Origin of the sequence: Vibrio palustris, from assembly GCF_024346995.1 — a bacterium.
GTDB classification, from domain to species: domain Bacteria; phylum Pseudomonadota; class Gammaproteobacteria; order Enterobacterales; family Vibrionaceae; genus Vibrio; species Vibrio palustris.
In genome coordinates this window covers 2,247,634-2,305,304 of record NZ_AP024887.1, presented here as the reverse complement: position 1 = coordinate 2,305,304, position 57,671 = coordinate 2,247,634, and the positions used below count along the sequence as shown (strand labels likewise).

49 protein-coding genes, 4 tRNA genes and 4 rRNA genes (2 of these 57 only partly in view) are annotated in these 57,671 nt (G+C 43.9%); 31 read left to right on the top strand and 26 right to left on the bottom strand.

Annotation, left to right across the window (positions count from 1 at the left end):
* Positions 1 to 1,973, top strand: the 3' portion of a protein-coding gene (tamB, locus tag OCU30_RS10725) for an autotransporter assembly complex protein TamB (RefSeq protein ID WP_077314007.1). Its footprint begins 1,792 nt before the window's first position; 1,973 of the gene's 3,765 nt are visible here — the last part of the coding sequence; its start codon lies off the left edge, out of view; its stop codon occupies positions 1,971 to 1,973.
* Positions 1,974 to 1,982: 9 nt separating this feature from the next.
* Positions 1,983 to 2,333: a gamma-glutamylcyclotransferase family protein gene (locus tag OCU30_RS10720; protein ID WP_077314005.1), complete on the top strand. Its 351-nt coding sequence runs from the start codon at positions 1,983 to 1,985 to the stop codon at positions 2,331 to 2,333.
* A gap of 68 nt (positions 2,334 to 2,401) precedes the next feature.
* On the opposite strand, the gene fbp is transcribed toward OCU30_RS10720, so the two are convergent.
* On the bottom strand, positions 2,402 to 3,415 hold the full coding sequence (fbp, locus tag OCU30_RS10715) for a class 1 fructose-bisphosphatase (RefSeq protein ID WP_077314003.1): 1,014 nt from the start codon (positions 3,413 to 3,415) through the stop codon (positions 2,402 to 2,404).
* A gap of 230 nt (positions 3,416 to 3,645) precedes the next feature.
* On the opposite strand from fbp, the gene mpl reads away from it, so the two are divergent.
* The 5 genes from mpl to thiQ all read left to right on the top strand — a co-directional run bounded on the left by mpl (position 3,646) and on the right by thiQ (position 9,181).
* Positions 3,646 to 5,031 carry a UDP-N-acetylmuramate:L-alanyl-gamma-D-glutamyl-meso-diaminopimelate ligase gene (gene mpl, locus OCU30_RS10710; protein ID WP_077314172.1) on the top strand — a complete coding sequence of 462 codons (1,386 nt, stop codon included), beginning with the start codon at positions 3,646 to 3,648 and terminating at the stop codon, positions 5,029 to 5,031.
* A complete protein-coding gene (locus tag OCU30_RS10705) occupies positions 5,018 to 5,647 on the top strand; it encodes a flavin prenyltransferase UbiX (protein WP_077314001.1) in 630 nt (209 codons plus the stop codon). The genes mpl and OCU30_RS10705 overlap by 14 nt, the downstream gene beginning before the upstream one ends.
* A gap of 241 nt (positions 5,648 to 5,888) precedes the next feature.
* Positions 5,889 to 6,878 (top strand): thiamine ABC transporter substrate binding subunit, encoded by a 990-nt coding sequence (thiB, locus tag OCU30_RS10700; RefSeq protein ID WP_420856684.1) that lies wholly within the window; start codon positions 5,889 to 5,891, stop codon positions 6,876 to 6,878.
* Positions 6,879 to 6,887: 9 nt separating this feature from the next.
* Positions 6,888 to 8,483, top strand: a complete 1,596-nt coding sequence (thiP, locus tag OCU30_RS10695) for a thiamine/thiamine pyrophosphate ABC transporter permease ThiP (RefSeq protein WP_077314000.1) — start codon at positions 6,888 to 6,890, stop codon at positions 8,481 to 8,483.
* Positions 8,477 to 9,181: a thiamine ABC transporter ATP-binding protein gene (gene thiQ / locus OCU30_RS10690; RefSeq protein WP_077313998.1), complete on the top strand. Its 705-nt coding sequence runs from the start codon at positions 8,477 to 8,479 to the stop codon at positions 9,179 to 9,181. The genes thiP and thiQ overlap by 7 nt, the downstream gene beginning before the upstream one ends.
* Before the next feature lie 58 nt (positions 9,182 to 9,239).
* On the opposite strand, the gene yjgA is transcribed toward thiQ, so the two are convergent.
* Entirely contained in the window at positions 9,240 to 9,767 is a 528-nt protein-coding gene (gene yjgA, locus OCU30_RS10685; RefSeq protein ID WP_077313996.1) for a ribosome biogenesis factor YjgA, read from the bottom strand.
* A 109-nt stretch (positions 9,768 to 9,876) separates the two neighbouring features.
* Here yjgA and pmbA point away from each other — a divergent pair, with 109 nt between their 5' ends.
* The gene (gene pmbA / locus OCU30_RS10680) at positions 9,877 to 11,220 is read left to right on the top strand and encodes a metalloprotease PmbA (RefSeq protein ID WP_077313994.1); all 1,344 of its coding nucleotides are present in this window, start codon (positions 9,877 to 9,879) and stop codon (positions 11,218 to 11,220) included.
* A gap of 71 nt (positions 11,221 to 11,291) precedes the next feature.
* Here the strand turns inward: pmbA and mgtE are convergent, their stop codons facing one another.
* The 12 genes from mgtE to OCU30_RS10620 form a co-directional block, all read right to left on the bottom strand.
* Positions 11,292 to 12,650, bottom strand: a complete 1,359-nt coding sequence (mgtE, locus tag OCU30_RS10675; RefSeq protein ID WP_077313993.1) for a magnesium transporter — start codon at positions 12,648 to 12,650, stop codon at positions 11,292 to 11,294.
* Between the two features lie 111 nt (positions 12,651 to 12,761).
* On the bottom strand, positions 12,762 to 13,040 hold the full coding sequence (locus OCU30_RS10670; RefSeq protein WP_077313991.1) for an HPr family phosphocarrier protein: 279 nt from the start codon (positions 13,038 to 13,040) through the stop codon (positions 12,762 to 12,764).
* A 12-nt stretch (positions 13,041 to 13,052) separates the two neighbouring features.
* Positions 13,053 to 13,916, bottom strand: a complete 864-nt coding sequence (rapZ, locus tag OCU30_RS10665) for an RNase adapter RapZ (RefSeq protein WP_077313990.1) — start codon at positions 13,914 to 13,916, stop codon at positions 13,053 to 13,055.
* Between the two features lies 1 nt (position 13,917).
* Positions 13,918 to 14,376, bottom strand: coding sequence for a PTS IIA-like nitrogen regulatory protein PtsN (gene ptsN / locus OCU30_RS10660; protein ID WP_077313989.1), 459 nt, complete (start codon positions 14,374 to 14,376; stop codon positions 13,918 to 13,920).
* A 2-nt stretch (positions 14,377 to 14,378) separates the two neighbouring features.
* On the bottom strand, positions 14,379 to 14,666 hold the full coding sequence (gene hpf / locus OCU30_RS10655) for a ribosome hibernation promoting factor (protein ID WP_077313988.1): 288 nt from the start codon (positions 14,664 to 14,666) through the stop codon (positions 14,379 to 14,381).
* Between the two features lie 23 nt (positions 14,667 to 14,689).
* Positions 14,690 to 16,162, bottom strand: a complete 1,473-nt coding sequence (locus OCU30_RS10650; RefSeq protein ID WP_077313987.1) for an RNA polymerase factor sigma-54 — start codon at positions 16,160 to 16,162, stop codon at positions 14,690 to 14,692.
* 47 nt (positions 16,163 to 16,209) lie between these two features.
* A complete protein-coding gene (gene lptB, locus OCU30_RS10645; protein ID WP_077313985.1) occupies positions 16,210 to 16,935 on the bottom strand; it encodes an LPS export ABC transporter ATP-binding protein in 726 nt (241 codons plus the stop codon).
* A 6-nt stretch (positions 16,936 to 16,941) separates the two neighbouring features.
* Positions 16,942 to 17,445, bottom strand: coding sequence for a lipopolysaccharide transport periplasmic protein LptA (lptA, locus tag OCU30_RS10640; protein ID WP_077313984.1), 504 nt, complete (start codon positions 17,443 to 17,445; stop codon positions 16,942 to 16,944).
* Complete coding sequence (lptC, locus tag OCU30_RS10635) at positions 17,399 to 17,989, bottom strand: LPS export ABC transporter periplasmic protein LptC (protein WP_077313982.1); 591 nt, start codon at positions 17,987 to 17,989, stop codon at positions 17,399 to 17,401. The genes lptA and lptC overlap by 47 nt, the downstream gene beginning before the upstream one ends.
* Complete coding sequence (gene kdsC, locus OCU30_RS10630) at positions 17,986 to 18,543, bottom strand: 3-deoxy-manno-octulosonate-8-phosphatase KdsC (RefSeq protein WP_077313981.1); 558 nt, start codon at positions 18,541 to 18,543, stop codon at positions 17,986 to 17,988. The genes lptC and kdsC overlap by 4 nt, the downstream gene beginning before the upstream one ends.
* A complete protein-coding gene (locus tag OCU30_RS10625) occupies positions 18,543 to 19,517 on the bottom strand; it encodes a KpsF/GutQ family sugar-phosphate isomerase (protein ID WP_077313979.1) in 975 nt (324 codons plus the stop codon). The genes kdsC and OCU30_RS10625 overlap by 1 nt, the downstream gene beginning before the upstream one ends.
* Before the next feature lie 15 nt (positions 19,518 to 19,532).
* Positions 19,533 to 20,498: a calcium/sodium antiporter gene (locus OCU30_RS10620; protein ID WP_077313978.1), complete on the bottom strand. Its 966-nt coding sequence runs from the start codon at positions 20,496 to 20,498 to the stop codon at positions 19,533 to 19,535.
* A 345-nt stretch (positions 20,499 to 20,843) separates the two neighbouring features.
* Here OCU30_RS10620 and mlaF point away from each other — a divergent pair, with 345 nt between their 5' ends.
* The 8 genes from mlaF (at position 20,844) to OCU30_RS10580 (ending at position 26,221) form a co-directional block, all read left to right on the top strand.
* Entirely contained in the window at positions 20,844 to 21,647 is an 804-nt protein-coding gene (gene mlaF, locus OCU30_RS10615; protein WP_077313976.1) for a phospholipid ABC transporter ATP-binding protein MlaF, read from the top strand.
* Positions 21,637 to 22,428 (top strand): lipid asymmetry maintenance ABC transporter permease subunit MlaE, encoded by a 792-nt coding sequence (mlaE, locus tag OCU30_RS10610; protein WP_077313974.1) that lies wholly within the window; start codon positions 21,637 to 21,639, stop codon positions 22,426 to 22,428. Before mlaF ends, mlaE begins: the two co-directional genes overlap by 11 nt.
* Positions 22,429 to 22,430: 2 nt before the next feature.
* Complete coding sequence (gene mlaD / locus OCU30_RS10605; protein WP_077313973.1) at positions 22,431 to 22,931, top strand: outer membrane lipid asymmetry maintenance protein MlaD; 501 nt, start codon at positions 22,431 to 22,433, stop codon at positions 22,929 to 22,931.
* Positions 22,931 to 23,569, top strand: a complete 639-nt coding sequence (mlaC, locus tag OCU30_RS10600) for a phospholipid-binding protein MlaC (protein ID WP_077313971.1) — start codon at positions 22,931 to 22,933, stop codon at positions 23,567 to 23,569. Before mlaD ends, mlaC begins: the two co-directional genes overlap by 1 nt.
* Complete coding sequence (locus tag OCU30_RS10595) at positions 23,566 to 23,895, top strand: STAS domain-containing protein (protein WP_077313969.1); 330 nt, start codon at positions 23,566 to 23,568, stop codon at positions 23,893 to 23,895. Before mlaC ends, OCU30_RS10595 begins: the two co-directional genes overlap by 4 nt.
* Positions 23,888 to 24,142, top strand: coding sequence for a BolA family iron metabolism protein IbaG (ibaG, locus tag OCU30_RS10590; protein WP_077313968.1), 255 nt, complete (start codon positions 23,888 to 23,890; stop codon positions 24,140 to 24,142). Before OCU30_RS10595 ends, ibaG begins: the two co-directional genes overlap by 8 nt.
* A 9-nt stretch (positions 24,143 to 24,151) precedes the next feature.
* Positions 24,152 to 25,417 carry a UDP-N-acetylglucosamine 1-carboxyvinyltransferase gene (gene murA / locus OCU30_RS10585; protein ID WP_077313966.1) on the top strand — a complete coding sequence of 422 codons (1,266 nt, stop codon included), beginning with the start codon at positions 24,152 to 24,154 and terminating at the stop codon, positions 25,415 to 25,417.
* A gap of 81 nt (positions 25,418 to 25,498) precedes the next feature.
* Complete coding sequence (locus OCU30_RS10580; protein WP_077313964.1) at positions 25,499 to 26,221, top strand: 1-acylglycerol-3-phosphate O-acyltransferase; 723 nt, start codon at positions 25,499 to 25,501, stop codon at positions 26,219 to 26,221.
* A 98-nt stretch (positions 26,222 to 26,319) separates the two neighbouring features.
* Here OCU30_RS10580 and OCU30_RS10575 read toward each other — a convergent pair whose 3' ends face one another.
* The 5 genes from OCU30_RS10575 to OCU30_RS10555 form a co-directional block, all read right to left on the bottom strand.
* Positions 26,320 to 26,709 carry a RidA family protein gene (locus OCU30_RS10575; RefSeq protein ID WP_077313963.1) on the bottom strand — a complete coding sequence of 130 codons (390 nt, stop codon included), beginning with the start codon at positions 26,707 to 26,709 and terminating at the stop codon, positions 26,320 to 26,322.
* A gap of 92 nt (positions 26,710 to 26,801) precedes the next feature.
* Positions 26,802 to 27,269: an aspartate carbamoyltransferase regulatory subunit gene (gene pyrI, locus OCU30_RS10570; RefSeq protein WP_077313961.1), complete on the bottom strand. Its 468-nt coding sequence runs from the start codon at positions 27,267 to 27,269 to the stop codon at positions 26,802 to 26,804.
* A gap of 10 nt (positions 27,270 to 27,279) precedes the next feature.
* Positions 27,280 to 28,209 (bottom strand): aspartate carbamoyltransferase, encoded by a 930-nt coding sequence (pyrB, locus tag OCU30_RS10565; RefSeq protein WP_077313960.1) that lies wholly within the window; start codon positions 28,207 to 28,209, stop codon positions 27,280 to 27,282.
* Between the two features lie 268 nt (positions 28,210 to 28,477).
* Entirely contained in the window at positions 28,478 to 29,479 is a 1,002-nt protein-coding gene (argF, locus tag OCU30_RS10560) for an ornithine carbamoyltransferase (protein WP_077313958.1), read from the bottom strand.
* Between the two features lie 358 nt (positions 29,480 to 29,837).
* Positions 29,838 to 30,770 carry a LysR family transcriptional regulator gene (locus OCU30_RS10555; RefSeq protein WP_077313956.1) on the bottom strand — a complete coding sequence of 311 codons (933 nt, stop codon included), beginning with the start codon at positions 30,768 to 30,770 and terminating at the stop codon, positions 29,838 to 29,840.
* 95 nt (positions 30,771 to 30,865) lie between these two features.
* Here OCU30_RS10555 and OCU30_RS10550 point away from each other — a divergent pair, with 95 nt between their 5' ends.
* On the top strand, positions 30,866 to 32,074 hold the full coding sequence (locus OCU30_RS10550) for an MFS transporter (RefSeq protein ID WP_159439117.1): 1,209 nt from the start codon (positions 30,866 to 30,868) through the stop codon (positions 32,072 to 32,074).
* A gap of 192 nt (positions 32,075 to 32,266) precedes the next feature.
* On the opposite strand, the gene OCU30_RS10545 is transcribed toward OCU30_RS10550, so the two are convergent.
* Positions 32,267 to 33,643 (bottom strand): PhoH family protein, encoded by a 1,377-nt coding sequence (locus OCU30_RS10545; RefSeq protein ID WP_077313953.1) that lies wholly within the window; start codon positions 33,641 to 33,643, stop codon positions 32,267 to 32,269.
* Between the two features lie 418 nt (positions 33,644 to 34,061).
* Here OCU30_RS10545 and rapA point away from each other — a divergent pair, with 418 nt between their 5' ends.
* The gene (gene rapA / locus OCU30_RS10540; RefSeq protein ID WP_077313951.1) at positions 34,062 to 36,971 is read left to right on the top strand and encodes an RNA polymerase-associated protein RapA; all 2,910 of its coding nucleotides are present in this window, start codon (positions 34,062 to 34,064) and stop codon (positions 36,969 to 36,971) included.
* Between the two features lie 102 nt (positions 36,972 to 37,073).
* Here the strand turns inward: rapA and OCU30_RS10535 are convergent, their stop codons facing one another.
* Positions 37,074 to 38,351: an NRAMP family divalent metal transporter gene (locus tag OCU30_RS10535; RefSeq protein ID WP_077313949.1), complete on the bottom strand. Its 1,278-nt coding sequence runs from the start codon at positions 38,349 to 38,351 to the stop codon at positions 37,074 to 37,076.
* Positions 38,352 to 38,678: 327 nt separating this feature from the next.
* Here OCU30_RS10535 and OCU30_RS10530 point away from each other — a divergent pair, with 327 nt between their 5' ends.
* Positions 38,679 to 39,413, top strand: coding sequence for a pseudouridine synthase (locus OCU30_RS10530; RefSeq protein WP_077313948.1), 735 nt, complete (start codon positions 38,679 to 38,681; stop codon positions 39,411 to 39,413).
* An 86-nt stretch (positions 39,414 to 39,499) separates the two neighbouring features.
* Here the strand turns inward: OCU30_RS10530 and OCU30_RS10525 are convergent, their stop codons facing one another.
* The 3 genes from OCU30_RS10525 to pepA all read right to left on the bottom strand — a co-directional run bounded on the left by OCU30_RS10525 (position 39,500) and on the right by pepA (position 44,471).
* Complete coding sequence (locus OCU30_RS10525; protein WP_077313946.1) at positions 39,500 to 42,361, bottom strand: valine--tRNA ligase; 2,862 nt, start codon at positions 42,359 to 42,361, stop codon at positions 39,500 to 39,502.
* 91 nt (positions 42,362 to 42,452) lie between these two features.
* The gene (locus OCU30_RS10520; RefSeq protein WP_077313944.1) at positions 42,453 to 42,902 is read right to left on the bottom strand and encodes a DNA polymerase III subunit chi; all 450 of its coding nucleotides are present in this window, start codon (positions 42,900 to 42,902) and stop codon (positions 42,453 to 42,455) included.
* A 60-nt stretch (positions 42,903 to 42,962) separates the two neighbouring features.
* Positions 42,963 to 44,471 carry a leucyl aminopeptidase gene (gene pepA / locus OCU30_RS10515; protein WP_077313942.1) on the bottom strand — a complete coding sequence of 503 codons (1,509 nt, stop codon included), beginning with the start codon at positions 44,469 to 44,471 and terminating at the stop codon, positions 42,963 to 42,965.
* A 191-nt stretch (positions 44,472 to 44,662) separates the two neighbouring features.
* Here pepA and lptF point away from each other — a divergent pair, with 191 nt between their 5' ends.
* The 12 genes from lptF to rrf (OCU30_RS10455) all read left to right on the top strand — a co-directional run bounded on the left by lptF (position 44,663) and on the right by rrf (OCU30_RS10455) (position 56,082).
* On the top strand, positions 44,663 to 45,763 hold the full coding sequence (gene lptF / locus OCU30_RS10510; protein ID WP_077313941.1) for an LPS export ABC transporter permease LptF: 1,101 nt from the start codon (positions 44,663 to 44,665) through the stop codon (positions 45,761 to 45,763).
* A gap of 3 nt (positions 45,764 to 45,766) precedes the next feature.
* Positions 45,767 to 46,837, top strand: coding sequence for an LPS export ABC transporter permease LptG (gene lptG / locus OCU30_RS10505; protein WP_077313940.1), 1,071 nt, complete (start codon positions 45,767 to 45,769; stop codon positions 46,835 to 46,837).
* A 180-nt stretch (positions 46,838 to 47,017) separates the two neighbouring features.
* Complete coding sequence (locus tag OCU30_RS10500) at positions 47,018 to 48,136, top strand: glycerol dehydrogenase (RefSeq protein ID WP_077313938.1); 1,119 nt, start codon at positions 47,018 to 47,020, stop codon at positions 48,134 to 48,136.
* A gap of 238 nt (positions 48,137 to 48,374) precedes the next feature.
* Positions 48,375 to 48,459: transfer RNA gene (locus OCU30_RS10495), tRNA-Leu, on the top strand.
* 241 nt (positions 48,460 to 48,700) lie between these two features.
* Positions 48,701 to 49,957 carry an HD-GYP domain-containing protein gene (locus tag OCU30_RS10490; protein WP_077313937.1) on the top strand — a complete coding sequence of 419 codons (1,257 nt, stop codon included), beginning with the start codon at positions 48,701 to 48,703 and terminating at the stop codon, positions 49,955 to 49,957.
* A gap of 544 nt (positions 49,958 to 50,501) precedes the next feature.
* Positions 50,502 to 52,042 (top strand): 16S ribosomal RNA (locus tag OCU30_RS10485).
* A 69-nt stretch (positions 52,043 to 52,111) separates the two neighbouring features.
* Positions 52,112 to 52,188 (top strand) — tRNA-Ile (locus OCU30_RS10480).
* A 44-nt stretch (positions 52,189 to 52,232) separates the two neighbouring features.
* Positions 52,233 to 52,308, top strand: a tRNA-Ala gene (locus tag OCU30_RS10475).
* A 345-nt stretch (positions 52,309 to 52,653) separates the two neighbouring features.
* A 23S ribosomal RNA gene (locus OCU30_RS10470) occupies positions 52,654 to 55,547 on the top strand.
* A gap of 129 nt (positions 55,548 to 55,676) precedes the next feature.
* Positions 55,677 to 55,792 (top strand): 5S ribosomal RNA (gene rrf, locus OCU30_RS10465).
* Between the two features lie 52 nt (positions 55,793 to 55,844).
* Positions 55,845 to 55,921: transfer RNA gene (locus OCU30_RS10460), tRNA-Thr, on the top strand.
* A gap of 45 nt (positions 55,922 to 55,966) precedes the next feature.
* Positions 55,967 to 56,082: ribosomal RNA gene (gene rrf / locus OCU30_RS10455) — 5S ribosomal RNA — on the top strand.
* Together the 16S, 23S and 5S rRNA genes with 3 tRNA genes alongside form the textbook arrangement of a ribosomal RNA operon.
* A 186-nt stretch (positions 56,083 to 56,268) precedes the next feature.
* Here the strand turns inward: rrf (OCU30_RS10455) and leuD are convergent.
* A complete protein-coding gene (leuD, locus tag OCU30_RS10450) occupies positions 56,269 to 56,871 on the bottom strand; it encodes a 3-isopropylmalate dehydratase small subunit (protein ID WP_077315658.1) in 603 nt (200 codons plus the stop codon).
* Between the two features lie 14 nt (positions 56,872 to 56,885).
* Positions 56,886 to 57,671 carry the 3' portion of a 3-isopropylmalate dehydratase large subunit gene (leuC, locus tag OCU30_RS10445; protein ID WP_077315657.1) on the bottom strand. 621 nt of this gene lie beyond the right edge of the window, so the window shows 786 of its 1,407 coding nt (coding positions 622-1,407); its start codon lies off the right edge, out of view — the gene reads right to left on this strand; the stop codon is at positions 56,886 to 56,888.

Below are 57,671 nucleotides of genomic sequence, written 5' to 3'. Positions count from 1 at the left end.
CAAAGATCGATCTTAATGTCAACGCGACGGGATTAACGTATCAGCAACAGCATATTTCAACGATTGATCTCTCGGCCTCTGGGACCGAAAAGCACCATTTAGTGACATTGGATGTGGTTGCTGATAAACCACAAATGCAAACGCATTTAGCGGTATCTGGGTCATTGCAAGACAGAGATGACATGGTGTGGCAAGGCGAGGTTGCTCGCTGGGATATTCAAGCTCACTCAAGTATTTGGCGTTTGAGTAAGCCATTACCTTTAAAGGTGAATGGTCAGCAGCAGACTGTTGCCGTTGATGCACATTGTTGGCGTCAAAGCGATGCTTCTATTTGTTTAAATAAAGATGCCACCTTGGGTAAAAAGGGGCATGTTGATGTGTCAATTAATGGGGTGAACTTTGCTGAATTGAGTGAATTTTTACCCAAAACGACACAATTGCAAGGTCAAGCACAAGCTAACCTCCAAGCAACGTGGAGTCCTAATCAAGCACCTCAAGTAACGGCCAATGTGGATCTGACGGCAGGTAAAGTCGTCCAACAGCTTAATAAGCCGATGACATTAGGTTGGAATAAGGTCAATATTAAAGCCGATCTTTCAGAGAATAAACTGACCGCAAACTGGCTGGTGGATGTGACTGACAACGGTAAATTAACTGGAGATATCACGATTCCAGATGTCACGCAAACAGATAAAACCATGCAGGGACATCTGAAATTGACGCCATTTAATTTGGATTTCTTAGCCAGTCAGTTTGGCGAATATAGCCGCGTTGCTTCGTCGATTGAAACCGATTTATCATTTTCTGGTGATGTATTGCATCCTAAGGTTAATGGACAACTAGCGGTCAATGATATTGAAGTGCATGGGGATATTTCACCTGTGGATGTGAATAGCGGAAAAGTTGCGGTTGACTTTAATGGCTATACGGCGCAATTAAATGCCAACGCCTCCACCAAGGAAGGCGACTTAACCATGAGTGGTGACGCAGATTGGCGCGATATGTCAAATTGGGCGGTCAATGCACATGTTGGGGCTCAAGGGAGTTTAAAAGTGACGATGCAGCCCATACTTACCGCTGAAATCGTGCCTGATCTGACGTTAGCCCTGCATCCTGGTGAAGCTAAGATTACCGGTAATGTTAGCTTGCCAAGCGGTAACGTTAAGGTTGAAAAACTGCCACCAAGTGCGATTAATGTGTCCAAAGATCAAGTGCTGTTAGACAAAAAAATGCAGCCTATCGATCCGCAGCAAAACCTGCCATTCAAAGTAGAAACATCAATATTTGTGGATATTGGCAATGATTTTAATTTGGATGCCTTCGGTCTTCAGGCGGGCCTCAATGGTCGCCTCAAAGTGACTCAGAATGATAAAGGGCCGTTTGTTAGTGGAGAGGTCAACTTAACGGATGGTACTTATCGCTCATTTGGTCAAGACTTGATCATCAAAGAAGGCAAGGTGATGCTCAATGGACCGATTAACAAACCGTATCTTTCTATTACCGCGATTCGTAACCCAGATAATACGGAAGATGATGTTACGGCAGGGATTAAGGTGACGGGCTCTGTTGATGCGCCTAAAGTAACCGTATTCTCTGAGCCCGCCATGCCTCAAGCGAATGCATTATCCTACTTGCTACGTGGGCAGAATATTGATGGTGAAGATGGCGGCGATCCTATGACGACGACCTTAATCGGGCTCAGCCTTGCCCAAAGCGGTAAATTAGTCGGTGAAATTGGCAACGCGGTGGGTGTACGTGATTTACAGTTAGATACTAAAGGCGCTGGGGATGATTCACAAGTTACCGTTAGTGGCTACATTCTACCGGGTTTGCAAGTGAAGTATGGAGTCGGTATTTTTAACTCAGTGGGTGAGTTTACGATTCGCTATCGCTTAATGAAGGATTTATATATCGAGGCAGTGTCAGGCTTGAGTAGTGCCGTTGATGTACTGTATCAATTTGAATTTAATTAAGGAGTGACCATGCAGCAGCATTTAGTGTTTGTCTATGGCACGCTACGCCGTGGTGAAGCTCATCATGAGTATTTGGCCAACTGTCAGTGTTTAGGTACTTTTGATACTAAGCCAGAATATACCTTGTATGATTTAGGTGAATATCCAGGGTTAGTGGAAGGCCATAATACGATTGCTGGTGAAGTCTATGTGATTGAGGACGCCACCTTAGCTCAGCTCGATATATTAGAAGATGTGCCAGTGGAATACCGGCGCGAGCAAATAGAGACCTGTTTTGGTATAGCTTGGATTTATTTATATCAAGAAAATGCAGCACTTCAGCATGAAATTGCCTCTGGAGATTGGTTACAGCGACGCTAATGCTCAATCTGTTGTCGATAAAAAGCCCCCACTGTGCTTAGCATAATGGGGGCTTTTTTGAGATGTGTTTACTTATCAGGATGAGCTTTTAGAAAATCATGGGCTGTGTTAACCATATTGGTTGAGCCCAGAAATAGTGGAGCTCGCTGGTGCAGTTCATCGGGAACAATGTCGAGGATTCGTGTATTACCATCGGTTGCAATCCCCCCCGCTTGTTCGACAATAAAGGCCATCGGGTTACATTCATATAATAAGCGTAACTTACCCTGAGGGTGGCTTTCTGTACTCGGGTATAGATAAATACCACCTTTAATTAAATTACGGTGGAAGTCTGAGGCGAGAGAGCCAATATAGCGCGATGTATAAGGACGATGTTCCGCCGGAACACTTTCTTGGCAGTATTTAATGTATTGCTTAACGCCTTGAGGAAAACGAATATAATTTCCTTCATTGATTGAGTAAATCTTACCATCTTTAGGAATGGTCATATTTTCATGAGAAAGACAGAAAGTGCCAATCGATGGATCGTAAGTAAAGCCATTGACGCCATTACCTGTCGTATAAACTAAGATAGTGGAAGAGCCATAGACGACATAACCCGCCGCAACTTGACGATGACCAGGTTGCAAGAAGTCGGCATCAGTAGGTGGCGTTCCAATGGGGGAAAGACGCTCGTAAATACAGAAGATAGTACCGACTGAGACATTGACGTCAATATTACTCGAGCCATCCAGCGGATCCATTAAGACAACATACTTGGCATGTTGATTCAATTGTTGGGTAAAGATTACCGCTTCATCTTCTTCTTCACTGCCCACGCCACATACCTGATCACGAGCCTCGAGCGCAGCCTTAAATTGTTCATTGGCATAAGCATCAAGCTTTTGCTGTTCTTCTCCTTGGATATTATCAACACCTGTTGCGCCAGTAATATCGACAAGTCCGGCTTTATTAATTTCTCGGTTAACAATTTTTGCCGCAAGACTAATTGATGACAGTAGTGAAGAGAGTTCACCACTTGCATGAGGGAAATCCTGCTGTTTTTCAACAATAAATTCACCTAGTGTTCTCAATTTTGACATGGCATATCCCTAAATGATGAGTCGATAAATGTGACGGATGGTCACCTAATAATAAAAGTAAATGCAGGGTATTAGACATGAGTTCATGAAGAAAGTGCGTTATTTATCTCTCACTTTACGACTTCCCTTCAATGAAATGACAGAGTCTTGAAAAACCTTTCCTCGCAATTATCGAGTGGATCAGGATAATGAATACAGAAGTAACAGTGGCTTGTGAGGCTCAAAAAATTATGCATATTCATATTCTAGGCATCTGCGGTACCTTTATGGGAGGGCTTGCCGTGTTAGCAAAGCAACAAGGTCATCATGTAACAGGTTGTGATGCCAATGTTTATCCTCCCATGAGTTCTATGCTAGAAGACCAAGGTATCGAGATCATTTCAGGTTTTGATCCCGAGCAGTTGAAGCCTCATCCCGATTTGGTGATTATTGGTAATGCATTAAGTCGAGGGAATCCTTGTGTTGAGTATGTTCTCAATCGTAATTTGCGTTATACCTCTGGCCCGCAATGGTTGCACGATCACTTATTGTCTGAGCGCTGGGTATTAGCCGTTGCGGGGACTCATGGTAAAACCACCACGTCGAGTATGCTGACATGGATTCTGGATTATTGTGGTTATCAGCCCGGCTTTCTGGTTGGTGGAGTGCTCGGTAACTTTGGCGTTTCTTCTCGCTTGGGTGACAGCATGTTTTTTGTGGTTGAAGCCGATGAATATGATAGCGCCTTTTTTGATAAACGCTCTAAATTTGTGCATTACCATCCAAGAACACTGATCCTTAATAATTTAGAATTTGATCATGCTGATATCTTTGATGATCTTGAAGCAATTAAACGACAGTTTCATCATTTAGTGCGAACAGTGCCTGGCAATGGTCGTATCTTTACTCCTCAAGATGATCTTGCGTTGCAAGATGTCTTACAGCGTGGTTGTTGGAGCGAGCAAGAAATGTCTGGTACCGGTGCCCAGTGGCAAGCGGTAAAACAAACACCCGATGCTAGCCATTTTCAAGTTTACTTTGACGGCGAATGTGTGGGTGAAGTGACATGGGATTTGGTCGGCGATCATAATATGCAAAATGGTCTTATGGCGATTAGTGCGGCCCGACATGTCGGAGTGACACCTGATGTGGCTTGTGAAGCGCTGGCACAATTTGTTAATACCAAACGCCGTTTAGAATGGAAAGGCGAAGAAAATAACGTCACGGTGTATGACGATTTTGCTCATCACCCGACAGCAATTCAATTAACCCTTGAAGGGTTGCGTAATAAAGTGGGGCAACAGCGTATTCTCGCCGTGTTAGAACCGCGCTCTGCGACAATGAAACTTGGCGTCCATAAGGAAGCCATCGCGTCGGCATTAGCACAAGCCGATGAAGTGTTTCTATTCCAGCCAAGTAACATTGCTTGGCAAGTACAAGATATTGCCGATCATTGCCATCAGTCTGCTTATACTTTTGATGATATTAATGACCTGATGATTTCAATTGTTGAACACGCTCAGCCTGGTGATCAAGTGTTAGTGATGAGCAATGGCGGATTTGGTGGTATTCATGACAAGCTGTTGGCAGAGTTACGTCAGCGCTCAATAGAGGTGACATCTCATGATGCAGTATGAAAAAAAAATAACGTTAGCTTGGACTGGGGCATCAGGTGCACCTTACGGATTAAAATTACTTGAATGCTTATTAGCTCAAGAGTTCCAAGTGTACTTGCTCATTTCCTCCGCGGCGCGAGTGGTGTTAGCCACTGAACATGGTTTAAAGTTACCCGCAGGGCCAGATGCTGCTCATAAAATATTGGTTGAGTATTTCCAATGTGAGGCGCATCAGCTGGTGGTGTGTGGTAAAGAAGATTGGTTCTCGCCTGTGGCATCAGGATCGGCGGCACCAAAACAAATGGTGGTCTGTCCTTGCTCGGCTAGTAGTGTTGCCTCGATTGCCTACGGCATGTCGGATAACCTGATTGAACGTGCGGCGGATGTTGTTATAAAAGAAAGGGGGCAGCTGCTGCTGGTGGTAAGAGAGACGCCATTTTCGACCATTCATTTGGAAAATATGCACAAACTCTCGCAAATGGGCGTGACCATTATGCCAGCCGCGCCGGGTTTTTATCATCAGCCTCAATCTATAGAGGATTTAGTGGATTTCATGGTTGCGCGTATTTTAGATCACCTAGGGGTTGAGCATCATTTAGCTAAACGTTGGGGATATGGGAATAAAATACCAGAGTAGCTAAATTTTCTGTTTACCTTTACAATTTGCGTACTCATCGGGGAGCACACCACATCATGTATGTGACGCTGAGATTGGGCATAGCCCAGAACCCGTTAATCACAGGATGATTAAACACCTGAACCAGATAATGCTGGCGTAGGAATTGAGTGCGGTTGTAAAAATCGATATTGTGATTCTCACATCCCCTCAAGCCTGTGCCGCTCACTACATCAATGGAGAGCGAGCCTTGAAATACCCGATATTAACCACTTTGGCGACGAGTGTCGTCCTTTTATCTTCTGCGCCTGTCTGGGCGAAAAAGCCCACGTTAACCGTCTATACCTATGATTCGTTTACGTCTGAATGGGGTCCAGGACCACAGGTAAAAACCGCCTTTGAAGCACAATGTCATTGCACATTACAGTATGTGCCTTTGGATGATGGTGTCTCTATTCTAAATCGCGTTCGTTTAGAAGGTGATCATACTAAAGCTGATGTTGTATTGGGGCTTGATAATAACTTAATGGTCGAAGCCAAGAAAACAGGACTATTTTCACCAAGCCCAGTATCGTTATCGCAGGTCAATGTGCCCAATGGGTGGCAAGATCATACCTTTATTCCTTTTGACTACGGTTATTTCGCGTTTGTTTATAATAAAAACAAATTGCCCACTCCTCCGAAAAGCCTTAAAGATCTGGTAGAAAAACATCCCGATCTTCGAATTATTTATGAAGATCCACGGACATCGACCCCAGGACAAGGGTTATTATTATGGATGAAATCAGTCTATGGTGATAACGCGAGCCAAGCTTGGCGTCAATTGGCAAAAAAAACCGTCACGGTGACAAAAGGATGGTCTGAAGCGTATTCGATGTTTTTAAAAGGGGAAGCCGATATGGTGCTATCTTATACCAGCTCCCCGGCTTACCACATTATCGCGGAAAATAAGCATCAGTATGCGGCGGCTAACTTTACGGAAGGTAACTATTTACAGGTAGAAGTCGCGGCTAAAGTAAAAAGTACGTCACACCCTAAGCTCGCCAACCAATTTCTCAAATTTATGCTGACACCGGCATTCCAATCGGTGATACCAACCACGAATTGGATGTACCCCGCGACGAAAGTAACAATGCCAAAAGGTTACGAGCAATTAACTGTTCCTAATCATGCATTACAGCTTCCACCCCAGCAAGTTGCACAACATCGTCGTACTTGGATACGTGAGTGGCAACATGCGGTCGCATATTAAGGTGTACTCTTGAACAAAATACCTAAAATAGGGCTATCAATGGCGATCCTTGTGATCGCCTTTGTGTTTTGTGCCGTTGGTGCTCTATTGTTGCAAACATCATCGCTTGCGCTGAGTACGGTTTGGCTGGATCCTTACTATCTCCATATTACTTGGTTTAGTTTCTATCAATCGAGTCTCTCGACATTGATCAGTTTAGCCTGCGCAGTGCCCATTGCGCGAGCAGTTCATCGCCGGCAATTTAAAGGTCGTCACTTACTGGTAAAATTATTTTCCATGACTTTAGTGATGCCCGTCCTAGTGGCTGTTTTTGGTTTGTTATCCATCTATGGGCATAGTGGGTGGCTTGCTGCATTATTGCAGCAAGTAGGGTTATCCCTGCCGTTTAATATTTATGGGTTGGGAGGCATTTTATTAGCACATGTGTTTTTTAATTTGCCTTACGCCAGCCGTTTATTATTACAAACCTTGCAAGAAATCCCTGAAGATCAGCATAAGCTTTGTGCTCATCTCGGTATGACCGGATGGCAGAAGTTTCGTTTAGTTGAATGGCCACGGTTACGCCAGCAGATCCCTCATGTTGGGGGATTGATCTTTATGTTATGTTTTACCAGCTTTGCGACGGTAATGGCGTTAGGAGGTGGCCCTAAATCCACGACAGTGGAGCTCGCTATCTATCAAGCAATCAAATATGACTTTGATCTACAAACGGGCGCGCTTTTAGCGATTTGGCAGATGCTATTGTGTTCCTCTTTGTATTTTATCCTCCATTACTTTTCTCGGGTTATCCCGATAGAGAATGGCTCACTGACTTCTGCTCAGCAGTGGTTCCAAGATACGCGTTTCAGCCGAGTATGGGATAAAACGTGGATTGCTTTTATTGTGATATTCACCTTACCCCCGCTTGTTATGGTGGTAATTAGTGGCCTCAATCACTCGTTATTAAGTGTATTGACCAATCCCGCATTTTGGCACGCCTTGAGTACTTCTGTCCGGGTCGCCGTGGTTGCCAGTGTGCTCGCGTGTATGATTGGTATCACGATATTACTCTCAAGCCGACACCTGCGGCTACGTGAGAGAAATACACAAGCCAATGGATTGGAGTTGATTGGAACGATTATCTTAGTAACTCCGGGGCTTGTGATCAGTACGGGGTTATTTTTACTGCTGCGCCAATGGGTAGATGTTTTTAGTCATGCTTATTGGGTGGTGGTACTTGTCAATGCCCTGATGGCATTACCTTATGTGATAAAAACCTTGAGTCAGCCACTATTGCACATTGAGCAGCAATACCAGTTTTTGTGTGCCAGTTTAGGCATGCGTGGTTGGCAACGTTTTAAGTGGGTAGAGCTTGGGGCTTTGAAAGCTCCCATAGCGCAAGCATTGAGTTTAAGTTTTCTATTATCGCTGGGCGATTTAAGTGCAATTGCTTTGTTTGGTAGCCAAGATTTTCGCACCTTACCGTTATATCTTTATCAATTATTAGGATCTTACCAAACAGATGCAGCGGCTGTGGTTTCGTTAATTTTGCTGTTGTTTAGCATGGCCGTGTTTTATTTTGTTGAAAAAGCCTTTAGCTGGTCAGGTCGGAGTGAAAAATGTTAGTCGTAGACCAAGTACACTATGAATATCAAAGCGATTGGTTTGCTTTTGATGTTACTTTAAAAAAAGGCACGATCTTAGCCTTAATGGGGCCGAGTGGTTCTGGTAAATCAACGCTACTAAGCTTGGTGGCGGGCTTTATTGATCCCAACATGGGGGATATTCGTTTTCAGGATCAATCCCTTATCGGTTTATCACCTTATCAGCGTCCGTTTTCAATGTTATTTCAAGAGTACAACCTATTTGCCCACCTTTCGGTGAGAAAAAATATTGGTTTAGGTTTACACCCCGGACTAAAACTCACCACTGCGCAGCAAGCGAAAGTGGTGGATGCGGCTAAGCAAGTTGGGCTTAGTGAAGTGTTAGACCGTTATCCAGAGCATCTTTCTGGTGGACAGCGTCAACGAGTGGCGTTAGCACGTTGTTTTGTCCAATCTAATCCTATTTGGTTATTAGACGAACCGTTCTCGGCGCTAGATCCTGTCCTAAGAGAAGATATGCTGGCGTTAGTGCAGCGATTAGCGCAAGAGCGAGAGGCGAGCGTATTGATGGTGACACATCATATTTCTGATGCGAGAACCATTGCGACAGAGTTTGCTTTTATGGCGAGAGGTACGGTGCAACGGGTTGCGCCAATCAGTGAATTACGTAGTGATCATCCTGACCCTGAGCTGGCGGCGTTTGTACGAGCGGGAAGTTAGCGATAAAAAAGCCAGAGATAGACTCTGGCTTTGACTAATGAATGATGATGATAATTCATTAAAACTCTTCATCGCTCAGCGCTTTTAGCATCTGAAAGATTTCACGAGATGCTTTCGGACTTTTCTGCGCTGCTTTCTCTTTACGTGCTTGACGAGAAAGATGGCGTAGACGCTGACGGTCAAGGTCTGGATATTGTGCCATGGCTTCATCAATGGCTTTATCACCATCAGTAATAATGCGATCGCGTAAGTCTTCTAACTTATGCAGAGCAGCTGTTGACTGCGAGTGCTTGTTATTAAACTTATCCAAGGCGGCTTGGATTGGTTCATGATCAATTTGACGCATGAGCTTACCAATATATTGTAACTGGCGACGGCGAGCTTCTGTTTTAAAGCGCTGAGCGTCGGCAATGGCTTCGGCTAAGTCTTCCGGTAGTGGAAACTTGGCTAACACTGCAGGTTTTAAATTAACGAGATCTTCTCCCAGTTTTTGCAGTTCTGTCATATCGTTTTTGAGTTCAGTTTTACTCACCCAAATGATTTCTTCTTCTTCTTCCCAAGGAGCTTTTTGATTTTTACGAGCCATTTTCATCACTAATAAGTTATTTATATCTGCTATTTTAGCAAGAATCGTGGGGAGAAAGCGAAATTCTTGTTATCCTATTGAAACAAATGCCGAAGAAGATGGATAAAGTATGGATGTGAAACAGCAAGTCGCTCAACAAAGAGCCGATTTAGAAGCCGCCGTTGCCAAAGCGCTGGAGATGGCTGCGCACGGCGCTGACGCCGCAGAAGTCGCCATTAACAAAAGCACAGGCCTTAGTGTCTCGACTCGTATGTGTGAAGTAGAGAACGTTGAGTTTAATAGCGATGGTGCGTTGGGCATCACCGTATATAGTAAAAATAAAAAAGGCAGTGCTTCGACGTCTGATTTAAGTGAAAAAGCTATTCATGAGACAGTAAAAGCCGCCTTAGATATCGCTCGCTATACATCAGAAGACCCATATTCAGGCCCAGCTCCCGCTGAGCTTATGGTAAAAAATATTCCTGACTTAGATTTATTTCACCCTGATGAACCGGATCCAGACAAAGCGGCTGAGATTGCGATTCGTGCTGAGCGCGCGGCGCTTGAATATAGCGATAAAATTAAGCAAAGCGATGGCGCAAGCTACGATAGCCACTACGGTGTGCGCGTTTATGGTAATAGTCATGGTTTACTCGCCAGTTATGCGTCAAGCCGTCATAGCACGAGTTGTAGCGTGATTGGTTTGGGTGAAAATGGTGAAATGGAGCGAGATTATAGCTATACACTCGCTCGCCATAAGGATGATTTGTGGGAGCCTGAAAAAATTGGTTTACAAGCCGCTGAAAAAACGGTTCGCCGCCTCGATGCTCGCGCATTGAAAACAGGAACTTACCCTATTTTGTTTGAGCGCGATGTCGCGACAGGCTTGATGGGGCACTTAGTCATGGCGATAAGCGGTGGTAATCTTTATCGTAAGTCATCTTTTTTAGTCGATAAACTCGGCGAACAAATTTTACCTGAGTGGTTTAATATTTCTGAGCGTCCACATATTCAGCGTGGTTTAGCGTCAAGTCCGTTTGATAGTGAAGGCGTGGCAACGCAAGATACAGAGATTATTACCGATGGTAAGCTTGCGACGTATTTATTAACTAGCTATGCGGCTCGTAAGATGAATATGACGCCAACTGGACATGCGGGTGGAATCCATAACTGGTTTGTCAAATCAACAGGACAAGACTTTCAGCAAATGCTTCAAACTCTGGGGACTGGCATACTAGTGACCGAAGTTATGGGTCAAGGTGTGAATATTGTCACGGGTGACTATTCACGTGGCGCTGCTGGTTTTTGGGTTGAAAATGGGATTATTCAATATCCTGTATCAGGGTTTACCATTGCTGGTAATCTGCAAGAAATTTTCCAAAAGACCGTCGCAGTAGGGGCGGATATTGAGACGCGCTCGCAGATCCAAATGGGGTCATTATTGGTTGAGAACATGAAAGTGGCAGGTGAATAACCTGGTTATCTGATGTGCAAACTCAATGAAAAAAATCCGCTCCCAAGGGAGCGGATTTTTGTTTGCTATGGCTAAGCGATAAAGAAAGTCGCAAGCCCAAGAAAGGCAAATAAACCGACAACATCGGTGACCGTCGTTAGCGCCATGCCTCCAGCTAACGCTGGGTCGATATTGATTTTTTTCATTAATACCGGAATGAGCACGCCGGCAATACCCGCAACAAATAAGTTGGTGAGCATTGCGGCAGAAAGAATGGCACCAAGCGTGAGGTTATCTTTCCAGATCATGACAATGACACCAATCAGCACGGCCCACAAAATACCGTTGAGTAAACCGATGGCGGCTTCTTTGTAGAGTAATTCTTTTTTGTTACTTTCCCCGATATGACCAAGTGCCAGACCACGAATCACCAACGCGACGGTTTGGTTACCAGCAACTCCACCCATTGATGGGACAATTGTCATCAATACTGCTATTGATGCCATCGCCTGCAACGTGTCTTCAAACATATTGGAAACAGAAGCGGCAGCTAACGCTGCGAGTACGTTGGCGCCAAGCCACACACTACGCTTACGTGCCGATTTAATGACCGGTGCAAAGGTGTCTTCATCATCATCCATCCCTGCCATACTCATCATTGAGTGTTCGGCGTCTTCACGAATAACATCGACAACATCATCGATAGTAATCCGCCCAACCAAGGTATAACTGTGGTCAACGACAGGCGCGGAAACCCAATTACGTCGCTCAAATAAGCTTGCAACGTCAGAGTCTGTCGTATCAACACTGATGGCATCATCTGCATCATCCATCACATCACTGACGAGCACGTCAGGCTGAGAGGTAAGTAACACAGTTAAGGGTAAATGGCCGATTAGTTTACTATGTTCATCAATCACATAGAGTGAATCAGTTACGTCGGGCAAGTCGCCTTTCATACGTAAGTAGCGTAATACGACATCGATAATGACATCACTACGTATCGTCGTAACGTCGGTGTTCATTAGTCCGCCGGCGCTATCTTCTGGATAAGAAAGTGCGGTTTCTACTCTGAGACGATCTGGAGCATCCATTTGCGCCAATACTTCTTTGGACAAAGTATTTGGCAAACTTCGTAACACATAGGCAACGTCATCGGTGTCCATACCTTCCGTGGCTTCCGCTAATTTTTCAGGAGCCATCTTAGAAACTAGGGCATCTTTGATATCCTCAGACAATTCATCAAGGATTTCGCCGTAATCTTCTGGGTCGGTTAATTGCCAAAGAACTTCACGGGCTTTACGAGGCGACGCTTCTAAAAGTATCGCAATATCTTCTGGTTCCATGTCCTGAAGCTGACGACGAACATGGACAAAACGACCGTTCTCTAGTGCTTGAGTGATTTCATGGAGGGTTTGGTGAGCTTGATCAAATTCAATTTGCTCTGCCATAAAGGCCCCCTAGTGCGAGATTAATGACGAAAGGTGCGGATAGTGTTTTAATATTATAATTGATATGAGATATCTACGTTAAATGTTTATATGGGTTTAAGTATGATAGCGCTATTCATCTTCATCAAACTTATCTTCGATAAGGTGACAAGCGGCTTCGAGCGCAGGCTCTGCATCATCGCCACTGGCTGATAAGGTGATATGTTGTCCTTGTGCTGATTGGAGCATCAAAAGACCAATAACCGTATCTGCTGTTGCTTCATTACCATCTTGCGCTTGAATCGTCAGCACAGCATCAAACGATTGTGCGAGCTCGACTAATTTTACTGCCGCCCGAGCGTGTAAACCTAATTTGTTTTGAATCAGTACAGTACGAGTAAGGTTGGGCATGATAAAGCGCTCTTATGATAAATTATTGTCGAGAGTATTATGCTGGATTTTGACTTTATTACCTAAGTCGGAAAAGTATTCTCCCAACTGTTGTGTAATATAAACAGAGCGATGTTTGCCGCCAGTACAACCAATCGCAACCGTGAGATAACTGCGATTGTTTTTTTCTAGCATAGGAAGCCAATATTCTAAAAATTTTTGAATTTGTAACTTCAACTCCATCACTTCAGGAAAGCCTGACAAAAACGAACGGATAGGGGCATCCAAGCCTGTCATTGGGCGTAAATCTGGCTCCCAATGGGGGTTCGGTAAAAAGCGTACATCAAATACAAAATCGGCGTCACTTGGAACACCATATTTAAAGCCGAAGGATTGAAATACCATGACGAGTTTTTTACGCTCATTGCCCTCGATATAAGTTCTAACGCGTTCACTGAGATCGTGAATTGAGCGTTGGCTGCTATCGATAACATGATCAGCATGTTCTTTAAGTGGTTTGAGAACCTGCTTTTCTAACTCAATAGCTTTAGCAAGCGAAGGGTTATCATCGGCGAGTGACAACGGGTGAATACGTCGAGTTTCACTATAACGCTTGAGTAACACTTGTTCAGACGCATCTAAAAATAGCACGCTGACTTCGACATCACTTGATTTTAAACGATTCAGAGTGGGTTCAATTAATCCTGGGTCTTTGGGTAAATTACGGATATCGATACTCACAGCGACGTTTTGATTGCTGTCTTTTACTGATTTTACAAATTCTTGTAAAAGGTTGATAGGTAGGTTATCAACGCAGTAATACCCTAAATCTTCCAGTACTCGTAAGGCAACACTTTTGCCCGCCCCAGACTGACCACTGACAACGATCAAACGCATGTTATTTATCCTGCTCGTTTACTACCATGATGTTGTATAACTCTTGATCAGTATGCGCACTGCGCAGTTGTTTGAGCACTTTTTTATCTTTCAAGCGCTCAGCCATACTCGCTAATGTCTGCAAGTGTTCTTTACATTGCGCTTCTGGTACTAGCAAGGCGAACAAAAGATCCACCGGTCGGTTATCAATCGCATCGAAGTCGATAGGGTGTTCACACTGCAGTAAGACCGCTACCGCTGATTCATTGTCTGCCATACGGGCATGTGGGATGGCAATACCATTACCAATTCCGGTACTTCCCACCTTTTCTCGGCTGAGCATGCATTGAAATAATGACGTTGCATTTTGGCCAGTGTGTTGCGCCGCAACTTCACTGATAATTTCTAGTGCTCTTTTTTTACTAGAACACTGGACCGCACTCTTGGTGCAGTCCAGCGTCAATACTTCGCGTAATTGCATGATTAATGGCTACTTAGCTTTTCTTTATGCTTATTGAGTTGTCGTACGAGTTTGTTTACTAACTCATCGATGGCCGCATACATGTTATCACTTTCCGCGGTCGCATGAATCTCACCTTGACTCACGTGAAGCGTAGCTTCCGCGATTTGGCGAACTTTTTCAACTCGTAAAATAACTTGTACGTTATTTATCTGATCAAAAAAACGCTCTAGCTTTTGAAATTTCTCGTGAACATAGTCTTGCATTGAATCGGTCAGATCAATGTGATGGCCATTAATGTTGATTTGCATAGACTTTCCTTCTCTGTTTGGCCTTATAGCAGGCGTTTACGCTGACTTGAAGGTGCTATTCCCAATGATTCTCGGTATTTAGCAATTGTTCGTCTGGCGACGTTGATTCCTTGGTCAGCTAATAACGCCGCAATTTTGCTATCACTGAGAGGCTTAGCAGGGGTTTCTGCCGAGACCAATTTCTTAATCAGTGCGCGTATTGCGGTCGATGAACATTCTCCGCCAGTATCAGTACTGACATGGCTAGAGAAAAAGTACTTCAACTCGAATATGCCTCGTGGTGTATGCATAAATTTCTGTGTCGTTACCCTTGAGATAGTCGACTCATGCATATCCACGGCTAGTGCTACGTCATTCAGCACCATAGGTTTCATGGCTTCTTCGCCATATTCAAAGAAATCACGTTGGTGTTCAACAATGCATTTTGCCACTTTTAGTAACGTCTCATTACGACTTTCTAAGCTTTTAATTAGCCATTTTGCTTCTTGTAAGTTAGTGCGAATATAATTGCTATCTGCAGTATTGCCTTTGGCGAGCCCCGCATATTGTTGGTTCACTTTGAGCTTAGGTACGCTATCCGGATTAATGGAAACGACCCATTTACCATGATCCTTGTAGACTGACACATCAGGAATGACATATTCCGCATGGGTTTCAGTGATACGATTGCCAGGACGAGGATCGAGCGCTTGAATTAAATGCAGAGCTTGTCGTAACTCATCTTCTTTGAGTTTAGACTCTTTTAAGATAAGTTTGTAATCTCGATTACCAAGTTGATCGATATACTGAGAAAGAATAAGTTTCGCTTCAGTCAGAAACGGTGTTTGTTCAGGAAAGGTCGCTAATTGTAATAATAAGCAATCTTGTAGATTCAGCGAGGCGACACCGAGAGGATCGAACTGCTGTATACGTTTACGAACAGCTTCTATTTCGTCAATCTCAACATCGTCATAGTCGAAATTGTCGCGAATATCCTCCAATGATGAAGTCAGGTAACCAGAATCATCAATGGCATCGATGAGAGCGAATGCAATCGTCTGATCCGTTTCACTAAAGGGAGTTAAGTCGAGTTGCCACAGCAGATAATCTTGGAGAGATTGAGTGGTTTCCCCTTGATAGACGGGCATATCATCATCCATTGCGACACCCGTGTTGCCAGTGTTAGCACTGTAGATATCATCCCATGTTGTATCCATTTCTAAATCGGAACTGATTTCTGATTTATCAAATACATCAGAACTGTCTTGTGGCTCAGGCTCAGAGGTCACATCCGCACTCGGTTCTTTTTCCTCATTACGGTCGTTCTCTTTGCGTTCATCAGGATTAGCGACATCATCTGCGCTTTCCTCAACATCCAATAAGGGATTAGAGTCTAGGGCTTCTTGAATCTCTTGTTGTAAGTCGAGTGTAGACAATTGCAGTAAGCGGATCGCTTGCTGCAATTGTGGTGTCATTGCTAATTGTTGACCTAGCTTGAGCTGTAATGAAGGCTTCATTCAGTTTCCAACTACCTTATCTTAAAAATCCGGACTCCTTCCATTCATCATAGACGGAATTGTTCTCCCAGATAAACCTGTTTCACCTGTTCGTTATTCAGCACTTCTTCAGGAGTGCCTTCTGCAATTAGGTGCCCTTGGCTTACAATATAAGCTTTTTCACAAACATCCAATGTTTCTCTTACATTGTGGTCGGTGATGAGTACGCCTAACCCGCGGTCACGTAAGTGTTCAATGATTTTTTTTATGTCGATAACCGAGATAGGGTCAACACCAGCAAAAGGTTCATCCAACAGGATAAATTGCGGGTTCGCCGCCAATGCTCGCGCGATTTCTACTCGACGACGCTCACCACCAGATAACGACATCCCCGTATTTTTACGGATATGTTGAATACTAAACTCATCCAGTAGATCTTCTAATCTGTCTTGACGTTGTTCACGGGTTAATTCACTGCGTGTTTGTAACACAGCTAAAATATTATCTTCTACTGATAATTTGCGAAAAATGGACGCCTCTTGTGGTAGATATCCAATCCCCAACCTAGAACGGCTGTGCATTGGTAACACACTTATATCCATGTCGTCTATGGAGATTTTACCTTCATCGCGGGCAACCAGTCCGACAATCATATAAAACGATGTCGTTTTACCGGCCCCATTTGGTCCGAGCAGGCCGACGATTTGCCCTGACTCGACGGCCAAGCTTACATCAGAGACGACTTTGCGTTTTTTATAACTTTTCGCTAAATGTTGCGCTTTCAATACAGACATAATGAATTACTTCTGATTTTTATCCATCGTTTGTGGTTGCAGAACGGTAGACACTCGCCCTTTACCGCTGCTATCTGCAATCAGTTTTTGTAAGGAAATTTTATAGCGAATTTTCTTACCACGAATTTCACTGTCATCTTGCGAGAGCATGGCTTTGTTGGTCATGATCAACTCATCTTGTGACATCTTATAGTAAAGTTCTTCGGCTTCACCTTGCAGAGTTTTCCCCTCATCGGTCAACTGAGAAAAAGTCGCAAGTTTGCCGTAGCCTGTAATATTTTCAATTTTGCCTGTTTTTTCATTGCGAACCACAATTAATTTATCGGCATTAATATTGATACTACCTTGTTTGAGCTTTACGTCACCAATAAAGGTTACGCGATTACTTTTCATATCCAGTTGCTGGCTATCCGAATCAATATAAACGGGTTGTTTACTATCTGTTGATAAAGCAAAACACTGGCTACTGACCAGAAGACTTGCCACCAGCGTTAGGTGTGAGATTTTCATATCGACCTTGTACATGATTATAAAGGACGGCCGAGTTATCAGCAAAATTGCCTTTCATCGCCTGCCCATGTGTTTCAAATTGAGGACCTATCAGATCCACCGGATTGTTAGCCCAAAAATCTCGACTATCAAGTTTGATACTAAGTTTCGACGTTGTCATTTTTTCGAAACTCGATGTCGTGAGTAAATTTTTCGCGACGACATCATCGTAGAGTGTCAGCACTTGTTTTTTTGAAAGTACCGCGCGTTGTGCAGTGACTTGCCACTCTTGCTTAGTACCTTGCTGATATACTTTTAAAATGGGACTTTGAAAAATGGTGTCTCCACTTTTGGCGTAATAATCGAGATGTTTCGACTGAATAACGTAACTGCGTACACCGTCATCATTGTAAGATACATTGTTCAGGTTGTTTCCGCTAAACATAGGCAGTTCTGTATTCGGTTTCACTTGAATGTCTGCTTCATCCTCACTATCAAGAAGATAATACAGAGAGGAGAGTGAAACCAATATTAAAACCGCGTATATGACACGGGATACACTCATATACTTAGACCTTTATGCGCATCAAGTTCACCCCTAGCTTCTAGGATTAAATCACAGACTTCACGTACCGCGCCATGTCCACCTTTGATATGAGTAACATAGTTAGCACGTTTGGCGAGTAAGGGATGGCCATCGGCTACGCAGACTTGCAAAGCCACTTGCTCCATGACTGGCCAGTCAATTAAATCATCACCAATATACCCAGTTTCTTCTGGGGAAATCTCAAGTTTTGTGCAAATATCACGATAGGCTTTGAGTTTGTCATCTTGTCCTTGGTAGACAAGTTTAATGCCCAAAGCGTTCATTCTATTGGTAACAATTTGCGATTCTCTGCCCGTAATAATTGCAATTTCAATTCCGGCGTTCATCAAACTTTTGACGCCATAGCCATCACGAGTATGGAAGGTTTTGAGTTCCTCGCCATTATTCCCCATATAGACTAAGCCATCTGAGAACACACCATCTACATCACAAATCAATAGTTTGATGGATTTAGCAATAGACAAAATGTCGTCATTTACTTTGCCATAAAGCGTGTCTACTAATTGTGACATTACATTACCCCAGCTTTTAATAAGTCATGCATGTTTAATGCGCCGACAAGTCGACCTTCGTTGAGTAGCATTAAACCGCTAATTCGTTTTTCTTGCATCAAATTCACGCCTTCCACTGCGAGTAGATCCGGTGAGGCAGTGGTGGGTGATGTTGTCATCACTTGATCGATTGTCGTCGTATGGATATCGACACGCTTATCTAAAATACGCCGTAGGTCACCGTCGGTAAAAATACCAAGTAGTGTCTCATCACTGTCGGTAATCGCAGTCATACCAAGGCCTTTTTGGCTGATCTCAAGTAACGCATCGCGAATTAAAGTATCAGGCGCTACTTTAGGTAAGGCATCACCGTAATGCATAATATCGCTCAGTTTTAATAACAATTTACGCCCGAGTGAGCCGCCAGGATGTGACATAGCGAAATCTTCCGAGGTAAAGCCACGTGCTCGCAGCAGCGCAATGGCGAGTGCATCACCCATTACCAGCGTCACTGTCGTACTTGTTGTGGGAGCCAGCCCTAATGGACAGGCTTCTTGTGGTACGCTGATCTGCAAATGAATGTCGGCAAGCCGGGCCATGGTTGAATTTGGCTGGCTTGTTAAACTGATAATATTAACATTTAAACGTTTTAAGACTGGAAATAAACTAAGGATCTCAGCTGATTCACCTGAGTTAGATATCGCTAATACGATATCGTCTGAGGTTACCATCCCCAAATCGCCGTGAGAGGCTTCTCCTGGGTGTACAAAAAACGCGGATGTGCCAGTGCTGGCTAAGGTCGCTGCTATTTTGCGCCCGATATGTCCAGACTTACCAATCCCCATTACGACCACTTTACCAGTGCGATTGTTCAAAATCAGGTCACACGCACGCGTAAAAGCCTCATTAAAGAAAGGTGCTAATTGTTGTAATCCCTCGATTTCCGTATTGAGTACTTGCTCGGCGGCTTGTTGGTAATTAAATTCAGTTGCCATGATCTTTCCTCGTTTTTAAGCACTCATATTCATGAATAAATAAGACTGATACGCAACGAAAACGATAAATAATATGCCACCTTCAATGCGATTAATACGGCGTGATTTACCCAGAGCGATCACAACTAACAAGAGCGAAATTCCGAGCATAACCCAAAAATCACGCCCCATTGCATATTCACTTACGTAGGAAGGTTGAATAATACCGGGTAGCCCCATTACCGCTAAAATATTAAAAATATTTGAGCCGATAATATTACCGACCGCCATATCATCCTCTCCTTTTAGCACGCCTGCTAACGATGCTGCTAGCTCTGGTAGACTCGTCCCTATAGAGATGATGGTTAGGCCGATCACGAGATCGCTCATACCAAACGCTTTAGCGATGATAACTGCATTGTCGATCAACAAATTTGCCGCAACAGGTAATAATATCAGGCCAAGCAGTACCCACATGCCCGCTTTAATGTTGGGAACATCTTGAGGAATGTCTTCCTCATGGGTATCAATGACGGCTTTACCTTGTTTTTTCTCACGACGGCTAATTTGCTGCATACCAAGTATGAATAAGACAAATAGGCCGAGTAAGAGAATACCTTCACCATAGCCCAGATAATCGTCTTTCAAGAGAATACCTGCTAGGATAGTGATCGCTATCATGAGTGGCATTTCGCGTCGTAGGACCGTTGCACCTATGCTTAATGGCTTGATCATTGCGGTAATGCCAAGAATAAGTGCGATATTGGCAATGTTAGAACCTAAAACGTTGCCAACGGCGGTATCCGTTTTGTTTGCCATCGCGGCGGTCGCTGACACCATCATCTCTGGTGCTGACGAGCCCATCGCGAGAATAGTCATGCCGATAATCATCGGAGAAACACCGAAGTTTCTCGCGACGGCAGCGGCACCAAAAACGAGCTTGTCTGCGCTCCATACTAGGAGAATAAGGCCTAGAATAAGTAATCCAGCTGCTTCTAACATGAACAATCCTGCTTTAGTTGACAATCGTGAAATAAAAACGAGTAATTTTGACCTGTTGGTCAATAAAAGGGAAGTCGATTATCAGATATATTGTTCTATTTTACGCAAGATTTCATTTTTATGGATCACTTTATGCTAGGCAAGCAAAATTCTAACATGAGAACACTGTTGATATAAGAGGTATTGTTGCAACAAGTCGCAACAAATTGTATCGAAAACTTTGAGGCAATTTGACAAAAACGCGACAGGCTTCTGATGGAATTGAACAGTGCTTTATATTTTTTATTAATCTGCTTATGATGCGTTGTCTTCGCAATGAAGAGAACCAAAGGGCGAATCGATAACATGTCTAACAATGACTTAGTAATTATTAATAATCTGACTTTTTCTCGCTCGGGTCGCAAGATCTTCGATAACGTCAGTTTACGCGTACCAAAAGGCAAGGTTACCGCGATTATGGGACCATCCGGCATCGGCAAAACGACGTTGTTACGTCTTATTGGCGGTCAAATACAACCAGAAGACGGAGAGATATGGTTTGATGGGGATAATATCCCAGCGTTAACCCGTAAACAGTTATACCAAGCACGTAAAAAAATGAGCATGTTGTTTCAATCGGGGGCTTTATTTACTGATTTAAATGTGTTCGACAACGTGGCATTTCCGTTACGGGAGCACACAGAATTGGATGAAAACCTGATTCGAACATTGGTGATGCTCAAGCTGGAAGCCGTAGGTTTACGAGGCGCTTCTCAGTTAATGCCAAGTGAGCTGTCGGGAGGCATGGCTCGCCGTGCCGCATTAGCTCGTTCTATTGCGTTAGATCCTGAACTTATTTTGTACGATGAACCTTTTGTTGGACAGGATCCCATTACAATGGGCGTGTTGGTCGAGTTGATTCATAACCTTAACGAAGCATTAGGCGTTACATCTGTGGTGGTTTCTCACGATGTTCCTGAAGTGATGAGTATTGCAGATTGGGTATATATCTTAGCCGATGGCAAAATTATTGCGGAAGGGACACCGAAAAAACTATCCTTAGATCGCAACCCCAAAGTGCAACAGTTCTTAAAAGGGAATGCGGATGGTCCGGTTCCGTTTCGTTATCCTTCGCAACCGATAGAAAAGGACTTGTTTGATGTTAGCTAACCTAGAGCAATGGGTCAGTGATTTAGGTCGTCGGACTTTGTCGTTTTGTGTGACATTAGGAAGAGCGACTTTGATGTTGGTTGGCGCGTTAGGCGGCAGACCAAGACCGATTAAAAATTTCCCATTACTAATTAAACAGTTGCATAGTATTGGCGTACAATCACTCGCCATTATTGTTGTGTCTGGTTTATTTATCGGGATGGTTTTAAGTTTACAAGGCTATGTAATCTTAGTGGATTACGGAGCGGAAGGTAGCTTAGGACAGATGATTTCGCTGTCTTTATTAAGAGAGTTAGGGCCAGTCGTTACTGCGTTGTTATTTGCGGGCCGTGCCGGCTCAGCTTTGACCGCAGAAATTGGTCTTATGAAAGCGACAGAGCAACTATCCAGCTTAGAAATGATGGCAGTCGATCCGCTCAAGCGCGTCATTGCCCCACGTTTTTACGCCGGACTTATTTCGATGCCTTTACTGGCAATGATCTTTATGGCCGTCGGTATTTGGGGCGGTGAATTGGTCGGTGTTGATTGGAAAGGCATTGATGCGGGCAGTTATTGGTCGGCAATGCAAGCCTCTGTCCAGTTTGGTAAAGATATTGGTTATAGTGCGATCAAGTGTGTAATTTTTGCAATTACCGTCACTTTTATTGCGCTATTTAATGGTTACGACGCCGTTCCTACTTCAGAGGGAATTAGCCGAGCCACAACGAAAACTGTAGTACATTCTTCGCTGGCTGTGTTGGGTCTCGATTTTGTACTTACTGCATTGATGTTTGGGAATTAAGCATGAAACAAACACGAAAATTAGAATTAGGGGTTGGCTGTTTTGTTCTCGCAGGAATTTGCGCAATCCTAGTCATGATTTTTCAAGTCGCTGACGTAAAGGGGATTGGTTCAACGGATACTTATACCCTGACTGCAGAATTTGATAATGTTGGTTCACTAAAAGTTCGTTCACCAGTGAAAGTCGGTGGTGTCGTGATTGGTCGTGTGGATAATATCGCATTAGATCAGAAGACGATGCTACCGAAAGTCACGATGGAAATTGATAGTAAATATGATCAGTTTCCCGATAACTCTAGTGCGCAAATTCTGACTGCCGGACTGATTGGTGAGCAATACATCGGTTTAGTCCCTGGCTTTGTTTATGATGGAGAAGGCGCTATGCTCAAAGATGGCGGCCGGATTGAAGATACCAAGTCTGCGCTAGTCTTAGAAGACTTGATTGGTCAGTTCTTATATGGTTCTGGTGACAAAGATAAAGATAGCAGCGGCGAGGCAAAATAATGTTGAAGCGATATTTTATTCTAGTATTGAGTTTAGTGCTGTCATGGGCGGTGCATTCTCAAGAGGTTGCCCAAACTCAACCGTATAATATGATGAAGCAGGTTGCGCAGCAGGCGTTTAACCGCTTGAAGAACGAACAGCCGAAAATACATCAAGACCCTGAGTATCTGAAAACCATCGTAGAGCAGGAACTAATGCCCTATGTGAATGCTAAATACGCGGCATTGAAATTATTGGGTCCGAATCTACGTGGCGCTAAACATAGTGATGTGGAAGCCTTTATCAAAGCCTTTCGCGCTTATTTAGTGACCAACTATGCGCAAGTATTGACACAATATTCCGATCAAGGCATTAAGTTTGGTCCAGAAACAGACATTGCTGATGATCGCCGTATTACCAGTGTACGAGTGGATATCGTGGATCACTCTCGACCGAACATTAAGCTTGATTTTAAATTGCGTAAAGAGAAATCGGGTGACTGGAAAGTCTACGACATGGTTGCCGAAGGGGTCAGTATGTTATCGAGCAAACGTTCTGAGTGGAGTGGTAAAATCCGCAATGAAGGTATTCTTGGTGTCGCCAAAGATTTACAACGATTAGCCGATAATCCCGTTAAGTTTGAGAGTGATTCAAAATGAGTGATTCACAATGGCACATAGTCAGCCCCGAATACGCTGAATTACAAGGGGCTTTAGACCGCGATACGGTGCCTAAGTTATGGGAATCATTAAGTCAGTGGACCGCCGATGTAGAGCAGGTGACGGTATCGTTGGCCTCCGTTGAGCGTGTTGATTCTGCAGGAATGGCAATGCTAATTCATTTAATTGAGAATGCAAAACGTCAAAACTGTCATATAATGCTCTCTTTCGTGCCTAAGCAATTAGGCATGCTGTTTCAATTAAGTAATATTGAGCAGATGATGAATCAACACATTAAGCAATCAACAGAGGTGAACGGTGGATAGCTCACAAGTAAAACAGATTTTAGAACAAGCGCTTAACCTTGAAGAAATTCATGTGAAAGGCGAAGGTAGTCACTATGAAGTGATTGCCGTTGATGGTTGCTTCGACGGCATGAGTCGAGTAAAGAAGCAGCAAATGATTTATGCGCCTCTTATGGAGTTGATACAGCGGAATGACATCCACGCTGTATCCATCAAAGCCTATACACCAAATGAGTGGGCTCGCGATAAGAAATTGATGTCGCTGTAAGGTTAATTAATGGATAAGTTTCGAGTTATTGGTTCACCTTCACCGTTACAAGGTGAAGTGCGAATTTCAGGTGCAAAAAATGCTGCACTGCCGATTTTGTTTGCTTCTATTCTGGCTGAAGAGCCGGTAGAAGTTGCGAACGTCCCGCATTTACGCGATATTGATACCACAATGGAGCTACTCGGTCGTTTAGGCGCGAAAGTAGAGCGTAATGGCTCTGTGCATGTCGATTCGAGTAAAATTGATCAATATTGTGCGCCGTATGATTTGGTTAAAACCATGCGCGCGTCTATTTGGGCTCTGGGTCCTTTAGTTGCTCGCTTTGGTAAAGGAGAAGTCTCCTTACCCGGTGGCTGTGCGATAGGTGCGCGTCCGGTGGATTTACATATCAATGGTTTAGAGCAACTAGGTGCGACTATTACGTTAGAAGACGGGTATGTGAAAGCCGAAGTTGATGGGCGCTTAAAAGCGGCTCATATCGTCATGGATAAAGTGTCTGTTGGTGCAACCATTACTATCATGTGCGCGGCGACGCTCGCAGAAGGAACTACGGTTCTTGATAATGCAGCTCGCGAACCTGAAATTGTTGATACGGCTGATTTTTTAAACCAAATTGGTGCGAAAATCTCAGGAGCTGGTACTGATACAATTACCATTGAAGGCGTTGAACGTTTGCATGGTGGTAAGCACTCAGTCGTGGCTGACCGTATTGAAACCGGAACTTTCCTTGTTGCTGCTGCTGTGTCTAAAGGTAAAATTGTATGTCATAACACTGATGCACGCCTTTTAGATGCGGTACTTGCTAAGCTTGAAGAAGCGGGGGCGGATATTGCAATCGGTGATAACTGGATTAGCCTTGATATGACTAAGAACGAGCTAAAAGCCGTTTCTGTGCGTACAGCGCCGCATCCTGGTTTTCCAACGGATATGCAAGCTCAGTTTACTCTGCTAAATATGATGGCGAAGGGCAGTGGTGTGATTACCGAGACGATTTTTGAAAATCGTTTTATGCATGTTCCTGAGCTTTTACGTATGGGAGCAAAAGCTGAAATTGAAGGTAATACTGTGATTTGCGGTGATACGGATCAACTCAGTGGTGCACAGGTTATGGCGACCGATTTGCGTGCTTCCGCCAGTTTAGTGCTTGCTGGTTGTATTGCTAAAGGCGAAACAATCGTTGATCGTATTTATCATATCGACCGCGGCTATGAAAAAATCGAAGATAAACTGTCGGCGCTGGGCGCAAATATTGAGCGTATTAGCGAAGCAGGGTAAACTCTACATCTATAAAGCTTAGTTAGTGGCCGAAACAACAAGTTTCGGCTTTTTTTTGTTCTTACTCCTTTGGAGAAATCGATGATCGCACTCCTTCGTATCTTTGCTGTAGCGTTATTTGCTATCGTCATGTTTGTATTTGGTTGTGGGTACTGTTTACTATCCCCACGCAATCCAAAACATGTTTTTACTTTTGGGCGTTTTTTCGCAGCGCTCGCCCCGGTATTTGGTATTAAGTTGATCTTTCGAGCGCCAGCCGATGTGTATAAGCGTGGTCAGCATGTCTATATCGCTAACCATCAAAGCAATTGGGATATGTTTACTGTTTCACGTGCAGTGACACCGAATGTAGTTACGGTGGGCAAAAAGAGCCTAGCTTATTTGCCATTGTTTGGTCAGCTGTACTGGTTAACAGGGAATATCTTGATTGATCGTGCCAATAAAGCGAAAGCAAAAGGAACGATTGATCAGGTTGTGAATAGTATCAAGAACAGCAAGGTTTCTGTGTGGATGTTTCCAGAAGGCACTCGTTCACGTGGACGTGGTATGTTGCCGTTTAAGACAGGCGCTTTTCATGCGGCTATTGCAGCGAATGTTCCGGTTGGGCCTATTGTGTGTAGCTCAACTCATAACTTGAAGCTAAACCGTTGGAATAACGGTCATGTGATCGTCGAAATTTTGCCATCGGTCAGTACCGATGATTATGCCAAAGAAGACGTGCGTAAGTTATCGAAACATTGTAATGCGTTAATGAAAGCGAAATTGGCTGAGTTAGATGCAGAAGTGGCTGAATTAAATAAATAATCCACGCTAGGCTACGCAGTTCGTCTACTGCGTTGGGTTACGTCACAATAAAAAGGGTTGCCAATGGCAACCCTTTTTTAATGTTTAATACTATGGACTTACTTACGAACTGCAATTGCTTCGATTTCAATTCCAACATCTTTGGGCAAACGTGCCACTTCGACACATGAGCGTGCTGGGTAGTTAGCCACACTGTGGCTATCAAAGAAATCGCCATAAACGGTATTGATGGTAGCAAAATCATTCATATCTTTGACAAACACGGTCAGTTTGACAATGTCATGTACGGTTAGGCCTGACGCTTCAACGACCGCTTTTACATTGTCTAAAGATTGACGAGCTTGTACGGCGATATCTTCCGCTACATCACCGGTCTCTGGGTTAACAGGAATTTGCCCTGATGTGAGTACCATATTGCCTAAATCGACGCCTTGAACGTAGGGACCAATCGCGGCTGGTGCTGACTCTGTCTGTAGTACTTTTGTCATGATTATCTTCCATTAATATTATATTCGACAAGTGCTTAGTGTGCCCTGTGCAATCGTCAAGGTAAAGAGTTAGCTCATGCCTTTTAGGTCAGTTAGGTATTTCTTTCAGTGACGATATCGCGTGCGAATACTTTCTCGCAATACTTACACTTTAAACGAATATCATGGGGTTTTTCTGTAATAGTAAAACTGCTTTCCACTGGTTCATTATGGGAGATACAGTTACTATTCGGGCAAGCAAAGACATTATTAATTTGCTGCGGTAATTCTAAAGGAAGCTTTTTCACCACTTCATAGTTTTCGATACGGTTAACCGTTGCATGCGGTGCATATAATGCTAATTTATTGGCTTGGTCGGCATTAATAAATACATTTTCGATTTTAAGTAGGTCTTTATGGCCTAGCTCGGATGAAGGCAAATTTAACCCTATTGTGACTTTCTCATTGGCATTATGCATATCGAATAAACGTAATACCTTGATACCTACTTTGGCCGGAATATGGTCAATCACGGTACCGTCTTTGATGGCTTCAACTTGTAATTGGGTTTCTTTACTCATGATATTCCCCTTAAAGTGATTCATTCAAAACCAGTGCAAGCAATGCTTCTCTGGCGTAAACGCCATTACCAGCTTGTTGGAAAAAGTAAGCGTGTGGCGTTTTATCGACATCTGTTGTAATTTCGTCAACGCGTGGCAGTGGGTGTAACACCTTCATATTCTCACGAGCATCAGTGAGGTGGGACGCGGTTAATACAAATGCTGATTTTATATGCGCGTACTCCGATTCATCGAAACGCTCTTTTTGTACACGCGTCATGTAAAGAATATCGAGTTCAGGAATTACGGTGTCCATATCTTGGTGTAGGCTATATTCAATACCTGCTTCATCGAGCTCTTCACAGATGTAGTCCGGCATTGCCAGTGCATCAGGGGCAACAAAATAAAAACGGACATTAGTAAACTTTGATAATGCTTGCGTTAAAGAATGAACCGTACGTCCATATTTAAGATCGCCAACAAAGGCAACATTGAGATTATCTAAGCGTCCTTGGGTTTCATAAATAGAAAATAAATCTAATAGTGTTTGTGATGGATGCTGGTTTGATCCATCGCCAGCATTGATAATCGGTACGCCATTAGAAAACTCTGACGCCAAGCGCGCCGCTCCCTCCTGCGGGTGACGCATCACAAACGCATCCACATAATTAGAGATGACCTGTACCGAGTCAGATAGGGTTTCGCCTTTTTTGGCTAACGACGTGTTGCCGCCATTATCAAAACCAATAACATTACCGCCAATACGCTGTATCGCCGTTTCAAAAGATAGGCGGGTGCGGGTTGATGGCTCGAAAAAGCAGCTTGCGACGACTTTATGCTTGATGAGTTCTGGTTGTGGCTGCGCTTTTAACTGGCCAGCGGTCTGTACGATCAACTCGAGCTCTGCGCGTGAGAGCTCAGAAATTGAAATGATGTGCTTTTGAAACAGCGAGTTCACCATAGTTTTATCCCTATCTTTTCTTTCGGCCATAAAAAAGCCCCCCGATCTGGGAGGCTTTACCATTATTTATTCATCGACGGGAAACAGAAAACCGCGTAAGTGTTGGCACTCACTAAAATGATATGTGGTTAATAGACAATGACCGATCATTTTTTAGGTATCCCCGAAGACAAATTGTGGGGAATTATACCGCTAACAATAGAGAGTGCAAGCGATTACATTATCTCTGTCTTATGTGTTTTTATGACTTTTTTCGCCACTCTGAGCATTACCCCAGCGTGGCAACCATAATAGCTTTGATGGAGTGCATACGATTTTCTGCTTCATCAAAGACAATGGAGTGGCTAGATTCAAATACTTCGTTGGTCACTTCTAAGCCATCCATACCATATTTTTCCGCGATTTGTTTACCGACAACGGTTTCATCGTCATGGAAAGCTGGGAGACAATGCATGAATTTAACATTAGGATTATTCGTTGCTTCAATCATCGCCATATTGACTTGATAAGGCTTCATGACAGCAATACGCTCTTCCCATGCTTCAGCGGGCTCGCCCATAGACACCCAGACATCGGTATACAGAAAGTCACAACCATTTACGCCTTCTGGCACATCTTCAGTTAAGGTGATAACCGCTCCAGAACTTTTAGCTAGCTCTTGGCATTGGGCGACTAAATCGGCCTCAGGCCAATAAGCCTTCGGCGCGACTAAACGGATATCCATGCCCATTAAGGCGGCGCCGACCATTAATGAGTTACCCATATTATTACGGGCATCACCTAAATAGGCGAAAGAAATCTCATGCAGATTTTTGCCTCTACTGTGCTCTTGCATGGTTAAGAAATCGGCCAGAATTTGGGTAGGATGAAACTCATTGGTAAGTCCGTTCCATACAGGAACACCGGCGAACTCGCCTAATACTTCAACGATCTCTTGCCCATGTCCACGATATTGAATGCCATCGTACATACGCCCCAAAACACGTGCGGTATCTTTCATGGATTCTTTATGACCAATTTGTGAGCCAGAAGGGCCGATATAAGAGACATTAGCGCCTTGATCATGGGCAGCGACTTCAAACGAGCATCGTGTACGAGTAGAGGACTTTTCAAAAATGAGCGCAATGTTTTTACCCAACAGATTTTTTTGCTCAGTACCAGTGTACTTGGCTTGTTTCAGTTGAGTTGAGAGATCGAGGAGAAACTGGATTTCTTTTGCAGAAAAATCCAGTAGCTTGAGAAAGTTGCGGTTACGTAGATTGAAAGCCATATCTCGGTCCTTAGTATTCGAGAGTCGAAAACAATAAAGACCAGTAAAACATAAGAATGCATATAAAGTGAATTATTATTTTTAAAAAGCGAGACATTTTTATCTGTCTCGCTCAGCACCATTACAAGTTTTCTTCGGCAAACTCTGCTAGGCGACTACGTACAACCCCATTAAGGTGAATGTTGGCGCTGCCTTCGAAAGCTGTTGATACATGCTCGGAAGTACACTTGGATGCTTTTAAGTTACTCTAGAATTACCACCGATTTGTGTAAAACCTTGTCATAAATTTTAGAAATAAGAGCGGATTGGCAATACATTTTGACATTGTACTTACTTTATCATTAGTGTTTGTTAGAGGTTATTTATTGATATTTAAAACATCACTAATTGAGTCTTTCATTATATCAATGAAATTTATTAACCTTTTGGGATAATAATTGGCATATGGGTAAACTATATACATGGGGATAGCATCTTCACGCCAGTTTGGGAGTAGTTGGATTAAATGTCCAGATCTTAAGTGTGGTTCCACTATCCAGGTTGATAAGCTTGCAATTCCAAGATGGCTAAGCACAAACTCCTGTGCTGAGAAGATATTATCTGTCGTTATTAATGGGGTGATATTTAAATTTTTACTTTCTTCCGTTTCTGAATTTTTCAGGATGATGCTTTCTTTATAATAATTGCTGAGTGCTATCCATGGCCAATTGCTGATATTGTTAATTTTAGGGGTTTCCTTCATCTCATCAAGGAATTCTGGTGTGGCGACAATGATTCGTGGCACGTACGCAATCAGTTTTGCTACAACATTAGCTTCATTAACTTCCCCTACATGTATTGCACAATCAAAATTATCAGATAAAAAATCGACTTTTTTATCTGATAATATCCATTCAACATGGACTCCATTGTTTTTATTAAGATAATTAATGATAGGTTGTATTAATTGTCGTTGCCCAAAGGCGTGAGGTGCTTTTACTCTTAAATTACGTTTAAATGTATTGGAGATGGATTTGCCAACGACTTCTTCAAGTTCACCCCAATTGTTCAATAAGGTTTTTGCATATTGATAGCAAGACTCACCTTCTTCGGTAAGCTTTAACTGATGAGTTGTTCGTAATAGTAATTTGCAGTTCAAAGCTAGTTCTAGAGATTGAAGCCTACGACTAATAGTTGGTTGTGTCGTTTCTAGTTGTTGGGCTGCTAATGTCAAGCTTCCCGACTCAACAATTCTAACCCATGTTTGAAGTAATGTAACTCTATCTATTCCCGATGTTTTTTTTATATTCATACGCCGAGTGTATAACTGTTCTTCGGTAATTGAGAGTACCAATAATGCATTTAATAGCGCAACATATTTTGAATGTTAATTTTTTAGGGGAAAGAATGAGTAATTCAATAACTGAAGTAAGTACTAGAGATAAGTCTCTAACATTACCATTAATTTTGGGATTATCGATTGGTGCAGGTCTGAGTGTGGCATCAATTTATTACTGTCAACCGATCTTGAATATACTTAGTAAAGAGTTTCATTTGAATGTAAATCAAACCGGATTAATTGCGACGTTAACCCAGATAGGGTATGCACTAGGTATTTTATTTCTGGTGCCTCTTGGTGATAGTGTTGAGAGGAAAAAATTGATTATTATTAAATCGTTTTCTTTGTCTGCTATCTTGTTACTTTGTACAGTCTCTACTGGTTATTATTTTTTATTAATAGTCAGTCTAGCTATTGGTATTTTGGCAACAACAGCGCAAGATATCATTCCAGCCACAGCAACGTTAGCTGATTCGTCTCAACGAGGAAAAACTGTTGGAACTGTAATGACGGGACTTTTAACGGGGATTTTATTGTCTCGAGTATATAGTGGGGTAGTAAGTGAAATCTGGGGATGGAGACCCGTATTTGGACTAGCGTCACTAGCAATGTTGTTTTCGGGGTTTTATTTGGCAGCTATTTTACCTCAGATTTATCCTACGAGTACCTTATCTTATAAACAAACCATACGCAGCCTAATACCTCTCTGGGTTAAATACAAAAACTTACGAAAAGCGTCGTTTACCCAATGCTTTTTATATATCTCTTTCAGCTGTTTTTGGACGACACTTGCTATATTTCTAGCAGAATATTACAACTTGGGAAGTTCTTATGCTGGTATTTTTGGTTTTGCTGGGTTAGTAGGAGCAGTAGCCGCCCCTATTTCTGGGAAGATCTCTGATGCTATAGGCACAAAGAAGGTAGTATCTACGAGTATTATCATTGTAATTCTCTCGTTTATTACAATGTTTTCTATTACATCATTTTCAATATCTTTGCAGTTACCGATTTTAATATTATGTGTAATAGCTTTTGACTTTGGTATTAATAGTTGTCTAATCGCGCATCAGAGCATAATTTATGGCATTAAACCAGATGCAAAATCTCGATTAAACTCTATTTTCTTTACATTAAATTTCGTTGGTATGGCTTTAGGTTCTGCGATTGGAACATTTTTATATTCTCAATTTAATTGGAGTGGAGTAACCATATTGGAAATTATTAGTTCATTTATGGCGTTGTTTTTTTCAAGTTTAAATGAGATCGGGGGGGATTAAAATAGCAGAAGAATGAAGGTATGCTTCTATATAAATTAACTGTTTTTTTAATCGATATTTATAGCTTTTAAGTCAATAGATACACAAGAAGTATTGTCTTCATACCTTTCACTTAGTCGCTAGGTTTTTCGTTTATACATAGAACTTGATGCTCAAAAAGCGAGACATTTTTACCTGTCTCGCTCAGCACCATTACAAGTTTTCTTCGGCAAACTCTGCTAGGCGACTACGTACAACCCCATTAAGGTGAATGTTGGCGCTGCCTTCAAAGTTTTTGAAGCGTTCAACAAGATAGGTTAACCCTGAAGTGACAGGGGTGAGGTAATGAGAATCAATTTGCGCTAAGTTACCAGAGCAAATGATTTTGGTGCCTTCCCCGCAACGGGTTAGGATAGTTTTGATTTGCGCAGCTGTGAGGTTTTGACACTCATCAAGCAAGACTAGAGCATGTTGAATGGAGCGTCCGCGCATGAAGTTAATTGATTTGAATTGGATATTGGCTTTATCACAAATATATTTTAATGATCCATCGGTACAATGGTCGTCTTTATGTAATGCTTCTAAGGTATCCGTCACAGAGGCTAGCCATGGCATCATTTTTTCTTCCTCGCTACCAGGAAGAAAACCGATAGACTCACCAATATCCGGTGTGTTTCGAGTGACAATGATTTTGTCAAAGTGATGACTTTCAACGGTTTGCTCTAGAGCGGCCGCCATTGCCAGCAATGTTTTCCCGCTACCTGCGGCTCCCGTGAGAATCACTACGTCGATGTCGGGATCGAGCAGTGAGTCGATGGCCATCGCTTGGTAAATATTTTTAGGGGAGATTCCCCACGCGCGGCGATGCATCATGCGCTCACGGCTCATATCTTTAAGCACCAAGCGATTATCCTCAATTTGCTCGACACGAGCTGCAAAATCGCTGTCTTCGTCAATAACATATTGATTAAGGTACGTCGGCTCAAAAGGCTCCCTTTCTAATGCATGATAGGTATGGCCATGAACGTTATAAGAATCAACTTTATCGACGGTGTCCCAGAAAGCACCAGGGCGCTGCTGAAAACCTTTGGTTAAATATTGAACATCATCAATTAATTGGTCGGTGCGATAATCTTCTACATGCAAGACGCCTGCACCTTTAGCACGCAAGCGCATGTTAATGTCTTTTGTTACTAAGACAACAGAGCGGGGATCTCGTTTGTTTTGTAGGTATAACACCGCATTAAGAATGCGGTTGTCGCCTTCTTTATCGGTGAATGCTTTGAATGTATCGACCAATTCATAGTCGGCTAAAATAGCAATGGAGCCACAGGAGGAGCTGTCTTTAAGTAAGGGGATGCCATCGGTGATTTCATCGGGCGTTGCATCATGGAAGAGGTTTTCGAGCGAACGTATCGCCACGCGGGCATCACGGGCAACGTCGCGTTTGCTGTCTTTGATTCTATCGAGTTCTTCTAGTACCGTCATGGGAATGATGACGTCATGTTCTTGAAAGGAGTATATGGCCTGAGGTTCGTGAAGCAAAATGTTGGTATCAAGTACAAACAGTTTTCGTTCGGTATCGCCCATAAGCGTCTCCTTGCTACAAAGTAGCTTGCTATGCAAAATTAAGGTTGCATTCAAGTTGCTAAGTGCCCACAACGCGAGGCGTAAGAACGCTTATCACTGACTGCAAACTGGTTAGATACTTACTGCTTTTCAAAGTGGGGGAACACTTGAGTTGAGCGTTCACACCGACCTTATGATCAGTATAGCAACATCACCAGAAATGCCATGTTAGCGTGACATTTTTATGTCGAAATCAAAAACGATAAAAAACTTAGGGTTTGCGATGGATAGCTCGTGACCTGTATCACGGCTTCAAGTAAGATTAGCGACCTTTTCTGCGCAGCGGTTCAATAAAGCTCATAATAAGGGCTTATTCAATTCGCCGTTCAATGACGTAATAAAATAGAAATCCAATCCAAATTAATGAGGTAGTCGATTCATGACTTTTGCTTTGGGGCAACGCTGGATAAGCGATACAGAAAGCGATTTAGGTTTAGGTACGGTGGTAGCAATAGATGCACGTACCGTTTCAGTGATATTTGCCGCATCCGAGGAAAACCGAGTATATGCGCGCCACGACGCACCTGTCACAAGAGTTACCTTTAATGTGGGAGATGTGATCGATAGCCAAGAAGGTTGGTCATTACAAGTCGAAGAGATCACCGAAGACCAAGGGGTATTAACCTATATTGGTACTCGTCAAGATACGGAAGAATCTAATGTATCACTGCGTGAAATCTTTTTAAGTCACCAAATACGGTTTAATAAACCGCAAGACAAACTGTTTGCGGGTCAAGTGGATCGTATGGATAACTTTGTGTTGCGCTATCGTGCACTACACAATCAATATCAACAACAAAAAAGCCCTATGCGTGGGTTATGTGGTATGCGCGCTGGTTTGGTGCCACACCAGCTTTATATTGCCCATGAAGTTGGGCGTCGTCATGCGCCACGCGTATTACTTGCCGATGAAGTAGGATTAGGTAAAACCATTGAAGCTGGCATGATCATTCATCAGCAAGTTCTGTCAGGGCGTGCTGAACGTGTTTTGATTGTCGTTCCAGAGAATTTACAACATCAGTGGTTGGTTGAAATGATGCGTCGTTTCAATCTGCATTTTTCTATTTTTGATGAAGAGCGTTGTGTTGAAGCGTTTGCTGAATCGGAAAATCCGTTTGATACCCAGCAATTTGTTTTATGTTCATTAGAGTTCCTACGCAAAAGTCGTCGTCGTATAGAACAAGCCGTTGATGCTGAATGGGATTTATTGGTGGTCGATGAAGCGCATCATTTAGAGTGGAGCGAAGAAAAACCAAGCCGTGAATACCAAGTCGTTGAAGCGTTAGCTGAACGTACGCCTGGCGTATTACTTTTGACAGCAACACCTGAGCAATTAGGGCGTGAAAGCCACTTTGCTCGCTTACGTCTTTTGGACTCGGATCGATTTTACGATTATCAGGCGTTTGTTGAAGAAGAAGAACAATACGCACCGGTTGCCAATGCGGTGACGGCTTTATTCTCAGGTCAATCGTTAGCACAGTCAGATAAAGATCAAATCGCCGAGATTCTTGGTGAAGCGCGTGTCACGGCTATTTTTGATGTATTAGAAAGCGCTGCTGATGAACAAGAGAAGGCCCAAGCTCGTCAATCGTTGATCGATAACCTGATGGATCGTCATGGTACTGGTCGTGTGCTGTTTCGTAACACTCGTTCCGGTGTAGAGGGATTCCCGCAGCGTAATGTTCACCTTTTACCTATGGATATTCCATCCCAGTACACGACCTCTATGCGTGTGGCAGGAATGATCGGCGGTAAAATGAGCTCACAAGCACGTGCGATTAAAATGCTCTACCCAGAAGAGGTTTTCCAAGAGTTTGAAGGTGACGAGTCTAGCTGGTGGCAGTTTGATCCGCGAGTGAACTGGTTACTTGATAAAGTGAAAGACAAGCGTGGTGAGAAAATTTTAGTGATCGCTTCGCGTGCCAGCACGGCGTTACAGCTAGAACAAGCGTTACGTGAGCGTGAAGGGATTCGTGCTACTGTATTCCATGAAGGAATGTCGATTCTTGAACGTGATAAAGCGGCTGCGTATTTCGCGCAAGATGAAGGTGGCGCACAAGTCTTGATTTGTAGCGAGATTGGCTCAGAAGGTCGTAATTTCCAGTTTGCCAACCAACTGGTGATGTTCGATTTACCATTTAACCCTGATTTACTCGAACAACGTATTGGTCGACTGGATCGTATCGGACAACGTCGTGACATTGATATTCATATTCCATACTTGAAAACAACGTCGCAAGAGATCTTAGCACGTTGGTTCCATGAAGGTTTGAATGCTTTTGCCGAGACTTGCCCGACAGGTCGTCTTGTCTACGATGAGTACAGTGATGGGTTGATCGAGCTATTGGCAGCGGTCAGCACCGACGGTTTAGATGAGATCATTGCCGACTCTGCTAAGATGAATGAAACATTAAAAGCACAGATGGAGCAGGGACGTGACCGTTTACTCGAGATGCATTCAAATGGTGGAGAAAGATCACATCGTATCGCTGAGCAAATTGCCGCGAGCGATGGCGATACTAATTTGGTCACATTTGCGCTGAGTCTATTTGATACGATTGGTGTGAACCAAGAAGATCGCGGTGATAATGCCATTGTCTTGAAACCAACAGAACACATGATGGTACCGAGCTTCCCAGGTTTACCAGAAGAAGGCACGACGGTGACCTTTGATCGTGATACAGCGTTAGCTCTTGAAGATGTCGAGCTGATCAGTTGGGAACACCCAATGATCGACGGTGGTATGGAGTTATTGATGAGCGAAGGCGTGGGAACATCAGCCGTATCGCTTTTAAAAAATAAAGCCTTACCCGTTGGTGCGGTATTATTAGAGCTCGTGTTCTTGGTACAAGCACAAGCGCCCAAACGCAGCGGTATTCGCCGTTTCTTGCCACCCACACCAATTCGAGTATTACTGGATGGTCGTGGTAATGATCTATCATCACAAGTCGAGTTTGATAGCTTTAATCGTCAATTAAGCCCGGTGAATCGTCATGTGGCGAATAAACTGGTGACGTCCGTACAAAAGCAGGTCCATGACTTGATTGATGCTGGAACGCCAGTCGTTGAAGCGCAGCTTGAAACAATTCGTGCGCAAGCGCTCCAAGATATGCATCAACAATTGGATGCAGAATTAGAGCGAATGCAAGCTTTGAAAGAAGTGAACCCGAACATTCGAGATGAAGAAATTGTGGCGCAACAAGCTCAAATTGAGGAACTTGATCATTTAATTAAGCATGCTCAATACCAGCTTGATTCACTACGCGTCATTATGGTTGCGCATAACTAATGATTTAGAATAATTCATTGTTACAGTAAACAAAAAAGGCCTTCACTGTTGTGAAGGCCTTTTTTTGATATGAATATATAAACTGATAATCGTCGCTTTACGCTACAAGAACCATTTCCACCATACAAACACGGCTAAAAATCCAAATAGATAAATCAGCCCGAGTATGGAGAGTGATTTGAGTTTCACTCCCATAGTTAATGCTTTAGGAAGTGGTGTACGCGTAACCAAAATATAATTGAGTAAAGCAAAGAAAGGCGTGGTAATAAACGCCATAATCATGGCGAAGTTGAGCATTGGTAATAAGGCAGAAGCCCAGAATAAAATGATGGATAGCGCTAATGCAGAGATAGCGAGCATCCAAACTTTAAAATAACGATGTTCGTTTTGCTGCTCACCCTCTTTTTTAAAGAGACGTACCCCCTCTGCAAGCACGCGAGAATAGCCATCGATCACAGTAATGGTACTACCGAAAATACAGAAAAAGGCAATCACTGCGATTAAGTAACGCGACCATTCACCTATCGTTGATGCGTATAGGCCAATGAGCTGGTGAGTAAAGCCAGTTCCTGATTTTGCAATGTCAGTGCCTGTACCATTGAGCACTAATGCACCTAAGGACAAAAAGACGACGGCAAGTAGGGCGGTGCCAATATAACCGACATTAAAATCAAACAAGGCAGACTTTGGGGTTACTTCCATTTGTTTGCTTTGAGTTTTTAACCACATCGAGCTTAAACTCGAGATTTCAATCGGTGCAGGCATCCAGCCCATGGTGACAACGATGAATCCAATCGCGGCTAAGTGCCAAGGTGATGGGGTCTCGACTGTTTTTACCACGGTATCAGATCCACCCGCAGCAATTGCAACGGCTAGAAATGTACTCAGCGTTAATACGGCCATGATGAGCTTTGACAAGCCATCTAGCGCTTTATACTGACCTGCAAATAAAATAAGTAGACAGGTGATCAAAATGAGTGCGCTTAATATGCCAATCGATAATTGAAAAGGAATGAAGTAGCTTAATAAGCTTGCACTAAAAAGTAAGAGTGCGGCGGTATTAATCACACCTGAAATCGAACACAAGGCAAAAAAGGTGTAAAGATAAGGTTTACCCAAGTTCGCATAACCTTCAACCAAACTTTTACCTGAACCTACCGTATATTGCACCCCTGCCCGAAAGAAAGGGTATTTAAATAAATTCACCAGCAAAATTAATGCGGCTAAATGCCACCCATAAATCGCCCCTGCTTTGGTTGAAGCAACGAGATGAGAGCCCCCCACGGCGGCAGCGGCAGTCATGATGCCTGGCCCTAGAGACTGAAGTAATCTACCCAACCCTCTATTTGAGGTCGTTGGTATCGAAGCGGAGCTTTCCATAGTACATCCTTTTACATGTTGTGCTGAAATACATTCAAGTGAACCTTTTAAGGTTTCTTATTTTGTCAATAAAATGGATCTTTATCGTATATCACTTATATGTCAATTTTTATTTACAATAATGGCTGATATTTTTTACTTATGCTGATCTTGTCGATGTGACTGACTCGGATGCAGCGCTAGAAACCTGTGCAACAGAGAGGGGGGATTAAATTAAACGTGCGCGCCAATATAGACGGACGCCGAATTGCTTACTGATAAATGACAAGCTTGTGTATATAATGCAGCGTTTTTAGCACAGACGTTTTTAACTAAATAGAGCAGCACATGGCAATGACAGAATACACACCGCCGAGCGATCCGTGGATTGAAGTGGTGTATGAAGATGAGAACCTCTTGGCGGTGAATAAACCCGCTGGTTTACTCTCGGTGCCGGGCCGATTGCCAGAGCACTATGACAGTATGTGGAGTCGTATTGTTGAGCGTGATAGGGAGATTCAGGTCATCCATCGCTTGGATATGGCAACTTCTGGTCTCATGCTGCTTGCCAAAGACAAAGCCAGTGAATCGGCGTTAAAAAAACAATTTCAATATCGTCTGACTCATAAAGTTTACTATGCCCGAGTGTGGGGACATCCGCCACAGCAAGGAGAAATCGATCGCCCGCTTATTTGTGATTGGCCGAATCGTCCACGCCAGAAAGTGTGTGAAGAGCACGGTAAACCGTCGCTGACTCATTATCAGGTGGTGCAATATGAAGAGCACACCAGTGTCGTACGTTTATTACCAGTGACAGGGCGTTCTCATCAGCTGCGGGTTCACATGCAGGTGATAGGGCATCCGATTGTGGGAGATGAGTTTTACGCGCACGCAGAAGCGTTTGCATGGAGTGACCGTCTGCAGCTACATGCGGCTGAGCTGAGTTTTTATCATCCGATATCCCAAACGCTCGCATCGTTATTTGTTCCCTGTGAGTTTTACCCCGACGCGGAAGGTTGTATTTTTGAGCATTTTACGCCAAGCCCACAATTACCGGATTATAAACTCTTACCTAAGTGCTGATAGACAATAGTTAGAATACTCGATAAATAATAGCGATAAAAAAAAAGCAGCGCCTTAGCGCTGCTTTTTGTCATCAAGATAACCGATTATAGGTTAGCGATAGTGACTTTTTGCTCTTCTAGTTTGACCAAAGTTGCTTGGTAACCTTCGAGCTTCTCACGTTCTTTAGCAACAACGGCTTCCGGCGCTTTCGCAACAAAACCTTCGTTGTTTAACTTACCTTCAATGCGCTTAATTTCACCTTGGGTTTTGTTGATCTCTTTCGTCAAACGATCAAGTTCTGCATCTTTATCAATCAAGCCTGCCATTGGGATCATTAACTCAGATTGAGCAACCAGTGACGTCGCACAAGCTGGAAGAGTATCGGCATCAGTAATAATGCGAACGCTTTCTAGTTTCGCTAGTGACATCAATACTGGCTTACAGGTTTCTAAGCGGCTTGCATCAATATCATTGGCGGCTTTAAGCATCACTTCCAATGGCTTACCTGGGTTGATGTCGTATTCAGCACGTAGGTTACGAATACTGGTGATAAATGCTTTTACCCATTCAATATCATCCAGCGCTTCCTGATGGAAGTTATTTTCATCATATTGTGGTAGGGCTTGTAACATGATGGTCTCGCCAGACACACCGTCAACCAGTGGCTTGACACTTTGCCAAATCGTTTCTGTGATATATGGGATCACAGGGTGAGCAAGACGTAAGGTTTTTTCTAATACAGTGATCAGAGTACGGCGTGTTGCGCGTTGCTGTGATTCGGTACCTTTCCATAGAACTGGTTTAGTAAGCTCTAAATACCAGTCACAGAATTGGTTCCAAATGAACTCGTACAGCGTATTGGCTGCCATGTCTAAACGGAAGTTATCAATATGGTTATTAAACGCTTTCGCAGTCAATTCAAATTGAGATTCGATCCATTTATCTGCTAACGAATATTCCAACTCAGCATCTGCGGCAAAACCACAATCGTGCTCTTGCGTATTCATCAGCACGTAACGGCTTGCGTTCCATAGCTTGTTACAGAAATTACGGTAACCTTCAAGACGCTTCATATCCCAGTTGATATCACGACCGGTTGAAGCCATCGCTGCGAGTGTAAAGCGCAGTGCGTCAGTACCGTAGGCTTCAATCCCGTTTTCGTAAGCTTTACGCGTGGTTTTTTCGATCTTCTTAGCAAGCTGTGGCTGCATCATGTTGCCAGTACGCTTTTCAACTAAGTCTTCAAGATCAATACCATCGATCATATCGATAGGGTCAAGCACGTTACCTTTTGTTTTCGACATTTTATCGCCATTTTCATCGCGAATAAGGCCGGTCACATAAATGGTTTTGAACGGAACTTGCGGCTTATTATCTTCATCTTTGATAAAGTGCATGGTCATCATGATCATGCGCGCAACCCAGAAGAAGATAATATCGAAGCCTGTTACCAACACATCGGTCGGGTGGAACGTGGCAAGATCCGGCGTTTTTTCTGGCCAACCTTGTGTACCAAACGTCCATAGTGCGGATGAGAACCAGGTATCAAGTACATCATCATCTTGTGCAAGCACGACATCTGCGGCTAAACCGTTTTCAGCACGCACTTCGTCTTCATCACGACCGACATAAACATTACCTTGCTCATCATACCAAGCTGGAATGCGATGACCCCACCAAAGCTGACGCGAGATACACCAATCTTGCAGTTCGTTCATCCAAGAGAAATACATGTTTTCGTACTGTTGTGGTACGAATTGAATGTCTCCATCTTTAACCGCTTTAATCGCAGGCTGAGCGAGAGGGGCAGTACGCACATACCATTGGTCGGTTAGCATCGGTTCAATTACCACACCACCACGGTCACCATACGGGACGGTAAGATCGTGATCTTTCACTTCGACCAATAGGCCAAGTTGATCGAATTCTGCTACAAGTGCTTTACGTGCAGCAAATCGCTCTAACCCTTGGTATTGCTCTGGAATATCGGTTGCGTAATCGGTGCTTGGCTCACCTTTGGTGGTGTACACTTCAGCGCTTGCCAAAATGTGTGCATCCATAGTGAGGATGTTGATCATGGGTAGACTATGACGTTTACCCACTTCATAGTCATTAAAATCATGCGCAGGGGTGATTTTTACACAGCCTGTGCCTTTTTCCATATCGGCGTGTTCATCACCAACAATAGGAATTAAACGATCAACGATAGGTAGACGTACGTGTTTGCCAATCAGATCTTTATAACGAGGATCTTCTGGGTTAACCGCAACACCAGTATCGCCTAACACGGTTTCTGGACGGGTCGTCGCGACCACAATATAATCTTTGCCATCAGCGGTTGTCGCACCATTGGCAAGCGGGTAACGGAAATGCCACATGTGGCCTTTCTTATCAATGTTTTCCACTTCAAGATCAGAAATTGCGGTGTGTAGCTTTGGATCCCAGTTAACGAGACGCTTACCACGATACAGTAAATCTTCTTTGTAAAGACGTACAAACACTTCTTTCACGGCGTTAGAGAAGCCTTCATCCATGGTAAAGCGTTCACGATCCCAATCGACAGAGGCGCCCAGACGACGTAGTTGGCGGGTGATATTACCGCCTGACTCGTTTTTCCATTCCCAAATCTTATCGATGAATGCTTCACGGCCGTAATCATTTTTGGTTTTGTCTTCTTGTGCGGCAATTTTACGCTCGACGACCATTTGCGTTGCGATTCCAGCGTGGTCCGTTCCGACTTGCCATAGGGTATTGTTCCCTTTCATACGTTGGCAGCGCGTCAAAGTATCCATAATGGTATCTTGGAAAGCGTGACCCATATGCAGGCTACCCGTGACGTTTGGCGGCGGGATGACAATGCTATAAGCGGGTTTAGATGTGTCGCCGTGAGGCTTAAAATAGCCTTGCTCTTCCCAAGTCTGATACAGACCTTGTTCGATAGATGTTGGGTTATATGTCTTTTCCATAGTGCTCTTAGATGGATACTTGAATGATTAATCAGTTCGTCTTTATAAGTGAGCTCTCGTGGTAAAGAGCTTAACTATAAAGGAGGAACAACTAAGGGTATTGGATCTCGATGGTTTGCAGTTGATAACCTGCTTGGCGATAGTGTTTATACCGCGCTCGAGCCCGCTGTTTCGCATTTTCTTCGCTAGGTACGAAGTCTATCACTTCCGTTAAGTTTTGCGCAAAGGTTGTCTGATTATCCGCCAGGTTTATTGCCAGTTGACGATTAAACGAGGCTCGAACTCCCGGATGACCTATTTCTACATGGGTTCCATAACGAGGTCCTTCACCAACCAGGTTATGTCCAATGAATTCATCAGGATCGGCTTGCCATAAATGTTCGGCAAATTGTTCAGCGTGGGACTTATCATGGCATTGTAGGTAGACTTTCGCGCCTTGTTTGACAAAGTGACGGATGAGAAATAAAACATACTCTTCAAACCCGGCAGCACTTGCTTGCGGGCTATCAGCGTTAACAATGTAAAACGTCGCGGTTGCCATACCTTACCTTTGCATAGATAGAAGAAAATAAAAAAGGGCCCTGAGGCCCTTTTAGTGAGGTTATTCCTCAGTGTCTAGGCCACTTCGATTAAGTAAGAATTGGACCAACATTGAGACGGGACGACCGGTCGAGCCTTTCGCTGCCCCAGATTTCCAAGCGGTACCCGCAATATCAATATGCGCCCAATTATACTTCTTAGTAAACTTAGAGAGGAAGCACCCTGCGGTAATCGCGCCACCCGGGCTACCACCAATGTTTGCCATATCAGCAAACGGACTTTTGAGCTGTTCGTGGTACTCATCGGTCATTGGTAAACGCCAAGCGCGATCACTGGCTTGCTCTGAAGCATTGACGAGCTCGTGTGCCAATGGATTGTGGTTAGCAAGCACGGCGCTAATATGATGGCCTAATGCAACCACACACGCACCAGTTAAAGTCGCTACATCAACAACACACTCTGGCTCAAAACGTTCTACATACGTCAATGCATCACACAAAACTAAGCGGCCTTCTGCATCGGTGTTTAATACTTCAACCGTTTGACCGGACATCGTAGTAAGAATATCACCTGGACGATAAGCATCGTTACCCGGCATATTTTCACAACCAGCGAGAATACCGACAACATTAATCGGCAAATTCATTTCAGCCACTGCCTTCATTGCGCCAAATACGGAGGCCGCACCGCACATGTCGTATTTCATTTCGTCCATGCTTGCGCCGGGTTTGAGTGAAATACCACCTGAGTCAAACGTGAGCCCTTTACCCACTAAAACAATGGGGTGAGCATCTGAATCAGGATTACCTTTGTGCTCGATAACCGACATCATCGACTCATTTTTTGAACCACGACCAACCGCTAGGTATGAATACATACCTAATTTATCCATTTCTTCTTCACCAATGATCTTGGTTGAAACGGTCGAATGGTCATCAGCAAGGCGGCGTGCTTGTGAAGCAAGGTACGCTGGGGTCGCAATGTTGGGTGGCATATTACCCAAGTCTTTACATGCTCTTACGCCTGATGCGATAGATAGACCATGGTTAATTGCTTTTTCACCTAACGTTAGCTCACGACGAGTTGGCACATTAAAAACCAATTTACGTAATGGGCGACGAGTTTCCGGTTTGACTGATTTGAATTGATCAAACGTGTATAAGCTATCTTGTGTTGCCTCTACCGCTTGACGAACTTTCCAGTAAGTATCGCGACCTTTAACGTGCAGCTCTGTAAGGAAGCAGACCGCTTCCATTGATCCTGTTTCGTTAAGGTTGCTAATGGTTTTTTGAATAATTTCTTTATACTGGCGTTCACCCAGTTCACGTTCTTTACCACAGCCGACAAGTAATACTCGCTCAGATAGAACTCCAGGAACTTGATGCAACAGTAGCATCTGGCCTGGTTTACCTTCTAAATCACCACGGCGTAATAAAGAACTCAGATAGCCATCGCTGATCTTATCGAGTTGCTCTGCCACTGGAGAAAGACGGCGTGGTTCAAAGACACCCACGACGATACATGCACTGCGCTGCTTCTCTGGGCTACCACTTTTTACACTGAACTCCATGCGTACTCCTACATCCTAAAGACAAATAGAACTAAATGTTAGATAATGAACTCTTACTTGTTGGATCCTTATAAGGTTCTACCTTTTAATGTAGAATGCTAACACTTAGCTAAAATTTCGAAAATAAAAGGTTCACCGAGAAATTATAGTGATTCAACTAAAAAAACAAGTTTTGTATAGGTAATTTCAGCGTGATTATTGTCCGATATTTGATCAGAGAGGCATTAAAGAGTCAGCTAGCCATCTTTTTTGTGCTCTTTTTAGTATTCCTGAGCCAGAAGTTTATCCGTGTTTTGGCGGAAGCTTCCGATGGTGAGATTCCTGCACGCATGATTTTGTCTATCGTGGGATTGAACATGCCTGCGATGGGGTTACTCATGTTACCGTTGAGTTTATATATAGGTATCTTGCTCACCTTCGGGCGTTTGTACGCAGAAAGTGAAATTACCGTGATGAACGCGACGGGCATTGGTAATAAGTTTTTAATTCAGGCCGCGTTAGCACTGGCTCTGATCACCTCCGGTGTGGCGGCGTTTAACTCTTTTTGGTTGTCACCATGGGGGCAAGATAAGGTAGCGCAGTTAATGGAAAAACTGTCATCTGAAAACAGCGTTGATTTATTGCAAAAAGGGCAGTTTCAGCGTTCTCCAGATGGCTCATCGGTGGTCTTTATCGATGATATTAATAACCATAAATTATCCAATGTTTTTGTTGCCCAACTGACGCCAAAAGATTCGGTGATGCCAAGCGTGATGTTCTCCAATTCAGGAGAGGTGAAAGATCTTAGCGATGGTCGCCAAGTGATCTCTATGCATAACGGCACGCGTTATGAAGGTGTGCCGACTCGCGTGAACTATATGGTCACAACGTTTGATCAATACCAAGGTTTGATTGGTCAAAGGAAGGTAAAACACGAAAGTCGTGACTGGGAAGCTCAGCCAACAATGCAATTAATTCATAATGATAGCCCTAAAGCTCAGGCAGAATTGCAATGGCGGATTTCGTTAGTTGTGTGTATTCCACTGCTTACCATGCTGGTGGTACCGTTATCGGCAGTGAACCCTAGGCAAGGGCGGTTTGCGAAAATGGGGCCTGCTATCTTAATTTATCTAGCGTATTTCTTGGCGATTAGTGCGACGAAATCAGCCATAGAAGATGGCTCGATTCCTGGGAGCGTAGGTATGTGGCCAATTAATGGATTATTGTTGCTTGCAGCCTTGGCGATTAACTCGCTAGATAGTGTCGTGGTCAGAAAATTCAAAGATAAATTCAGAAAGAGAAAGGTGGCGTAAGTCATGTTTAAGATTTTAGACTTTTATATTGGTCGAACCATCATCTCTACATCAGCGTTAGTGCTGGTGACCTTTGTTGGATTGTCGGGCATTATCAAATATGTTGATCAGTTACGCAAAGTAGGTAAAGGGACGTACGATCTTTTACATGCGTTGTACTTTGTGATTTTAAGTATCCCACGCGACATTGAAATGTTCTTTCCGCTCGCCGCCTTACTGGGCGCATTGATTGGTTTAGGCATGTTGGCGTCCAGTTCTGAACTGGTTGTTATGCAGGCGGCAGGGTATTCGAAGCTACAGATTGGTTTATCGGTACTCAAGACTGCAATTCCGTTGATGATTCTTATTACCTTACTGGGTGAATGGGGAGCGCCTCAAGCGCAAAAATTGGCACGTGATATGCGCGCATTCGAAACGTCTGGTGGCAAAATATTGTCGGTGCGCAGTGGGGTGTGGGCTCGTGATGCCAATGACTTTATTTTTATCACTAAGATCAACGATGAGAAGTTATATGGTGTCAACATTTGGCGTTTTAATGACAATAAGAAATTAACGGAAGTCGTGTTTGCCAAAGAAGTCGATTACGACAGTGGTCATCATTGGACGATGAAAAATGCCATCCTCACGAATATGAAAAACAACGTAGAAATTTCTAAAAAAGTGATTCCATCTTATCAATGGGACACGACCTTAGAACCGGACAAGCTGAAAGTGGTGACTGTGAAACCGGAAGAGCTATCTTTGAGTGGCTTGTATAGTTATGTGAATTATTTGAAGTCGTCTGAGCAAGATGCCTCTCGGTACGATCTCGCGTTTTGGCGTAAGATGACTCAACCATTTTCGATTGCGGTTATGATGCTGATGGCGTTATCGTTTATTTTTGGCCCTTTACGTAGTGTGACCATGGGGGCAAGGATTTTATCAGGAGTCATCGCTGGGTTTACTTTCTACATATCGAGTGAATTCTTCGGACCCCTTAGTTTAGTATATGGGTTCCCACCATCGATCGGCGCAATTGCACCGAGTTTAGTCTTCTTGAGTGTGGCTCTGATTTTAATGAAGCGTAAAGGTTAGACGCGTCAAAAAATAATACCGCAAAATCTTAAAGAGAAAACGTATAACGTTTTCTCTTTTTTATTGCCGAAATAACATTGTTAGAGATCATGATGAATATGCTTTAGCTCAAAGAATTTGACGACTCCGAGCGATAACATATGCAATGAGTTTGTTATTTTTTTTTAAAAGGAGCAACACATGACTATGACTCCACGAACAGTAACGTCACCGAAGAAGTTTGTTATCGGTACAGATTTATTGTCCCAGCTGCCAGATTACGTGAAAGACTTTGGTACTAATGCATTTATTATTTGTGATGAATTCATTCTTTCTAGAGTCGAACAAGAGGCGGTTTCTGCTATTGAAAAGACGGATAACTTGACGGCGACAGCAGAAAAGTTTCAGTACGAGTGCACACAAAAAGAAGTCGATCGTAATGTTGCTCTCGTCAAAGAAACCTATGCCAATGTCATTGTTGGCGTTGGTGGCGGTAAAACATTGGATACAGCTAAAGCAGTGGCGTATCAACAAAAATTACCAGTCATCTTATATCCTACCATTGCTTCTACCGATGCTCCGTGTACGGCACTCTCTGTTATTTACACTGAAGATGGGGAGTTTGATCATTATCTTTTCTTACCACAAAACCCCGATGCCGTGATTGCGGATACAGATATTCTAGCGGGAGCACCAACTCGTTTCTTTGCGGCAGGTGTAGGGGATGCGCTAGCGACCTATTTTGAAGCTCGTGCTTGTTATGCGTGCGACGGTGTGAATTTAGTTCTGAAAAAACCATCACGAACAGGGTTAGGTCTCGCTCGTTTGTGTTATGACGTATTAAGTGAAAACGTTGCTGCGGCTATGGATGCTTTAAAAAATAAAGTGACAACGCCAGCCTTGGAGCAAACAATAGAAGCGACCATTTATTTAAGTGGTGTGGGGGCTGAATCTGGCGGATTAGCGGCTGCTCATGCGGTAAATAATGGCATGTCAGCAGTGCCAGATCTTCACAAAGCACAGCATGGTGAAAAAGTAGTATTTGGCTTGCTAACGCAGTTAGTGCTCGAAAACGCCCCTAAAGAAGAAATCGATAATGTTGTGCGCATTATTAAAGTTGCAGGACTGCCGTTGACGCTTGAGGATATGGGCTTACAAAACTTTGTAGAATCGGAATGGCGTAAAGTGGCAGCGATCGCGTGTGATAAAGATGATACGATGGGCAACATGGTTAAAGCCGTCTCTGAAGCTGATGTATATAATGCGATGGTTGCAGCCAATAACATGGCACATCGTTATAAAGCGCAAGATGAGGGGTAAATTTTCGATAATGAGATAACGTATTGATGGCCTTGAGATAATAAATAGCAAGGTTTAGGATAGAGTGAGGCTCTTTGGCTCGCTCTATCCTTGAACATTTTAACGGAAGAATGCCGGGTTTTAATTCGCTGTGAGCAAATAACGAGCAGTTGATTGATTAAGTTGAAATTTTTATTGCACCCCTTCGATTCTTACGTATAATGCCAATCAACAAGTAAGGGGTAGCCCTCCTGAAAATGCCACTGTGATGGAATTGGTAGACATGACGGATTCAAAATCCGTTGCCTTCGGGCGTGGCGGTTCAAGTCCGCCCAGTGGTACCAAATTAACAAAAAAGCCTCAACAAATGTTGAGGCTTTTTTGTATCTAAAATCTCTTCTTTTCATTAAGCCTCTACTGCATTCGTTGCTACTTTACAATTAACGCACTCTTTATTAAGACACTTTACGATTGCTCGGCATCACACTCTAATCGTAAAAATGCCATTCATGGCCTGATCTCTGTTCTTATTTTCTTGACCTATCGCCTACACTTAAAGACCAAATAAAAGTATATGGTAACCGTGTGGCCAGTATAAAAATTAATGTCAATCGCTTACAGCCAGGTTTGCACATTCGTCTACCAGTGAAGTGGAACGACCACCCCTTTCTTTTAAACAGCTTTAAATTGAAGTCCCAAGATCAAATCAACCTGATTAAACACTTAGGTCTACAATATGTCTTCGTTAATCCGGCGCAGAGTTCAGTTGAACCTTTACCTCCTCCAACAGAAGAAGCACAGGAGAGTAGTGATGAAGAAACAGAAGCTATTAACCAAGAAGTCGATAAGTTGTGGATAGAGAAACAAGAACGAATTGAAAAGCTCAATGCGTATCGGCGGCGTATGAAAGTTGTCGAACAAGAGTTTGAACGTTCGTTGGCAAAAATGCGTGCAGTGATGAATAAGATCCGTAGCCGTCCGACTGATGCAGTTAATGAAGCCGGCTTATTGGTTAATGATATTGTCGATAACCTATTGAGTGATGAACATGTTACGTTGCATCTAATGAACAGCAATAGTGACTTTGAAGATATTTACTTCCACTCACTCAATGTTGCAGTCATTGCTATGATGATTGGTAAAATCAAAGAGTACCCTGCAGATAAAATAAAAGAACTGGCATTTGCCTGCCTATTTCACGATATGGGTAAAGTACGGATTCCGACAGCCATCTTACGTAAAACAACCCCGCTGAATGAACCCGAAACCAATTATCTTAAATTGCATACTAAATACGGATTAGAGATAGCTGACAGTATTGAGAACTTTTCTCCGGCGGCAAGGGTCGTTATAGAGCAGCATCATGAATGCAATGATGGTTCTGGGTATCCCCAAGGGTTAAAAGCAGATGAGATAGATGAATTAGCAAAGATTGTCGCGGTTGCTAATACATTTGACAATTTATGCCATCCACAAGCTACGACTGAACAAAAAATACCTTATATAGCACTTTCACATATGTTTAAGAATTGTAAGCATCTTTATGATCAAGAGAGCTTAGCTATTTTAGTTAAGTTTATGGGCGTCTACCCGCCAGGGACTGTGGTGCAGCTATCGAATGAAACCGTCGGCTTAGTGATCTCCGTTAATACACAAAATCTACTTTATCCGAATGTTCTTATCTATGATTCCTCTGTACCACGTACCCAAGCCCCCATCATTGAACTATTAAATAAAGACATAAAGATAGTGAAAGCTATTTTACCAAGTAAGTTACCAGAAAATATTCGTGAGTATCTCAACCCTAGAGCAAGAGTGTCTTATTTTATCGAAGGGAACTAGTGGTTATCCACAGGGATAAGTGGATAAGCTGTTGCAAAGTTATGGGTATAAACGTATAAATCTCACAATGATTACTTGTTGAGCTGTCGTGTGTTTTTTTATAAAAAAACATGATTTTTCTCTTGCCAACTTTCTATATCTCCCTATAATGCCCAACCACTGACACGGCAGACGCCACAAGGCTTCAGCCAAGGTCGATGAGGATAAGACATCCTAAAAAAGAAAATTGAAAAAGTGTTTGACTCTCTCAATTAAATCTTTAGAATGCACCTCCGGTTTGAAAGAAAAACTTCTTTTAAAGCAACGCTCTTTAACAATTTAAACCTATCAATCTGTGTGGGCACTCGTTGATGATAATCAATAGTTTCTTCGGAAACAAAATTGGTTTCAATGAACTGAGTGACCAATCGAGATTAACTTCGGTTAGTCTTGGCACAGTCAATTCATTATCACTCTGTTGGAGTGATAATAGCTTTAAGATTACATGTTTGCTTTTAAACAAATATTAGTTTTGAAGTCAGTATTCATTGAGCCGAAAAAACTTTAATTGAAGAGTTTGATCATGGCTCAGATTGAACGCTGGCGGCAGGCCTAACACATGCAAGTCGAGCGGTAACATTTCTAGCTTGCTAGAAGATGACGAGCGGCGGACGGGTGAGTAATGCCTGGGAAATTGCCTTGATGTGGGGGATAACCATTGGAAACGATGGCTAATACCGCATAACGCCTTCGGGCCAAAGAGGGGGACCTTCGGGCCTCTCGCGTCAAGATATGCCCAGGTGAGATTAGCTTGTTGGTGAGGTAAGAGCTCACCAAGGCGACGATCTCTAGCTGGTCTGAGAGGATGATCAGCCACATTGGGACTGAGACACGGCCCAAACTCCTACGGGAGGCAGCAGTGGGGAATATTGCACAATGGGCGCAAGCCTGATGCAGCCATGCCGCGTGTATGAAGAAGGCCTTCGGGTTGTAAAGTACTTTCAGCAGTGAGGAAGGGGTAACGTTGAATAGACGTTATTCTTGACGTTAGCTGCAGAAGAAGCACCGGCTAACTCCGTGCCAGCAGCCGCGGTAATACGGAGGGTGCGAGCGTTAATCGGAATTACTGGGCGTAAAGCGCATGCAGGTGGTCTGTTAAGTCAGATGTGAAAGCCCGAGGCTTAACCTCGGAATTGCATTTGAAACTGGCAGGCTAGAGTACTGTAGAGGGGGGTAGAATTTCAGGTGTAGCGGTGAAATGCGTAGAGATCTGAAGGAATACCAGTGGCGAAGGCGGCCCCCTGGACAGATACTGACACTCAGATGCGAAAGCGTGGGGAGCAAACAGGATTAGATACCCTGGTAGTCCACGCCGTAAACGATGTCTACTTGAAGGTTGTGGCCTTGAGCCGTGGCTTTCGGAGCTAACGCGTTAAGTAGACCGCCTGGGGAGTACGGTCGCAAGATTAAAACTCAAATGAATTGACGGGGGCCCGCACAAGCGGTGGAGCATGTGGTTTAATTCGATGCAACGCGAAGAACCTTACCTACTCTTGACATCCAGAGAACTTTCCAGAGATGGATTGGTGCCTTCGGGAACTCTGAGACAGGTGCTGCATGGCTGTCGTCAGCTCGTGTTGTGAAATGTTGGGTTAAGTCCCGTAACGAGCGCAACCCTTATCCTTGATTGCCAGCACGTAATGGTGGGAACTTCAGGGAGACTGCCGGTGATAAACCGGAGGAAGGTGGGGACGACGTCAAGTCATCATGGCCCTTACGAGTAGGGCTACACACGTGCTACAATGGCGCATACAGAGGGTTGCCAACTTGCGAAAGTGAGCGAATCCCAAAAAGTGCGTCGTAGTCCGGATTGGAGTCTGCAACTCGACTCCATGAAGTCGGAATCGCTAGTAATCGTGAATCAGAATGTCACGGTGAATACGTTCCCGGGCCTTGTACACACCGCCCGTCACACCATGGGAGTGGGCTGCAAAAGAAGCAGGTAGTTTAACCTTCGGGGGGACGCTTGCCACTTTGTGGTTCATGACTGGGGTGAAGTCGTAACAAGGTAGCGCTAGGGGAACCTGGCGCTGGATCACCTCCTTAATACGAATGATTATTGCGATGAGTGTTCACACAGATTGATATGGTTTAGAAAGTTAAGAGCACCTTAGTGGGTCTGTAGCTCAGCTGGTTAGAGCGCTCGCCTGATAAGCGGGAGGTCGGTGGTTCAAGTCCACTCAGACCCACCAATTTCTGCTTCATGCGTTTGTTTGAAAATGAAATTGACCAAGATGGGGCTATAGCTCAGCTGGGAGAGCGCCTGCCTTGCACGCAGGAGGTCTGCGGTTCGATCCCGCATAGCTCCACCATCTTTAAGCACATTGGTGTGCAGTGTTCTTAAAAATGGTGTCTTTGTAAAAAGATACACATTGCTCTTTAACAATTTGGAAAGCTGACAAAATACTCTTTTAGAAGAGTATTTGTAAAAGTTCTCAATGTTTGTTGTATCAATTGATATGAACAAACACCAAACACATTCAAGTGTTCTTGGAAAATCATGCTCTTTTAATAGAGTGTGTATTCAAAATTGAGTCCGGCAATATCGAGTCTGCAACATGTCCTTTTTGTCTTCACTTTTCAAAGTGAAAGCAAAGAGTTATGCAGACAAACCTTGGTGACTTTGTTCATCAATCCAAAACTTTTTTGGGTTGTATGGTTAAGTGACTAAGCGTACACGGTGGATGCCTTGGCAGTCAGAGGCGATGAAGGACGTATTAACTTGCGATAAGCGTAGATGAGGCAGTAAAAGCCACTTGAGTCTACGATTTCCGAATGGGGAAACCCAACTGCATAAGCAGTTATCGTTGCGTGAATACATAGCGTAACGAGGCGAACCGGGAGAACTGAAACATCTAAGTACCCCGAGGAAAAGAAATCAACCGAGATTCTGGAAGTAGCGGCGAGCGAAACCGGATTAGCCCTTAAGCTTTTTATGCGTCAGGTGAAGTGTCTGGAAAGGCACGCGATACAGGGTGATAGCCCCGTAACCGGCAACGTATTTAAGGTGAAATCGAGTAAGGCGGGACACGTGATATCCTGTCTGAATATGGGGGGACCATCCTCCAAGGCTAAATACTCCTGACTGACCGATAGTGAACCAGTACCGTGAGGGAAAGGCGAAAAGAACCCCTGTGAGGGGAGTGAAATAGAACCTGAAACCGTGTACGTACAAGCAGTAGGAGCCTCCTTTGTGGGGTGACTGCGTACCTTTTGTATAATGGGTCAGCGACTTATATTCAGTGGCAAGGTTAACCGTTTAGGGGAGCCGTAGCGAAAGCGAGTCTTAACTGGGCGCACAGTCTCTGGATATAGACCCGAAACCGAGTGATCTAGCCATGGGCAGGTTGAAGATTGAGTAACATCAATTGGAGGACCGAACCGACTAATGTTGAAAAATTAGCGGATGACTTGTGGCTAGGGGTGAAAGGCCAATCAAACTCGGAGATAGCTGGTTCTCCCCGAAAGCTATTTAGGTAGCGCCTCGGACGAATACTACTGGGGGTAGAGCACTGTTAAGACTAGGGGGTCATCCCGACTTACCAACTCTTTGCAAACTCCGAATACCAGTAAGTACTATCCGGGAGACACACGGCGGGTGCTAACGTCCGTCGTGGAGAGGGAAACAACCCAGACCGCCAGCTAAGGTCCCAAATTATTACTAAGTGGGAAACGATGTGGGAAGGCTCAGACAGCTAGGATGTTGGCTTAGAAGCAGCCATCATTTAAAGAAAGCGTAATAGCTCACTAGTCGAGTCGGCCTGCGCGGAAGATGTAACGGGGCTAAGTAATAAACCGAAGCTGCGGCAATATTCCTTTTGGAATGTTGGGTAGGGGAGCGTTCTGTAAGCCGTTGAAGGTGGATTGAGAAGTCTGCTGGAGGTATCAGAAGTGCGAATGCTGACATGAGTAACGATAATGGGGGTGAAAAACCCCCACGCCGGAAGACCAAGGGTTCCTGTCCAACGTTAATCGGGGCAGGGTAAGTCGACCCCTAAGGCGAGGCTGAAAAGCGTAGTCGATGGGAAACGGGTTAATATTCCCGTACTTCTTACAATTGCGATGGGGGGACGGAGAAGGCTAGGTGGGCCTGGCGATGGTTGTCCAGGTTCAAGTGCGTAGGCTGAGTATTTAGGTAAATCCGGATACTCATTAGGTCGAGACACGACGTCGAGCACCCAAGGGTGTGAAGTCATTGATGCCATGCTTCCAGGAAAAGCCTCTAAGCTTCAGATTGTAAGGAATCGTACCCCAAACCGACACAGGTGGTCGGGTAGAGAATACCAAGGCGCTTGAGAGAACTCGGGTGAAGGAACTAGGCAAAATGGTACCGTAACTTCGGGAGAAGGTACGCTCTATATAGGTGAAAAGACTTGCTCTTGGAGCCGAAAAGAGTCGCAGATACCAGGTGGCTGCAACTGTTTATTAAAAACACAGCACTGTGCAAAATCGTAAGATGACGTATACGGTGTGACGCCTGCCCGGTGCCGGAAGGTTAATTGATGGGGTTAGACTTCGGTCGACGCTCTTGATCGAAGCCCCGGTAAACGGCGGCCGTAACTATAACGGTCCTAAGGTAGCGAAATTCCTTGTCGGGTAAGTTCCGACCTGCACGAATGGCGTAATGATGGCCACGCTGTCTCCACCCGAGACTCAGTGAAATTGAAATCGCTGTGAAGATGCAGTGTACCCGCGGCTAGACGGAAAGACCCCGTGAACCTTTACTACAGCTTGGCACTGAACATTGAACCTACATGTGTAGGATAGGTGGGAGGCTTTGATATGCAGACGCTAGTTTGCATGGAGCCGTCCTTGAAATACCACCCTTGTAGTTTTGATGTTCTAACTTGGTTCCCTTATCGGGAATGAGGACAGTGCCTGGTGGGTAGTTTGACTGGGGCGGTCTCCTCCCAAAGAGTAACGGAGGAGCACGAAGGTGGGCTAATCACGGTTGGACATCGTGAGGTTAGTGCAATGGCATAAGCCCGCTTAACTGCGAGAATGACAATTCGAGCAGGTGCGAAAGCAGGTCATAGTGATCCGGTGGTTCTGAATGGAAGGGCCATCGCTCAACGGATAAAAGGTACTCCGGGGATAACAGGCTGATACCGCCCAAGAGTTCATATCGACGGCGGTGTTTGGCACCTCGATGTCGGCTCATCACATCCTGGGGCTGAAGTCGGTCCCAAGGGTATGGCTGTTCGCCATTTAAAGTGGTACGCGAGCTGGGTTTAGAACGTCGTGAGACAGTTCGGTCCCTATCTGCCGTGGGCGTTGGAGAATTGAAAGGGGCTGCTCCTAGTACGAGAGGACCGGAGTGGACGAACCTCTGGTGTTCGGGTTGTGTCGCCAGACGCATTGCCCGGTAGCTAAGTTCGGGATCGATAACCGCTGAAAGCATCTAAGCGGGAAGCGAGCCTTGAGATGAGTTCTCCCTGGCGCTTTAAGCGTCCTAAAGGGTTGTTCGAGACTAGAACGTTGATAGGCAGGGTGTGTAAGCGTTGTGAGGCGTTGAGCTAACCTGTACTAATCGCCCGTGAGGCTTAACCATACAACACCAAAAAGGTTTTGTAACGGACTCAATATGAGTACTTGAGTGTGTGAGAACGGCTTTTATAGCCACAAAAACAGCTTTCCAGATTATTGTTATGGCCCTTTGGGCGATAACAGAAAGAATTTGCTTGGCGACCATAGCATTTTGGACCCACCTGATCCCATGCCGAACTCAGAAGTGAAACGAAATAGCGCCGATGGTAGTGTGGGGTTTCCCCATGTGAGAGTAGGTCATCGCCAGGCTTTAATTTTTGAAAGAGCCCGTGTCAAGCACGGGCTTTTTTAATAAAATTATGCTGATATAGCTCAGCCCGGTAGAGCGCATCCTTGGTAAGGATGAGGTCCCCAGTTCGAGTCTGGGTATCAGCACCATGAATACAATTTGCTAGGCTCTGTAGCGTAGTAATAAAGAATTTGCTTGGCGACCATAGCATTTTGGACCCACCTGATCCCATGCCGAACTCAGAAGTGAAACGAAATAGCGCCGATGGTAGTGTGGGGTTTCCCCATGTGAGAGTAGGTCATCGCCAGGCTTGATTTCGAAACCCCAGCTTTTTAGCTGGGGTTTTTCCGTTTATCGGTATATAAAATCTTAAGTATCGACGGTTCGCCTTATAGATACTCTTTTAGATAAGTGTGCATTCACCACGTGTTTTCTTTAGACACAAAAAAAAGCTGCGCAAGGCGCAGCTTTTGGATTCGTTTTTTAATTAGGTGAATTACTGCAAAAATGCAGGGATATTAGCTTCAAATGTCGTAATATCGTCAGCATGTTGCAAGGTTAGTCCGATATTATCTAGGCCATTAAGTAAGCAGTGGCGACGGAACTCATCAATTATAAATGAGTAGACTTTCCCATTGGCATTAACTGTCATCGTTTCAAGATTAACCGTAACCTCAGCACCTTGTGTATTGGTAACGTACGTGAAAATTTCATCAACTTCGTTATCAGTCAGCTTTACAGGTACCATCTGATTATTAATCGCATTGCCATAAAAAATATCAGCAAAACTTGGTGCGATAATCACTTGAATGCCATAGTCAGCCAAAGCCCAAGGGGCGTGTTCTCGTGACGACCCGCAGCCAAAGTTTTCGCGGGCAAGTAAAATACTCGCACCTTGATAACGTGCTTCGTTGAGGACAAAGTCTGGGTTAGGTTGTTGGCCTGCATCATCTAAAAAGCGCCAATCGTGAAATAGGTGCTTGCCAAATCCAGTCCGTGTCACTTTCTGCAAAAATTGTTTTGGAATAATAGCATCAGTATCGACGTTCGCTGCATCTAGAGGAACGACTAACCCTGTGTGTTGTTTAAATCCTGACATGTTAGAAATCCTTATTAGTTAACGTCACGAATGTCGACAAAATGACCCGCAATAGCCGCCGCTGCAGCCATAGCAGGACTGACTAAGTGCGTTCTTCCTGCTCGGCCTTGGCGACCTTCAAAGTTACGGTTAGATGTCGAGGCACAACGCTCCTGAGGGCCTAAACGGTCATTATTCATCGCTAGACACATTGAGCAGCCTGGTAAACGCCATTCAAAACCAGCTTCTAAAAAGATTTTATCTAACCCTTCTTGCTCTGCTTGCGCTTTGACTTGCTCTGAGCCCGGAACAATCAATGCTTGAACATGTTCCGCAACTTGCTTACCTTTAGCAACCGCCGCTGCAGCGCGAATATCTTCAATACGTGAGTTTGTACAAGATCCGACAAAAACTTTATCGATAGGGTAGTGAGAGAGCTTAGTTCCGCCTCTTAGTCCCATATACGCCAATGCTTTTTCTGCCGACGCCTTTTCAACGGGATCGGCGAAGTCTTCTGGTGACGGTATAATTCCATCAACGGACATCACTTGTCCCGGGTTAGTCCCCCAAGTGACTTGGGGACGAATGTCGGCAGCATTCAATGTTACGACGTGATCAAATTCAGCGCCTTCGTCGGTTTTTAGTGTTTTCCAGTACTCGACTGCCGAATCCCAGTTTTCACCTGTTGGGGCATAACGACGATCTTTAATGTAATCAAAGGTCGTTTCGTCAGGCGCAATCAGACCAGCCTTAGCACCAAGCTCGATGGCCATATTACAAACGGTCATGCGGCCTTCCATTGATAAATCACGGATGGCTTC

What these genes read in the sequence shown, in the direction of transcription:
- rapZ (WP_077313990.1), bottom strand. Translation starts at nt 13,916, where the DNA reads ATGCGTTTGATCGTTGTCAGTGGTCAGTCTGGGGCGGGCAAAAGTGTT.
- rapA (WP_077313951.1), top strand. Translation starts at nt 34,062, where the DNA reads ATGACTTTTGCTTTGGGGCAACGCTGGATAAGCGATACAGAAAGCGAT.
- OCU30_RS10650 (WP_077313987.1), bottom strand. Translation starts at nt 16,162, where the DNA reads ATGAAGCCTTCATTACAGCTCAAGCTAGGTCAACAATTAGCAATGACA.
- OCU30_RS10575 (WP_077313963.1), bottom strand. Translation starts at nt 26,709, where the DNA reads ATGACAAAAGTACTACAGACAGAGTCAGCACCAGCCGCGATTGGTCCC.
- OCU30_RS10720 (WP_077314005.1), top strand. Translation starts at nt 1,983, where the DNA reads ATGCAGCAGCATTTAGTGTTTGTCTATGGCACGCTACGCCGTGGTGAA.
- yjgA (WP_077313996.1), bottom strand. Translation starts at nt 9,767, where the DNA reads ATGGCTCGTAAAAATCAAAAAGCTCCTTGGGAAGAAGAAGAAGAAATC.
- leuD (WP_077315658.1), bottom strand. Translation starts at nt 56,871, where the DNA reads ATGTCAGGATTTAAACAACACACAGGGTTAGTCGTTCCTCTAGATGCA.
- pyrI (WP_077313961.1), bottom strand. Translation starts at nt 27,269, where the DNA reads ATGAGTAAAGAAACCCAATTACAAGTTGAAGCCATCAAAGACGGTACC.
- OCU30_RS10580 (WP_077313964.1), top strand. Translation starts at nt 25,499, where the DNA reads ATGATCGCACTCCTTCGTATCTTTGCTGTAGCGTTATTTGCTATCGTC.
- OCU30_RS10500 (WP_077313938.1), top strand. Translation starts at nt 47,018, where the DNA reads ATGACTATGACTCCACGAACAGTAACGTCACCGAAGAAGTTTGTTATC.
- OCU30_RS10535 (WP_077313949.1), bottom strand. Translation starts at nt 38,351, where the DNA reads ATGGAAAGCTCCGCTTCGATACCAACGACCTCAAATAGAGGGTTGGGT.
- OCU30_RS10550 (WP_159439117.1), top strand. Translation starts at nt 30,866, where the DNA reads ATGAGTAATTCAATAACTGAAGTAAGTACTAGAGATAAGTCTCTAACA.
- lptA (WP_077313984.1), bottom strand. Translation starts at nt 17,445, where the DNA reads ATGAAAATCTCACACCTAACGCTGGTGGCAAGTCTTCTGGTCAGTAGC.
- pmbA (WP_077313994.1), top strand. Translation starts at nt 9,877, where the DNA reads ATGGATGTGAAACAGCAAGTCGCTCAACAAAGAGCCGATTTAGAAGCC.
- mlaC (WP_077313971.1), top strand. Translation starts at nt 22,931, where the DNA reads ATGTTGAAGCGATATTTTATTCTAGTATTGAGTTTAGTGCTGTCATGG.
- hpf (WP_077313988.1), bottom strand. Translation starts at nt 14,666, where the DNA reads ATGCAAATCAACATTAATGGCCATCACATTGATCTGACCGATTCAATG.
- mlaF (WP_077313976.1), top strand. Translation starts at nt 20,844, where the DNA reads ATGTCTAACAATGACTTAGTAATTATTAATAATCTGACTTTTTCTCGC.
- argF (WP_077313958.1), bottom strand. Translation starts at nt 29,479, where the DNA reads ATGGCTTTCAATCTACGTAACCGCAACTTTCTCAAGCTACTGGATTTT.
- OCU30_RS10545 (WP_077313953.1), bottom strand. Translation starts at nt 33,643, where the DNA reads ATGGGCGATACCGAACGAAAACTGTTTGTACTTGATACCAACATTTTG.
- kdsC (WP_077313981.1), bottom strand. Translation starts at nt 18,543, where the DNA reads ATGTCACAATTAGTAGACACGCTTTATGGCAAAGTAAATGACGACATT.
- lptB (WP_077313985.1), bottom strand. Translation starts at nt 16,935, where the DNA reads ATGTCTGTATTGAAAGCGCAACATTTAGCGAAAAGTTATAAAAAACGC.
- mlaE (WP_077313974.1), top strand. Translation starts at nt 21,637, where the DNA reads ATGTTAGCTAACCTAGAGCAATGGGTCAGTGATTTAGGTCGTCGGACT.
- mpl (WP_077314172.1), top strand. Translation starts at nt 3,646, where the DNA reads ATGCATATTCATATTCTAGGCATCTGCGGTACCTTTATGGGAGGGCTT.
- OCU30_RS10620 (WP_077313978.1), bottom strand. Translation starts at nt 20,498, where the DNA reads ATGTTAGAAGCAGCTGGATTACTTATTCTAGGCCTTATTCTCCTAGTA.
- OCU30_RS10530 (WP_077313948.1), top strand. Translation starts at nt 38,679, where the DNA reads ATGGCAATGACAGAATACACACCGCCGAGCGATCCGTGGATTGAAGTG.
- OCU30_RS10625 (WP_077313979.1), bottom strand. Translation starts at nt 19,517, where the DNA reads ATGGCAACTGAATTTAATTACCAACAAGCCGCCGAGCAAGTACTCAAT.
- OCU30_RS10670 (WP_077313991.1), bottom strand. Translation starts at nt 13,040, where the DNA reads ATGCCCAACCTTACTCGTACTGTACTGATTCAAAACAAATTAGGTTTA.
- OCU30_RS10525 (WP_077313946.1), bottom strand. Translation starts at nt 42,361, where the DNA reads ATGGAAAAGACATATAACCCAACATCTATCGAACAAGGTCTGTATCAG.
- OCU30_RS10595 (WP_077313969.1), top strand. Translation starts at nt 23,566, where the DNA reads ATGAGTGATTCACAATGGCACATAGTCAGCCCCGAATACGCTGAATTA.
- OCU30_RS10555 (WP_077313956.1), bottom strand. Translation starts at nt 30,770, where the DNA reads ATGAATATAAAAAAAACATCGGGAATAGATAGAGTTACATTACTTCAA.
- lptC (WP_077313982.1), bottom strand. Translation starts at nt 17,989, where the DNA reads ATGAGTGTATCCCGTGTCATATACGCGGTTTTAATATTGGTTTCACTC.
- mgtE (WP_077313993.1), bottom strand. Translation starts at nt 12,650, where the DNA reads ATGGCAGAGCAAATTGAATTTGATCAAGCTCACCAAACCCTCCATGAA.
- thiQ (WP_077313998.1), top strand. Translation starts at nt 8,477, where the DNA reads ATGTTAGTCGTAGACCAAGTACACTATGAATATCAAAGCGATTGGTTT.
- pyrB (WP_077313960.1), bottom strand. Translation starts at nt 28,209, where the DNA reads ATGGTGAACTCGCTGTTTCAAAAGCACATCATTTCAATTTCTGAGCTC.
- OCU30_RS10520 (WP_077313944.1), bottom strand. Translation starts at nt 42,902, where the DNA reads ATGGCAACCGCGACGTTTTACATTGTTAACGCTGATAGCCCGCAAGCA.
- murA (WP_077313966.1), top strand. Translation starts at nt 24,152, where the DNA reads ATGGATAAGTTTCGAGTTATTGGTTCACCTTCACCGTTACAAGGTGAA.
- ptsN (WP_077313989.1), bottom strand. Translation starts at nt 14,376, where the DNA reads ATGCAATTACGCGAAGTATTGACGCTGGACTGCACCAAGAGTGCGGTC.
- OCU30_RS10705 (WP_077314001.1), top strand. Translation starts at nt 5,018, where the DNA reads ATGATGCAGTATGAAAAAAAAATAACGTTAGCTTGGACTGGGGCATCA.
- mlaD (WP_077313973.1), top strand. Translation starts at nt 22,431, where the DNA reads ATGAAACAAACACGAAAATTAGAATTAGGGGTTGGCTGTTTTGTTCTC.
- lptG (WP_077313940.1), top strand. Translation starts at nt 45,767, where the DNA reads ATGTTTAAGATTTTAGACTTTTATATTGGTCGAACCATCATCTCTACA.
- fbp (WP_077314003.1), bottom strand. Translation starts at nt 3,415, where the DNA reads ATGTCAAAATTGAGAACACTAGGTGAATTTATTGTTGAAAAACAGCAG.
- pepA (WP_077313942.1), bottom strand. Translation starts at nt 44,471, where the DNA reads ATGGAGTTCAGTGTAAAAAGTGGTAGCCCAGAGAAGCAGCGCAGTGCA.